Genomic DNA, 57,671 nt, shown 5'->3' on the forward strand with positions numbered 1-57,671 from the left:
AATGTTCACTGCGCGCTCCGGATACTCGGAGCTTCAGAAAATAAAGAAGCTCATAGAGGAATACGGGAGAATAGAGCAAGAAAAATACTCCGATACCGTCGAACTAGGTTTTTTCATAAAAAAAGATTTTGAAGAAGAATTTCGTGAAAAACTGGCAAAACTCACAAGAAAGAAAATTGAGCTTGAAAAGGCTTAATTAAAGTTTCCAGATCCATTCTAACATTAAGTTCCACAGAATATTCCTTAAAAAAGAAAAAACTAAAATTCAAGAAATCGCTAAAAAGTATGGAAGACATACATTATTAGGGGACTCTAAAAAAGACTCTCCGGTTATTGAGCAGTTCTGCGTAAATATCTTAAGTAAAAGAACAGGGTTTAAACCAAAACTTAGCCTTAAATTTAAACCGTACTATATCAAATAACCCTTATTGAACTCCAGAAGGAATATCGGAAGTGTGACTTTGAAGCATAATGTAATTTCAATTGTATTTATCTCAGCTGTTTTACTCATTGCACTTGGCGCATGTGCAGGTTCAGCTGCCAGCGAGGCTTTGAAAGGAACCGAGCAGGAAATTAACTCTGCTTTTAGCAACCAGATCACCCCCGTAATCTCAGGAGAGTATATTGTCTGGCAGGATGAGCGGGACGGAAACTGGGATATTTACATGTATGATATGTCCGTTGGAAGGACTGAATCCGCCCTGCTCTCAGGCTCAAAAGATGAAATAGAGCCTGCAATCTCAGGCAGCCATGTTGTTGTGGCGGACAACAGGAGAGGAGACTATGATATATATTTGCTCGATATTGTCTCAGGAGCAGAAAGCCGGATTACTTCAGACAAAGCCGACCAGAGGGAACCTGCAATCTCGGGCAACATAATTGTATGGACGGACCGCAGAAACCAGAACACGGACATCTACATGTATGATATCACTTCGAAAAAGGAAACCCAGATAACAACGGATAAAGCCGACCAGAGCCAGCCTGCAATCTGGGAAAATATCATAGTCTGGAAAGATACGCGCAATGGGAATGAAGATATTTACATGTACGACATCAATAACGGTAAAGAAAGCCCTGTAGTCACGGATTCTGCAGCACAGACAAACCCTGTTGTTGAAGGCGACTACATTGTCTGGGAGGACAGGCGTGACGGAAACCTTGACATTTACATGTACGAAATTTCCAGCGGGAAAGAAACAGCTGTTTGCATTGACCCCAAACCACAGAAAACCCCTGTTATCTCGGACGGAAGAATAGTCTGGGCTGACGGGAGAATTAAAGGAACAAACATCTTTATTTACGACATAGCCACAGGGCAGGAAAAGACCGTTTCCACGGCATCTGAATATGAAAGCAACCCCGCAATAGACGGCAACCGGATAGTCTGGCAGGACAAGCGCAAAGGCACTATGGACATTTTTATGTTCACGGAAGACACTTCCGAGACCGGAGCAGCTGTCGGAGAAGAGACTGAGGATGAAGCCGAAGCAAAAGCTCCTCTTGGAATATACCCCGTATCAGGTGCAGTCGTAGCGGCTTATCTTGCAGTCACTGCAGGTAAAGGTAGGAGAAGAAAAATCTAAGCCTGCAACCCTGACCATACAAAAAAAACGGTCATGAGGAAAGCCAGGAAGAATATACTTAAAAAATAAATAGAAAGTGAGAATATTAACTGTCATGGATAAGAACTCGGAAACAATAAAAAATCTGAAAATCCGAAAAATGAGCCGGGAAGAGGCTGAATTTGCAATTGAGATGGCAGCTGCCGAAGGCTGGAACCCCGGCGTCCATGATGGTGAACTTTTTTACGAAGCTGACCCTGAAGGCTTTTTTATTGCAGAGCTTGAGGGCAAGCCAGCTGGCTGCGCCTCTGCTGTTGTATATGATAATGATTTTGGTTTTCTCGGGCTCTACGTGGTCAAACCTGAATTCCAGAAAAAAGGCATAGGAATGAAACTGACCGAAAAATGCCTGGAACACCTGGGAGACAGAAACATCGGGCTTGACGGCGTTGTAGAAAACGAAGAGAAATACCAGAAAGCTATGAAGTTCAAGTCTTCCTATAGCAACCTGCGTTATCAAGGTAAGGGAGGAGGAGAAACTCCGGATGGTATGGTAAAGGTCTCGGAAGTCCCTTTTGGAAAACTGCTTGAATACGACAGGAGGATGTTTCCTGCCCTGAGACCCGGTTTTCTGAAAAAATGGATCAATCAGCCTGATTCTTATGCCTTCGCAACTCTTGAAGCTGGAGATCTCAAAGGGTACGGCGTTATAAGGAAGTGTCGGGTGGGTTATAAAATAGGGCCTCTTTTTGCGAATGACCAGGGTACTGCAGAGAAGATTTTCAGAGCTCTTAAGGCTTCAGTTCCCGGGGAGTTCATTTATCTTGACGTCCCCGAACCCAATAAAAAAGCGGTGGAAATGGCAGAGAAATACAATATGAATGTGATGTTCAGGACTATACGCATGTACAGCCGAAAAGAGCCTGATATAGAACTTGATAAAGTTTATGGAGTTACGAGTTTCGAACTCGGATAAGTGCAGAGCAGAAACAGGTGGAAAGAAAAAACAGCACAGGAAAGAGATTACAGTTCAATATCCCTTATGTGCCGTTCATATTTTTCTTCCCAGGAAGGAGTAGTTATGCAAATCTGTTTAAGGTTTCCTCGGAACCAGAATCTCTTTCCCGAAGGCACTACTATCACATCCCCTGCCCTGCCTTCAAATTCTCTGTCCTCAACTACCCATGTGCCTGACCCTTCAAGAATATAATAAAGAAAATTGCTTTTTTTGTGAACAAATTCTTCTGCATGGCCTGTATCCGTCTCCTGATAGAGGATAGCAGCACTGGGGCAGTCTTCTTTCGTTGTATAAATTCTCATACTGACTCCATGTTTCTTGATTACTTCTGATTTTTCAGGTCTGAAAACTATACGAGGAAATTCTTCTGGTGCGGCAGGAAATTCATGATATGGATACTTTTCATCAGGAATATCAAGCAAAAGCAGATTCTTTTCAAACCCGCCCCATTCCTGCCTTTTTTTCAGTCTTAACGATTCAAGGCTTTCTTTTGAAAAGCCCTTGAGTTCTGTAATCCTGTAAATTACTTCCAGCAGGTCGACAAGTTCTTCAACCTCTTTGCTCTCAAGGTACTCAGCCAATTCTTCTTCAAGCTTATTCTCCAGCTCAATAAGGAATTCAGGATCGGAAAGTTCTTTGAAGGCACAACCTTTACCTGAACTTTGAAGAATCTCCGGGATTCTGTCCCTAACTGCTTTATGATCGCTTTCTGTGAAAGACTTCAAGAATGTCCACCTTCACCCGGACTGAATTTGTGTATGGCTTAGAATAATTTCTTTAAACAGATAGAGATCCAATAAATATATAAGTGCTATCCGTATATCCATGCAGAATGTTTCTGGAGAGCAAAAAGACGCATCTGGCAGTTATTATCAGCTGTGTGTTTTACAGCATGAACGGGCTTTTTATTTCCCGTATCCATGATATGGCTATTTCTCCGGTAATCTTTTACAGATTGTTTTTCGGAATTCTGTTTCTTTTTTATATATAGTTGCAAGGGGGAAAACCTCTGATCTCAGGCTAAAGAAAAAGAAAGGAAGCCTGTTCCTGCAGGGAGTTCTGGTGGTTGTATGTATGCTTCTCTATTTTACCTGTCTGAAGATTACCTGTGTATCCATAGCGATTCTGCTCCAGTATACAGCCCCGATTTATGTGATACTGGCTTCTCCTTTTCTCCTGAACGAAAAGATAGGAAAGGAAAGTATAGCTGCTCTTTTTATTGCAATTACAGGGGTTTTTCTGATAGTCAGACCTGAAGACGGGCTTTCCGGCATGGAACTTACAGGTACCTATATGCTGGGCATGATAGCAGGAATGCTTTCGGGATAGTTTCCATAGGTTTCGGAGAAATCTTTACAATTTTAGGGGCTTGCCAACCTTAAAGCCCAGACCGGAAGCCTTCTAGCCCTGATAGAACCTGTCAGTGGAGTATTTTTTGATATAGCTGTACTCGGGATTTCACTGTCTTCCGAAACTCTTGCAGGTTGCACCTTAATTATGAGTTCTGCATTGATTATAAGCCTTAAAGACTCAGAGAAGATTTCCGAAAAAATGGGTGAAGGAGTTTCCGGATGCTTTTTAAAAGAACTCCCTTCCCGGGTTCCTCCTCAGGACCCTCCCTGAAGTTTACAGTGAACAATACTCGTCTCTTGCCCTGAAAAGTGCTTTTATATTCTCGAGCGGAGTATGCGGAGCAAGGCCGCAGCCCGGAGCAAGTATATCGATCCCGTCTTCAAGGCATGCCCTGGCTTCAATCATAACCTCATCAGGACCCTTTGCTAACAGGGTATCCGAAGGGGAAACATTTCCTATCAGACGTACCCGGTTTCCTACAATTTCCTTTGCAAAACTGACACTCACTTTCTCTTCAATGCTAATCCCATCAAACCCGACATTTGCCAGAGAGTCAAGGACGGCTGTGGCATCTCCACACATATGTAGAATTTTTAAGCCTGTGACCTCTCTGCAGAATTTCCTGTAGAGCGGGAAAACCGAGGTCTCAAACATCTGGGGAGCAATGATGTCAGGTCCGGCTTCAGAGTCTATCAGGGTCACGGCGTCTGCTCCTCTTTCCAGCAAGCCATTCGCGTATTCGATACAGGCTTCGTTCAGAGTTCCCATCAGCTCTTCAACAACCTCAGGATTTGTGACAAACCACATAAGGTAATTTTTCATGCCAGCAAGCATGGAAGCAAGTCCGGCGGGCCCAACAAGCCCAGCAACAACAGGCACGTCTTCCCCTACATGTTCTTTCAGGATTCCGACCGCATCCAGAACTACTGAGGTCCGCCTGCTTTCAAGAAGAGAATCCGGGACTGAAATATTCTTAACATCTTTCTTTTTCTTGCAGGGAAAATCAGTCACATACGGCTGTATATCGATACTGCCTTCAGCTACCGTACAGCCAAGAGTCTCGGCAAGCACTGTAGTGCAGAAAGGACAGCGCACGTTCTCAAATCCTGCAATCTCGTGTCCCCCCAGGGCAAGTGCCGCCATTTTGCTGGCATCATAATTAGCCTGAGGCCAGTAAGCTCCTGTCATTTCCATAAGTTCGACAGTGCCTGTCTGGGTCACGGAACAAACAGGAACCATATCAAGAGATTCGCCTTTCAGCGCCCTTTTAAATCTCGTATTAAAAGTAAATTCGTTCATTATTTCACCAGATATAATCCAGAGGTTTATGATTGTTGAGATTTGACTGTCAGCTCAAACAATGAAGTCCTGAATATATTCGTTATTTTATAATATACTGAAGAGGAGATATAAAAAAATATAAATCAAAAAACTCCACAGAAATTAGGTAGAATTGACGGGTGAGAGAAAAATGGGAAAACAAAAAAATTATAAACAAAAGAAACAGTGGGCAGTTCTTGCCTTTGCAATAGGTGCCGCTCTTGGAAGTCTTTACGGGGCTTTTATCCTCGGACCAGCGCTGGATAGTACTATGGAAGGGACGATAATAGGCATTGCGATAGGAATCGGAGCCGGAGTTAGCCTTGGAGCTTTCCTTGAAGTAGGGACCAGACCCGAAAAAATAAACAAAAAAGAAAGTAAGCTGCTGATCGCTGTGGTGATTGCAACTTTACTTCTGATGCTGTCAACTGCATTTATGGCTTATTCGGGATTGCTTGATTATTGAAATCCGGACCTGCAAACATTTTACAGGTGGATTTAGTCTCAAATTATGCGTTTGAGCACCTGCTTTTTGAAGCAGCTGACCACCAGTTTACATGAAGGATTGTAATAACAAATCTGGAGTCTTCTCCCTAACTCCAGTTTCATATATATCCAAAAGGAAAATGCGGCTTCTTTAGCTATCTCGCTTACTGACTGCCAGACTAGAGACACAATTCCTATATCCTGATAGTCCCTGGTGAAAATAAGCTGCTGATGAATTACTTCAGTTCCTTTTCTGAGACTTTCTCGTGTTGCGTCAATCTTCAAAGATTGAGTAATTTTGAATATCCGTAATTGATTTTTATACGACATTTTATTACTGACGCGACGAATCAAACTTAATGTTCCTCTCAAGTGGAACTAGCTTTACTCTCTGTCGGAGCTATCCTCCAGTTACCAGGCGGGACTTTAATTTCAAATTTTGCTCCTTCCCCTTCAACTCCCGTTTCAATAATTTCCATACCTGTAATGGAAATTATACCTCTGACAAGGAAAAGACCAAGCCCGGTATTTCTACCTACGGATTTTTCAAAAATGAGTTCCTTCATGACAGGAGAGACTCCTATGCCGTTATCCTTTACTTCGATTATAACATTTTCTCCGGCTATACGAGAGCTTACATTAATCTCGCTGACATGTTCACCATGAGTTCTTGCATTGTCAAAAAGGTTGTAAAAAGCTTTTTTGAGCAGGGGATCAGCATATATTTCGAGACTGTTGTCCTCAATGGAAAACTTTATTCCCTGACCTGAAAAAGCGAAAGCTGCCTCTTTTGCAATGCTGCATATGGACTGCCATGTAGGAGAAACAACTCCAAGTTCCTGATAGTCCTTCGTGAAAATAATCTGGCTATGAATCGTTTCAATTCCTTTGTTAAGGTTTCGAAGATACTTCGAAATCCTGGGGTCTCCCTTTACATCCGGAGGAAGCGTTTCAGAAATCAGCTCGGTATATCCTGAAAGTACATTCACCTGATTGAGAATATCATGCCTGGTAATATTGCTCATGAGGTTTATCTTCTTATTTGCCTGCTTCAACGCTTCCTGGTACAGATATAGCTCTGTGATATCGTGAATCATTACCAGTTTGCCCTCTGCATCATCTCTTGTCATAAGAGGGCTGACACTGACAGTAAAGAACTTTGTTTCCGAACCGCTTTTGACTGAAATTTCCCTGCCGAAGCTTCCCTCAGGCACAGGACCTAAAATCTCCACTCCCTCTCCGAAAAGGCAACTTAAGTTTTTTCCCATGACCTCTTTTCTGACCTTTCCGGCGAGTTCAAGCGCTGCCTTATTAATATCCACTATGGAGTTTGAAACATCCATAACAATGTACCCATCGTTCATGGATTCTATCACACTCTCTCTGGCAACCGGAATAATATTAAGGAACTCATGCTGGATTGTGCCCCAGAAAAGAATCAAGCCGGTTATCGCAAAGGAAAAGGGAGTGGGATCAAAGAATGCAAAGGGCCCTATATCTGCTATGTGAAGTATGTTTCCAAGAACCGGAACACAGGCTGCAGTAAGGGCAATGGCTGCCTGAGTTCCGTAAGGTGCGGTAAGGCGGACAAACTGTCTGAAAAAGAAAATGATTCCGAGAAAGATCAAGACAAAAGAATAGATATAAAAAATCCAGAAAAATGGCCCATGTTTAAGTACCAGGAGAGGAAACTCTCCTGAGTAGTCAAGATAAAACCCTTCAAAATACAATCCATGGATTTTATTTGTAAGCATCAACAGAATTGTAAGGCAGGGAAAAAGAAAAAGCAGTTTCTCATACTTTCGTGCAAACTGTCTGCATACTCCGGAATATTCAGCTGCAAACAAAAACCACACTACAGGGGCAAAGGCGATTCCCAAATACTGTAGCTGAGCGAATATATATTTATACTCGATATCCATGAACCCGATTTCAAAAGCGTAATTTACGGACCATAGAGCCATACAAAGCATGATTAATATAAAATATCTTGTAAAAGGCAAACTGCGGTAATTAAAGGCCTTGTATGCTCTGATTGCAAGCAAGGTAGATATAAGCCCAGAAAAAATTAATGCCCCCATAAAGGGAATCACAGTGATGGGAATTTGCAGGCTGATAAGACGACCTTCCTTTTTTCAATTTTATGATTATGAGAATTGGGAGAGTCAGGAAATAGAAGTAAAAAAACACCAGACATTTCATAATTACATAAAGACTATCTATATAAGTTTATGTATCCTGCGTGGGAAGCAGATAATCTTCTGATATGGTATTCACGGGATATATCCAGAAAATGAGAGATAAAGACTTATAAATACTCCCTATAAAAACTAAAAAACGTTTTTTCAGATTAAACTCTCATAAAATATGATAAGTTTTCAAACTATTTATTCAGAATATCTGGATATATATTCAGGACGTTAAGTACCGAAGAGATCATCCGAACATTCAATGTCCTTGAGTATTCCAAAGTTTCCTTACTTTTCATTACCTTGTGATATTGCTTTCAAATAAATTCTGATTCTTTTAATACTCTATGAGTTTTCCTTTATACTTAATAACCTTTCCTCTTGTTACACTATGTGATATATAGAGTCTGGTTTCCGTGACAAATCAAAGATTGCGAACAACAAAAAAAATTAAAGTTCTGAATAAATCTTAAAAGGAATAAACCTTTAAAGTTTACTCAGATTCCTCTATGATTAAAGGAAGCTGAGAATTCCAGAGAATTCTGCATCAAACCCGTATTTTTTAAAGTTAGAACTTTCCAGAATCTTCTGCTTGATGTAGTAGAGTACACTCAGAAGGCTCTCATCGCTTTCAGATTCCACATCTCCTGCATATGGGTGGATATTTTCCTCAAGGGCATCCAGAAGCCTGGGATCAATGCCATCTCCAAGGTAAGTGTCTACAACCAGAAGATCTGAAATTTGTTCATAGAAAACTGCAAGCTCATCAAGCCAGTTCGCGGCACCGTATCCTGCCGCATACTTTTGTCGGTTAATAAACATGAGATAATCGGAAACATTTGTGATCAGGTCCTCAGTCAACCTGTCCTCGGGAAATACAATCGGGAAGCGCTTCATTACTGCAGGGGTTACAGAGCTTGAATATATCATCTCATACTCACAGACTGATGGAAAGAGTCTGGAGATCTGACTGTTAAGGACTGCAGTTACATAAGGATATTTTCCCGGGTCTTTGAGTACAATTCCACAACCGTTCTCAAAGACATAACTTCCGGAAGTATCGTAGACTGCCAGCAAACGGTAACCTTCGGTAGCGATTATCTTTGGAGTGTTAAGGTACTCCAGAAGTTTTCTGCCTCTAACACTGTAGTCCGCAGATTCGAGAGGAGAATTATTGTGACTGAATTGATTTTTGAATTCCAGAATTCTCCCGTATGCCATAGGGAACCTGACTTTCAGTTCTTCTGGAGGTATTATTCTGCACTCCTTCCTTTTGCCTTTGTCTGAAAGATCATAAGGGAGCATAAAACGGTAAGGTGAGGAGTTAAACGCAAATTTTTCTGAGAAATCGCCTGAAACGTAAGGATAAATAAGTTCAGACTCTATAATTACGGGTTTACAAAGACCCTCACAAAGATAAAGCGACTCAGAATCGCCTCCTTCTGGAACGGCAAGCCGGTGAAGCAAGCCGTTTTTTGTGCTGATTCCTCCGAAGATGCTTTCGGAGATATCTCCAAGTGTAGTCGGAAGTTCACAGACCTTTTCTACAATTCTGTTTTCGTTCAGGAACATCTATTTTTCACTTCTGTAGAAATATATTGAGAAAATTCTTTTTCTCCTGTTTTTTACTCTCAGGGTTGGATCTTGCCTGAGTTTTTGAAAAATAACTAATCTCAGCCCTCTGAACCTGATGCCCCATTAAATCATCATAATCCGGACTGAACTGCAGGGCTCGGTTTGGATAATTGTCTGCAGAAGATAGTAGAAAAGCATAAGTATATAAATATATTCGCACTGAAAATTAATTATAAATATAAATCGTGACAAATAGCTGGAAAAATATAGATCAATATAAAAAACGGGAGGTAGCGATCTGCATGATCCAAAGGAAAAAAAATCAAAATGGATATAAACATAAAAAAATGAAGAAGGTAAAGAAACAAATCTTCGTTTGCTGCAAAGCTTCAGGTATATAATTTCAAAAGTCCATTACTTCATTTTCCTGAGCAACGCCTCAAAGGCCTGTTTCTAAGATTCAAAGACTTAATCCCATTTCATTAGTTAAAGAAAAGATAAAACTAATCAAAAAAGAGGATTACTAATTAAAAAAATTTAAATATTAATTTTCAGACTACTATATATGCAGGGAAGCAAAAGTTTCGAAAGGTACTTAATAAGAGAAGCTTCAACTGAAGACGTCCCCGGAATGCTTGAGGTCTTTAACTATTACGTTGAAAATAGTTTTGCAGCCTATATCGAAACTCCGGTGGGACCCGAATTTTTTCAAGCTATTCAGAGTGAAAAAGAGCAGGATGAAGGCGGTCATTTTCCTTTTTACGTGATTGAAGAAGAAAGTAAAATTATAGGGATCGGAGCCCTCAGACCATATTTCCCATTCCCCAACTTCCGGCACACAGGTGTAGTTTCCTATTTTATCCTGTCCGGATACAGAAGAAAAGGACTTGGATCGAGAATGCTGGAAAAACTCTGTATGGAAGCCGGGAAAAAAAAGATGAAAAGTCTCCTTGCAAATGTATCCTCAAAAAATGAAGCCAGCCTGAACTTTCATCTAAAATATGGTTTTATTGAATGTGGGAGATTTAGAGAAGTCGGAACCAAGTTTGGGAAATGTTTTGATATAATATGGCTACAGAAATTCCTTGAACAGGACCAGAAATGAAAAGAAACTGAGATTTAAAAGAAAGTGGAATGAAAAGTAACTGAAAGTAAAAAAGAGTTGGAAATAAAAAGAAATGGAAAAGGATTATTAAAAAGAGCCTGCCAGAGGCAGGTGGTCAATGTTTCCTTTACCCATGTCATAAATTGTCTCACAGATACCATCACCATCTGCGTCTAGATGTGTCTGACTGAAGCCACTCTTTTTAGGTGAAGCCCAGAAATTCCCACCCAGGAAAGGTCCTCCTACGATGTTAGTGCCCGGCTTTTTGTTAACATTCCAGAGATTCCCTGAACTTTTGCCATCAAAATAGAGATTTTTCGTATTGTTCAGGTAATTATCATAGATTATATTCGTGTTAGAGTTCAGGATATAGATGCCATATCCTGAATTCGAAGCTACTCTATTGCCGTTAAACGTGTTATTGCTGGAAGAGTTCAGACATATTCCATACACAGTATTTAGGTTTGCATTATTGCCTGTCAGAACATTTTTGCCGGAGGCTTTCAGGTATATGCCGATTCTGTTATCCAGTACTTCACTCTCAATCAATGTATTGTTACTGCTGAGAGAGTCAAACCAGATCCCATAACTGCTATTAGATGCCGTACTGCTGGCAATCATATTCATGCTGGCATTATGCAAAAGAATAGAAACATAACTGTAAGAGGCTGTGTTGTTCCCAAGTTCATTTTGAATAGAGTTCCACAAGCTGATGCCGTACTTACTGTTATTTAATGCGGTATTATTCTCAAGTATATTTTTGTTTGAAGATTTCAGGTAAATTCCCACATTGTTGTACAATGCCCTGTTCCCGTTCAGACTGTTGTTATTACTTAATGAGTCAAGCCAGATACCATAACTGCTGTAAGCTGCCGTGTTATTAATTAGACTGTTTCCGCTTGAATTATGCAGGATAACACAGACATTGCTGCTGTTTGAGGCAGTGTTATTACTTAATATATTTTCGCTGGAATTCCACAGATTAATGCAGGACCCGGAGTTGTTTAATGCCGTACTGCTGACGACTGCATTTCTGCTGGAATTTTTTAGATATGTGCCAATCTTGTTATCTGCTGCAATATTATTGCCCAGCAAATTATCTATGGAAGAATCCACCCAGATACCGTAATTACTGTTAGAGACTCTGTTATTAAGAAGCAAGTTTCCGCTTGAGTTGCTCAGAAAGATGCAGGCACTGCTATATGATACTTTGTTGTTGTCAAGAGTATTATTGCTTGATAAATCCAGACGGATGCCGAATCCGGGATTTAAGTTAGAACTGTTTCCAGCAGTCAAAGTATAGTTACCGGAAGAGTTTTGAAGAGCATTCCCGAAGACAAATAATTCATTGTTTTCAATACGGCAATCTTCAACCCCATAAAGATGGATTCCGGCATTGGAGGAACTTATATTTCCGGTTATACAAAACCCGTTAACAGCTACTCCGTCTGCTGTGACAGAGAAAACGTCATCCAAGCTGCTGGCTGCCTGAATAATGGTATCTGAAGAATTTCCGGAAGCTGAAATGACAGCAAGGTCTTCCACGCCTATTTCCAGGTTTTCAACATAAACGCCCGGATAAACAAGAATTATATCTCCTGGGTATGAATTATCTATTGCAGCCTGAATTGAGGAAAAATCGGCAACTTGATCTGTGCCATTATTCACCGTAATTACCGTGGAATTCGATTCTTTGAGTGGTAGATAGTCAATAAATCCTCTGCCTTCAATATTATACATGGAGTCAAAAATACCGTCAAGGTCAGTATCCCTGACACCTCTTGGATAGACCGTTCCATCAGGTCTTCCCCAGAAATTACCGCCAAGATAAGAGCCGCCTACGATATTGGTTCCTTCGGACTTTGTTGTGTTCCAGAAATTTTCCCCCGCAACCAGTTCGGATTTCACATTTACAGTGTTATTGATGTAGTTATTATAAATCAGGTTGCTGGAAGTTCCGTAGATGTGCAGGCCCACCTGTTTGTTAGATTTTAAAGTGCTATTAACCAGAAGGTTTCCGTTTGACTCACCTGTAAGAGAAATACCCTCATTATTTTCTGAAACCGTGTTATTATCGAGGGTATTGTTGGGAGAATCAAAGAGCGAAATTCCGATATTACAGTATACAATTGAATTATTTCTCAGAGTATTATTCGAACTGTCTCCAAGGCTAATTCCTGTCAGGCTGTCAGAAACTTCATTGTCTATCAATATATTGCCTGAGCTGAACATGTAAAGATCGATGCCACAACTGTTGTTTGAGAGAATATTGTGCTCTATAAGGCAGTCAGTAACTCCAAAAAAATGAATCCCTGCAGCTAAATCCGATCCCCTTATGCTAAACCCTTTAATACTCACTTCATTTGCCCAGATACCGAAAATATCTTTCGAGTTATCAGCTGCCTGAATAATGGTATCTGAAGGGTTGCCGGATTCCGAAAGGATGGTCAGAGGTTTGGTAATCTCGATGTTTTCCTCATAAATGCCTGGTTTGACAATTATTTCATCGCCTGGACCTGCGGCATTTACCGCAGCCTGAATGGATATGAAATCCGCAACCTGACCTGTACTATTATTTACTGTGATTACGCTAGCTGCTGCATTTCCTGCAATTGCAAAGTTAAACGCGACAACTGCAATAAAAATGATTATGCCTCTTTTTACTGGATGCATGGTAAACTCCGTAACAAAACTTTTAGATTCTGTAACGAAACCTCTTACTGTGATAACTATCCGATTAATGGACGATATACAGAATTTCAGGTGAGAGAACTTATCTAAAGTGTTGCAGGAGAGATCAAAACTACCGGAAAAATGGTTTACTAAGGATTTTGAGGTTGATTTACCTGTGAACTTCAGACATAGAAAAGATCTTGGACTCAAGATCTGAAAAAAACCAAAATACTCACTGAAAAAACTTAATTTCATTATTATCCTGTTAATAAACGCGACTACCTCGCTGTTCTCAGAGTTATAAAAACAACTTTTTAAGCCATAACACCTCAAATTTTAAATTTAATTGCTATGTAAAAAAATATTACAGTTATATAAAATTAACTCAGAAGTTAAGAAGTTATTCCTTTGAAAATTCATTTTCTCTTAATGAGGCCTATTTTTTTGATAAAATTGAATAAATAATGATATTTGAATTAAAATAAGAACCTTGTCAATAATATAATTAATAGCCAGACAATAAATAGAAAAATTTAAAGATCAACGAGATATAGTTAAACACATGGAATCAGAAGATTACCTTCATGCTCTTGAAACAACAGGAAGAATCCTGCTGTTTACACCTATCCTCGTATCCATCATGCTTTTTATAGGAGGTATCCCGGATATGGAATCCTTCGCAGGGCCAGGAGCATTTTTTGCTAACGGGTTAATGATGTCAGCCGGGTTCTTTATGCTTGTATATACGGCAGTCCTGCAGTTCAGGCAGGGATTCAAAAAAGCAAGATAAAAATGCTTAAACTGAACGATTGAAACAAGTTAAAGCAGGAAAATGAGGAATAGAAAACCTAAAAGGTTATGATTTTACCTTATTTTAATTAAGTTTTAGATTAATAAAAAGATTTAATCGGTGAAGAAGCAGATAAGATTCGCAAAACTTGACAGCAGGTTCTGTTTTTAGTTCTCTTTTTAATTGGTAATTATTTTTAGTTAGGAAGTGTGAAGGTATAAGTTTTTAATATTGTTTAGAGAACCGGGAAAATTAAAATAGAATTATTAGAATATAAATAGATGGTGGGGAGTTAATTTGAAGGGGATGAGAACTTTACTGTCATTTGTGTTCATTTTATTTATTTTATTTATTTCACTTTCAGCTGCAAACGCACACTGGATAAAGTATACGGAAAAAATCGTGTCTTCAGCCGGAGATTTGCTAACAGACGCAGCAGAAAGGGAAACGAAACTGAGTAATGGTGAGGAATATAGGGACGGATTAATTGATAGTTATAATTGTCTCATAAACCCGGGATATCCATCAGGTTACACTCAAATTACTGAAAACACAGGGAGTGGATGTACGCTCTGCAAAATAACCCTGAAAATATCGACAACAGAATAGAGTGAATACAAATCGCAGTTAAAAGAATTTTTTTTCATGAGGTGAAAGTATGAAGGCGATAAGGATTCATGAATTTGGCGGACCTGAGGTTCTAAAGTATGAAGAAATTCCAGAGCCGGAACCTGAAGGTCCGGGTATAATTCGGATAAAGGTCATTGCAGCCGGAGTCAACCCTATTGACTGGAAGATACGTAAAGGCATGCTAGGTGAAATGTCTCTGCCAATGACTATGGGACTGGATGTTGCAGGGGTTGTGGACGTGGGACAGGGAGGAGTTCTTTTCCAGCCAGGAGAAGAGGTTTTTGCAAAAGTTTCGATCGGACAGGGAGGCTATGCTGAGTATACGGTTGCCAACTCCACACAGGTAGCAAAAAAACCCAAAAGTATAGGGTTCATTGAAAGTGCGGCGATTCCCACAGCAGGACTGGCTGCCTGGCAGTCCCTTTTTGATATTGCCGGACTTAAAAAGGGGCAGTCAGTGCTCATCCATGGGGCTGCAGGAGGGGTAGGGAGTTTTGCAGTCCAGTTCGCTAAATGGAAAGGAGCTTATGTCTTCGGGACAGCTTCCGAGAAAAACGAGCAGTTCTTGAAAAGCATAGGTATTGATGAGTTTATCGATTATAAAAAACAAAGGTTTGAGGACGTAGTTGGGAAAGTGGACGTGGTACTGGACACTATAGGAGGAGACACCTTTGAGAGGTCGTGGAAAGTGTTACAGCCCAACGGATTCCTGGTAAGCACTGTAGCGAGCATTCCCGAAGGTGCTCCAGAAAAATACGGTGTACGTGCACAAACTCTGATGACCCGGTCTGACGGAGAAGAACTCGCTCAAATCGCAGATGTAATAGACGAACAGCAACTAAAACCTGTAGTGACAACAGTACTACCTCTTTCCGAAGCACAGAAAGCTCATGAGATGAGTGAAAGCCGCCATACACGCGGAAAGATCGTTTTAAGAGTGGCAGAGGATCCGCAGTGAAAAAGGGATAAAAGATAAAAAATTAAAAATCCCTACTCAAGGATCTTTAAAATTTTTCAATTTATTTTCTGTCAAAAACTCATCCGTTCAGGAAGGAGAGATGGGAGAAACAGACTCTCCAGCTACGTATTCCATGAATCCGTCAGCAGTATATGAAACTGATTTCCCATCTATTTCTCCAGCGACCTGATAAGTCCCTATTATTTCCCAGATTATTCTGTATTTAATCTCACTTCCACTTTCAATTCCAGATTCATTTCCATCTTTAATTCCATCTTTAGTTCCATCTTTAATTCCAGAGTCATTTCCAACCGGGATCATTACTGGAAGCGGAACAGGTTGCCGCGTGGTGAACTTTATTTTAAGAGTTTCAGAACCCGAAGAGGCGTTCACGAGGGTATTTTGAGGAAATGTGAAGAAACCCTCGGGCAGGATATATGCTGGAGACATTTCTCCTTGAGAGATTCCGATATCTTTTGTATTCAAATTGTAATGCTCAATTTGTATCTCTTCCTCGCTAAAACTGGCAATGATTTCCCCATCCTTCCAAACATTAAGAACCGAACTTACTGACTGCGAATGGTTGGCATTGGTGATGTTACCAAAACTGATTGAATACTCTGCGGCTGTTTCGTTTGAGTAGTTTCCGGCCTGAGAGACCTGGCCCCAGTCCCACCCGAGATCTTCTCCCCAGGACCAGTACCCCCAGTTGTGGTCATGGTAAGCTCTTGAGTTATTCAGGGAATAAGTTACTCCGGCAACAGAGAGGTTTCCGGAAACCTCCATTTTCGGAGAAGCTACTAGCCAGTTGATACCCATCCCAGGCACAGAAAAATTAGAGGCACTAAAAACGGGAGCAGGCCTGGTTTCCGGTTTGAACAGGGCATCAAAGATCCCTGATCCGTTTCCGGATTCGATATGTACACGATATCCCTCATCAGTTAAGGTTACCGTATTGTTGGCTATCCTGACATCAGGAGATTGAGAAGAATAATTCACAACCTCCGAAGTGAGAGGATATGACTCATAAAAAGAAGCCGATGTCTCATTTACATAATATCCCAGAAGAACTTCCGAGGAATTGGTACCCCCGTTCAATTTGAAAGTACATACTACTGACAGGTTCTGTTCTTCGTCGATCATATTGAAGTAGTGCCATTCATTGTACAGATATTCCGGATCTCCTTCTCCCGGCGGATGGAAAGTATCACTTACCAGGAGTTCGTCGATATAATCACTGCTCTCATATGCAAGAGCTGCATTAGGAGCTGCTAAAAGCACGAAAATTATTGCAAGTATCGGTTTAAGTACCAGTTTAATTTGCATTCATTAACCCCCTTAATTAAGGAACAAAATCAGTTACTATTTTCAATCACTGCTTGAGATTCAAAATTCACCTGTTCCCCGGTTAAATTGTATGGATTTGAGATTATAAAAGCATGTTTATAAGTTAAATGCCCTATAATTTCTTATTTGAGGTATTCGTGCCCTTAATAGCGAGTTTCTTCTCCCCTTCGATAACTTCTTCCATGTTCCCCGAAAACCTGGACTTTAAATTTGCCTTTAAGCCCGAAGCAACCTTATGCAATTATGGTCGCTATCCTCTGCCCTTGAAAATCTTTATGCACAAAAAGCCGGTCAAAATATCCGGTATCATCCAGATCTCCAAAACCGACAATAAAACCATTAATTTCAACTACGACCATATTGTTGCTGGAAAGTGATTTATCCCACATATCCATATCGATTTCTTCTGGTGCCCAGGCATCAAGTTGTGCTGAACTGTAATCTTTTAAATGAAGAACGGAGAAGGAATTCCTGAGATAAACTTAATATACCTGTTACTACTATTTTTATTTGGAGTTAATTATTTTAGTGCTTCCATATTTTTTGACAGAAACTGGAAAGAGCACTTAATTTAAAACCTATTTTATGATAATCAACAGACTGGGATTTCTACAGGCCAAAATTTAATTTATTCTTTTTGGAAAAACCATTAATTGCCTCAATTGATTCAAAAAATATAGAAAAAATAACTAATTTGACAGTTACTTAAGTTAGTTTAAGAAGCCCGATATACAATCCAACATAACATTGAGGAATTACTATGGATAGAATATACAATATCAAAAGGAAGAAAATTGGATCAAATATTGACCAATTTGATGTCAATTCAAATCAAGCTTCTGATACCAGCACGGTTTTTCCTGAAGAAATAAGAGACACTCGTTACCGCCGGGAAGATCACAGGAGAATTTGGAATTATTTAGAATTATTATTTTCTATGTTATTGGATTCCTTTAATAGGAAATATCCTGTCCCAAAGAAAACGGTAGTAGTGATAACAGTTGCTCTCCTGTATCTCATAAGTCCAATTGACATTTCTCCAGATATCCTTCCTTTAATCGGATTTGTAGATGATGTCGCTGTGTTTGCTTTTGCATTTAGCCTTATTAAAGATGACCTGGAAAATTATAGAGCCTGGAAACTGATAGAATCTGGAAAATGAATAACTGATGGCGATTTTGTTCGCCAATGACCTTAATTTATCCAATCGTCCCATCCCGAACCAGGTTACTGGATAGAAAATTATCTTATTCCATACTTACGGTATATTTTTTATATTTTTAGTTTTAATTGAGAATAAAGCCAGTTTCAGAATAAGTTAGGGAACAAAAAACAGGAAAGCTTCTTAATGAAAAATGTAAAATGGTTTACAAGATGTGATAATTAACAAACAAAAAATAGTAGCAGTATATAAACAAAAGGCTACAATCCTCTAAATAAAAATCATGTTGCTCTGCCATTTTGACAGAAGTACTGAGACGGTGTTCCATTTTCAAGAAGATACTCTTTCCAGACATCGCATGTGTTGCAGATACATTGTCTTTCAGGATTAAGGTCCTGGCAGGTGGCTTCACCTTCCGAGCAGTATATTCCCGGGACATCCTCGGGATCGGGGACTTCTCCTTCAGGCAGATCCTCCATTGCCTTTTTTGAACTGTCAAGCTTGCCCTTTACACATTTACTGTCAGCCTGAACCGGACATTGTGGGCATCTGCACCTGTTAATGTTTTCTCGTGAATAAGGAACTTCAAAATCAATGCCCCTTTGAAAAGATACCCTTCTGTCTCTGGGTGTTATCGGGCTTTCCTCTCCAGTTGTTGTATCTCTAACATTGCTCATATTTTCCCCCCAATTTATAACACTTCGTTAGTGCGTAATTCAAGCTTTGGTTTTAGGAGATAAAAGTCTTTTCAGTTATAGAATAAATATATAATAGTACTTTAAGAGGCTACGTTACTGAGATCAGGCAGTTTTAGTTAGATAACCTGTAATTTTCATGTTCATCCTTTCGATCAGGCTCGTATGGTTCAATCTCTTGGCTTCTATCTTACCAGAACAACTAAGATCAACAGTTTTTCTATACATCTTCCCTACTTTGAAAAAGAAATATGTTTACGTTGTTCCTGCTAACTCAGAAGCTCTCTTAAGATGATCCGTACCAGAATTGCTAGATACATTGGCCTTTTGGAAATATTCAGCTCCTCCTGTACCATTTTTCGCTTCATTTGCCCCCTTCAACAAAAACTGACCTGCAGAGTTATAGTCCAGAAGAGCCATCCTCCATTCATTCTGTGCATCTTGAAGCTTGGGAGATACGGTATATTGATCATTTTCCTGAATGGCGTTCTGAGTATCGTTTACTGTTTGCCGGGCATACACCGCAAGAGTGACATAGTCAGAATTGTTTACAGCGCCGGATATACCGTCCAAATCTGTTTTAAGTATTTTCAAATTTTTCTGAACATTAGTTCCCCATGCAATATCCTGGTAGGTTGATTGAATGGTACTCAGCGGTGAACCTGGTTGAGATGCGTTTTCAACATTTTGTGATCCGGCAAAACCCCAGCCATCCACTGAAATTAGCAAAATAAACAATATGAAGTAGACGTATTTTTTCATACACATACCTCTAAAAGTCCACTTATGACTATAGAAATTTAGAGGAGATGTATTATAAGATTACCTTTACATTTTTCTATATTTGATATAAATGCACCTGTAAATGCATCTGTAAAATTAACATTTTCAAAAGAAGAAATTCTGGAATTGATAGAAAACGATATCAATATAGCTTATTATGCTATTGCAAAATCTCTGGGAAAAAAACCGAACAACAGTAATGAGAAGTGTCAAAAAACTGAAAGATAAAGGTATCTTCACAAGAATCAGGTATCTTCACAAGAATCGGCTCGGACAAAACAGGACACTGGGTAGTGATCCGAAAACTCTGAAGATATGGTATAGGTAAACTGTATCATCCTTTTTCATGTTGAGATCACTTTTGCTTCTCTTTTAATCCCATCAATAAGATACGGGCTTATTGAAGCTTCAGTAAGCAAATCGACCTTTACTCCAAGTAATTCTGAGAGTTCCCTCTCAATCCTTACAAGGGTTAACAGACCTTTAGTTTCGGAAAACTCCACAAGAATATCAATATCGCTTTCCGGCTTTTCTTCTCCTCTGGCATAAGAGCCAAAAATAGCTACCTTTGTTGCTCCTTCTTTTTCAAGGAAAGAAGAGATTTTTTCGAACAACTCTTTGTGCCGGTCAGCGTTTTCCATGTCAGTATATTTTGTTTGTGATCATTTAAAGATATGGTGGAGTGAAATGATGACAAAAAAGAGAAGATATATTTAATAAAGGAGAGATTCGGAGCGATATAACTTTTTTATTATATTTCTGCCCCAGCTCCCCTCAAATCAGATAGAAAAATTAACGTGAAAGCACCTGAGAGAAACAAATCCATGGAAAGATCATGTATAAATAATATCCATAGCAATTTTCTATTATGGCTCAGGCAGATTTTGAAGATAGAGTATTCAAGGAACTCGATATTATTAAAAAACAGCTTATCGAAATAAGAGAGAACATGATAGACATAGACTGTGTACTCACCGATGAAGAAAGAGATCTTGTGGACAAAAGTTATGAGCACAAAAAAGAAGGAAAATTGATACCTATCTCAGAAGTAAAGAAAGAACTGGGACTCTAAATGTTTGAAATTCTCTTTGAGAAAGCTGCACTCAAATTTCTTAGCAAACTCGATACCAGAAATAAGCAACGAATACTCGAAGCCATCGAAAAACTCTCAGAAGACCCGATACCCCATGATGCCAAAAAAATTTATGGAACCAGAGAAAAGCTTTTTAGAATAAGAATTGGAGATTTCAGGGTTCTCTATCGGATAGAATATGAAGAAATTATCATAATTATCGTCAACATTGATTCGAGAAAACGTGTTTATCGAGAAATATAAATTGAGAATTAATCTGTTTTTGGACAACTGTTTTACCTTTCCTCCCATCTTCAAGACAGACCTGGATCACCTCTCTTATACGCTCCATAGTCTGTTCCACAGTTTTACCCTGAGTATAACAACCCGGTATGTCAGGAACTTTTGCAATGTATATTCCATCTTCGTCCTGTTCGATTAGAACAGTATAATTCAAGCTCTTGCCTTCCATCTTTACCGAAATAACATTTTGTTTGTGAGTATTTAAAGTTGTTACCGGCAGAACTGAAGATAAAAGATAACTAAAAAACAGCAGAAGCTGAAACGATATAACTTTTTTTTATTATATTTCCGCCCCAGCCCCCCAAATCCTTCGATTGGAAATTCTTCGATATGCTGCGAAGTTAGAAAAAAGTAAGAAAGAGATGTAAAAGGAGTATAAAATTTATCGGATCCTTTCCAGATGTAAAGAACTTATAAAATTATATTTGTCTGCGTTTTCCTTCAATACCGAAATAACAAGTTCCCTGTGAGCCTTGAGAAGACAATAGTCATCCCTACCCTGAGATTTGTATACCTTAAGAATTCCTCTCTTAACCAGATTATCAATAGCTGTCCCATAAAATCCCAGGTCACTTCTTTTTCTTCCCTGTAGCAAGTCTTCTCTGGAAATATGCTTATCACACCATCTATTTTAGATTGCGATTTTGTTCAATATGAACAATTCATATTCAGAGAATTCTTCCATAGACAGACCCCGGAGAGAACTGTTCATTTAGTTGAACAGTAAGACAATAGGTATAAATATTAAGGACTCATTAATTGATTTACTTATAAGAATGTTCCAATTTACATTAAAGTATTAAGAATATATTTACAGCTTCTTCAATTATTCACCCGATAGTAAATAATTAAATTAAATCTGTGAATTAATAGGAGAACATCATATAAAGTTTTAGCTGCGATTGGAGGAAAAGCGGATGTCACTTGCAGACTTTCTGGGGTCCACATCTGAAATAAAAATTATAGATTTCCTGGCTGAAAATATGGATATGGCCTACAACCAGACTGAAATTAGTGAGTGCCTTGGAATTTCCCGCACTGTTGTAAATCAGAAAATTCCGGTATTAATATACAACAACATAGTAGAAATAAAAGAATGCAAAGGAAACACAAAAAAGTATGGACTAAAAGAAAACAGCCTGGTAAATAAAATAACTTCCGCAATCTATGACCACAGCTTCAGAATGGCAGAGTATAAAGAAGAGGAAGATGAACTGCTCTCCAAAATCTCAGAGAAATGTCAGGCATCATCGGAAGAAAAATGTGATTGCTATTGCGGAGAAAACCCGCATTACATTGAATTTAATGAAGTTCCGGGGTACTTGGATCAAATCTATAGAAGGACGGAACAGTCATCAATTAGCAGTAGAATGTGGAAACATATTAAGACAGAACTTGTTTCAGCCTAACAATTAATTGAGGGTTATCAATGATAGAAGAACAGGGAAAAGGAGAAACTGTCAGGGAAGAAGAACCTGAGAAGAAAAATAAAATTTCTGTCTATAGAACTCCACTTTTTACCAAACTATACGCAACTAATCTCAGAGTATCCCCAACAGATGTAGACTTCAGGATTGAGTTTTTCAACGAAAAAATTGAGACCGAAGAAGAACTCATATTCTACAGCGATGCCCTTGCAATGTTAACACCGGAAGCCGCAAAAAAATTGTATATGGAACTCGAAAAGGCAATTGAAAAGTATGAGATTGAGAATGGGGAAATACCTATAAAAAAGAAAAGGAAGAATTGTTAATTTGCAGATAGGTAATTTTTTTAAGTTCACTTTTTTATTTCATTTTTATTATATTTCCGCCCCAGCTCCCCTCAGATCCTTCGATTGGAAATTCTGCGATTGCGCCGTGGGTTGAAAGATTCTTAAGTAATTATGGCAAAAATAAATACAGTATAGAATATTCGTCACAGATCACAAGGAATTTAAATTACTCTTTTATTTGTATTTTAAATAATCAAACTGATTTAAATCAAAGTCCTGACAGTATAAGTATCCACTTTTTGCATTATCTTTAAGATCTTGCTTAAAAATATCTAAAGCTCGTCTTTTATCTACAGCGCCATCATAAAGGCTTAAAGATAAATCAAGCATAAGTAAAATGCCATGGGCGCCTTCTTCCTTATAATATTTCCTCAGCCTTGTTCTTCCTTTATCGTGAATACAGCCTTGAAGTAGAAGATTGGTAAGTTTACTGGATTGAGATCTACTAATAGTAAAATAAACGTTTGCAGGAATCGGCTCAGATTTATCTTTATTTTCTGTTTCGGTCTTCTTATTTCTGGTTCGAATTCTTTTACTAATTTCTTCTACTATTTTGAAGTCATCATCATCTAATTTATTTTGAGCGAGTATTTGACCTGCAGCAATAGTCTGAACCCCAGATTCGACATCTTTTTGAGAAATTTTTTTGAACTCTCTTTCAGAACCTGACCTTTGACACAGATTGTCATAGCTCTGCTTTAAAATTTCTAAGTATCTACGGGGTATCCCGTTTGCACAGTACGCTGCCAACAAAAATGCTCTCTCATTTTCGAATATTTCTGAGATAGGATCTGGAACATACCTTCCAAAAACGAATTCCAGCCTCTTTCTTGTAAGCTCATGGAAAAAAGCTTCATATTCATCGGACAATTCATCTAATTGTAGATACTCAACACCGGCATCTTGTCCTGGATCGAAATTGAAAGAAACACCTTTTGTTTTCGAGGGATATTTTGTTGCATAAGGGGGATAAACTGAAGCGAAAAAGTAAACGTAATTTGTTTCCATGTCAGATGTAAATGCGCCTCTTATTAACTTTAGAAGTCTAAATATTTCTATCTGAGCATCTTCTGAAGCTTCAGAACATTCGTCTAGTAAAAGAATGGCATAGTTATAATTTAATATTTGTTTTAATTGCCTGAAGAACTCTATAATGAATCCTGCAGCATTTTCATATGCTAACGTCTTACCAACATATTGAACTTCTTTTTCTTTCAGATTTGAAAAAAAGTCTTCTAATGTAACCTGAACTGTTTCACCAGCTGAAAAACCAGACCTTACTTGACTTTCAGTTTTCGTTTTATCAAGGATTTTATCTGGAATATAGGTTAATTGTCCAATTAAAGTATCACTGAGCAATTTTATTCTCTTCATTAGCTCATCGATATCGTTTTCACCTTTTAACCCAAACATTCTTTTGATTGTTTCGATAGCTGTTCCATTATCTCTTCTTTGAACCGCAATTCTAGCTTTTTCTGCTTCGATGATAGATAATGTACTTGTCACGATGCTTGCATATAATTGGATCCGAAAAAGACGGATGTCACTCCCTTGCCATTCAGAAACTTTAGCTAGAGAAATATATATAGGCAGAATTTTTCTCTCAGGGTAACTATTAATGCATTTTGAAGAAATCATCTTGAGGATATGGGTTTTGCCGGTTCCTCTAATGCCCTCAACTAGCATATTTTTACCAGGACCAGAGATAAATGCGTCTATGTCAAAACCTGGATTTATATGTGTTACAGGAAAAAACCCTCCAGCTTGCGCATCATGATTAAAGAAGTTTGGATTGATGTTTACTGCAGACATAACAAGAAAAATTATGCATTCAGTATTTATATTCCTTAGCATTCTTTACGGAATTAAGCATATTCAAAAAAATAGCGGCTCGAAATTATTTTTGTTTGTTAGTTAATACAAAAATAGTGTTCTTATTCCCAGAACTTCTTCGTCTTCACATAATTCCTCTCCGTAACCAGAATATCCCTGTAAAACGCCTCCTCGTCTACCCTCATCTTCTCAATAACCCTTGACGCCGTCTCAGGTCCTATCCCCCTGCTGGCAAGCGCAATAACCGCCTTTTTCCCCTGCGAACGGACTATGCTTGCATTCCTGTAAACTCTCTGTATCCGCTTCTTTTCTTCAGGAGAAACTTTGAGATTTTTGCCCTGCTTTTTGACAAGGTTGATTTCCTCTTCTTCCCAGGGCTTGAGGGCTGCAATCATCCTGGACTCGCAGACAGGGCAGACGATTTCTTCAGGCACGCTTTTCACCTGGCGGTGGGAGGTCCATTTCTTGCAGTTCGTGCAGAAGAGGATGACTTTGTCGTTCATTATGCGTTCCTTAAGGGCGAGGACAATTGAACGGTCGGCTTTCTCCGGGGCTATGAGGTCTCTTTTCATGGCAAAACCGGCTGAACCGATCGGGGTCGGGCCCGATACCTCGACAGAAATCTCGCCGGCTGCAATTTTTGTCAGGACTTCTTTTGCCCTCGGTACGTCAAGCATGTCGTGGAAAATCTCGCGGACGACCTCATCGTACATCGAGGATCCTTCGTAGATTTCAAGGAGCTTTTTCATGCTGATCCTGTCGTAGTCGATATCACGTGAGAGGGCTCCGAACTTGCGGGCTACGTGGACCATTTTCCATTTCATGAGGGTCGTGTTCTTCAGGGTCATTTCGATGATAGGCTCAACATGTTCCGGGCGGAGAGAGAGGAGCATGTCCCGGATCTGGACAGGTCCGACCCTGCGCGGGAGAGTCAGCCTGATCCTGTACGGGTCCACTTCCTGAGCTACGCTGCTCCCGAAACGGGCTGAAAGGAGGGAGGTGAGGACTCTTGCCAGCGTCCCGTTGGTGTTGTGGCCGAAACAGGCGTTCAGGGTCACAGCGTCTCCTTCATCTTCTATTACAATTGTGTCTGCGTCCGGAAGCGGGAAATCTCCTTCAACGTGGTCCCGGAGGAGTCGGATAACTTCAAGCACGGCTGCCTTTGCCACTGGGTATTTCCTCTGCAATTTTTCCGCAACTTCCTCATCGTCAAGGCCTTCCCGGATCAGGGCTGCGGTTTCAGCTCGGAGTTTTCCAACTTCCTGGGATACTTCAAAGGGAACAGGGATTTCTTCCCCTGTCCAGCTCGGGACTTCGCCCATGCCTTCGACCGGCTCGACCTTGATTCTGTCCCGATCATGTTCCCTTTCGCGGTCTGGCATCTCAATGACGCGCCACATATCCCCTTTTGTGATAAAAACGGCTCCGGGTTCGGCGAAGTTTACTACAAAGGCTTCGTCCAGCATCCCGATAGACCTTCCGCTCACGATGTCGTAAATCTCGTACTTTTTCTCGTCCGGGATCATGGAGAGGTTGTCGTAATAATATTCCCGGCTTTTCTTGCGCCTTTTCAGCAGGTTTGAACCTTTCTCGTGCCAGACAAGTTTGTAGTCCCCTATCTGGTCAACCACTCTCTGCAGCTCTTCAATCCTCAGGTCTTTGAACGTGTAGGTCCGCCTCAATACTCTGAAAATCCTGTCCATTCCGACCTCCCCGAAGTCCATAACCATGCCTGCAATCTGGTTTGCCACAACATCAAGGGAATTTATGTGCGGAGAAATTGCCTCGACTCTGCCTTCGAGTGCAGACTTTGTGACTGCCATGCTCTCTGCTGTATCGTCAGCTTCCATGGAAATGATCGTACCCCGTGAGACTTCATGCAGCCTGTGCCCCGCCCTTCCTACTCTCTGGAGCAGCCTTGAGACTTGGCGGGGAGAGCCGTACTGGACTACCCGGTCAACGTTTCCGATATCGATTCCGAGTTCCATTGACGATGTGCAGATAAGTCCCCTGAGGGCTCCTGCCTTGAATCCCTCTTCAGCTTCAACCCGGGCTTCAAAGGAGAGAGAGCCGTGGTGGACTCCGATAGAGGCCCCAAGTTTTCGGAAACCTGCTGCAAGAGCCTCTGCACTCTGCCGGGTGTTCACAAAAATAAGGGTGGACTGGCTTTCATCAACTATTTTCCTGATGCAGTGGAGGTGAGAAGCAAATTCGGGTTCACATCCCACAGTTCTCGCAATTTCCATTACTTCTTTTTCCCGATCTGTTTCTTCTGCTGTGCCCGATGTGGAAAGGTGGGGGCTGACAACATCAAACTCCAGCAGCTTAAGAAGGGCAACTTCGATAACCGTAAAGTCCCTTTTTGCTCCTGCAAGGAATTTTGCTATCTCCCAGGGGTTCCCGACTGTTGCAGAAAGTCCTATCCTCTGGAACTCTCCGGAGATTTCGACAAGCCTCTCAAGCCCGACAGCCAGCTGGGCTCCGCGTTTCGAGCCTGCAAGCTCATGGATTTCATCAACCACAACATGCGTTACGGTTTCAAGGTTCTGCCGCAGGCGAGAGCCTGTAAACATTGCCTGCAGGGTCTCAGGGGTCGTGATCAGGACATCAGGCGGGTTTCTGGACTGGCGCTGCCTTTCGCTTTGAGGGGTGTCCCCATGCCTGACCTGGACTTTGATATCAAGCATCTGCCCGAGAATTTCAATGCGGGAAAGCATATCGCGGTTAAGGGCACGCAGAGGAGTGATATAAAGGGCAGAAATGCCCCTCCGCGCCTCGGGTTTCTTTTTAAGGATGCTGTGAAAAACAGGAAGTACTGCGGATTCAGTTTTACCTGATCCTGTGGGAGCTATCAGAAGAGTATGCTTGCCGTCCATGATATGAGGAAATGACCTTTCCTGCGGCTCAGTGGGTTTCGTAAATCCAAGCGTTTTCAAAGCTCCCTGAATTTTCGGGTGAAAAGTGTTAAAGATGTTGTTAAACGTCATTTTTCAAGAGCTCATTTTTGATGCTGTTGTAGCTGATATTGCTTTAAAACCTCAGCAGGGAAACCTCTGAGTCTTTAGCATTTAGGAAAGAACGTTCAACCTTAAATAGGTTCCAATATGTGAAATATCTTCACTTCAGCCTGCGGCTTCAGGAAAGGAGTCATCCGGCCTGCGGAGATAAATGATGCACTAGTCACCGCAGTGGCTGTGAAAAGCCTTCCTATAATTATACCGCATTAAAATTTGGAATTATTCACCCTGAGAAATTAGCAGATAACCAAACTTTGGTGGCACTATCTCTAAATATATTATCTGGTTTTTCCGTTTCATCCAGACTATTTACGGGCAGCTCAAATATGAAAGACGACCCTTTTCCCTGAGCACTTGTAAACCATACTCTGCCTTTATGCATATCAACAAACTGTTTTACCAGAGCAAGCCCAAGGCCAGTACCTCCGTACTGCCTATTTGTGCCCGAGTCAATCTGTTTGAAAGGCTCAAAGAGGTATTTCTGGTCTTCAGGAGAAATGCCTATTCCCGTATCTGTAACCGAAAATATAGCTCTGTTTCCACTTTTTTTACAGTAAACAGAGACTTTACCTCCTTCAGGAGTAAACTTAACAGCGTTGCTCACGAGGTTATAAAGGATCTGGATAAGACGGCTTCGGTCTGCCTGAATATCTCCAAAATCCGGGTCGATATTAAACTCCGTTTCAAGGTTTTTAACCATAGCAAGAGGCAAGATAGTGGATTTCACTTCATCGAAAACCGAGCCAATGGAAAACTCACTGTAGTAAAGTTCCATTTTTCCGGCTTCTACTTTTGAAAGGTCAAGGATATCGTTTATAACTCCAAGGAGATGTCTTCCGCTGACAGAGATGTTATTAACATATTTCAGCTGCCTTTCGTTGAGCTCTCCAAAAATTTTTTCGAGCAGGATATCCGAAAAACCAATAATGGAGTTAAGAGGCGTCCTCAGCTCGTGACTCATATTGGTAAGGAACTCACTCTTTGCCCGGCTTGCGCTCTCTGCAGCAAACTTTGCCTGAAGCAGTTTTGTTTCGGTTCTTTTACGCTCGGACAGGTCAATGAAACATTCAACAAAAAAATCTTTGTCCTCAATGGTTACCGGAACCACACTCTTCAGGATCGGAGTAATTTCCTTTTGAGAATTGATGATCGTTCTTTCTGAATTATCCACACTCAGTCCAAGATCACTGATAGGACATTTTCCGACCTCTGCAAGACAGATAAATTGGTGACATATATTTCCGACAATCTCTTCTTTTGGCCTCCCTATAGTTTTAATGGCAACAGGGTTTACATCAACTATTTTGTGGCTCGCGGCTTCGATTAATACTATTCCGCAAAGACTTTTCTCCAGTAAAGCACTCAGTATCCCTCTTTCTCTTTGCACCAAACGTTCTGATTCTTTACGTGAAGTAATATCCCGGCTGATTATCAGCAGAGTTTTTCTCTGGTCACCCGTGATTAAGGAACTAACCTCTATGTCGAGGATACTATTGTCTGACCTTTTTATTTTCGTCTCAAAAAACGGCGATCTATTCTCAAGAGTTACGTTCAATGCGTCCTGGAAGCCGGGAAGAGATTCTTCCGGAAATAGAGAGAAAAGAGAAATTTTTTCAAGATGAGCCTTATCATATCCTAGAAGTTTACAGCATCCAGGGTTAACTTCCAGAATACGCTCCCCGTCTGTTATGAAAATTGCATCATTGGACTGCTCAAATAGCGCCCTATATATTTCTTCTTTAGCCATTGGATTGTCCTCGGCCAGTTTCCTTAAAAATGAATTATTTTCTCATTTTTGTCTCAGTTTCAGCATATTAAGGCACTTTTCCTAGATTAGAGAAGTTTATATTAGGAGTCACGAGTTATAAGAATTTTTATACTGTAAAATTACTTATCACGTTTTATTATAAAGATTTATTGTTGAAGACAAGATCCAGAGAAAAAATATGATATGCTATCCAGGCTCCTCCGGAATAAAAAAGTGGGGATTTTTCCCCGATAAACCTGTCTGAGTGGCAGACAGACCAAACCTGCAAAATAAAGTTAGAAGACGATTATTCCCTTTTCATCTGCGGGAAAAGAATCACTTCCTTAATGGATTCGAGACCCGAAAGGATCATTGTGAGGCGGTCAATTCCAAGCCCCATGCCTCCGGTTGGCGGCAGGCCGTATCCGAGAGCGTTTATGAAGTCATAATCTACAGTCTGGGCTTCAAGGTCTCCAAGTTTTCTCTTCTTATCCTGATCTTCGAACCTCTTTTCCTGCTCAAGAGGATCATTTAACTCGGAATATCCGTTTGCCAGTTCCCAGCCGTTAAGGAAAAGCTCAAAGCGCTCGACAAAACCTGCTTTTTCCCTGTGGCTCTTAGCCAGAGGGGAGTTTTCTACAGGGAAGTCATATATGAAAGTTGGGTTTATGAGCTTGTCTTCTACAAGACCCTCAAAAAGCAGGGCAAGAAACTCGCCGTGGCTCTTTGCTTTCTCATAATCTTCAATCCTGTTTTCGATTGCGATTTTCTTCAGCTCTTCGAGAGAATGGGCAAAGACATCAAGACCAGCGTACTCTTTTAAGGCGTCTTCCATGGAAGTCCTCTTCCAGGGGGAACGGAGGTTAATGGTTTTTTCTCCCATTTTAACTTCGTAGCCGCCTGTTAACTTGAATACGAGTTCCGAGATCAGGGCTTCGGTTAAGTCCATCATGTCATTGTAGTCCCTGTAAGCCTCGTAGACCTCGATCATTGTGAACTCAGGGTTGTGGGTTGTGTCTATGTCTTCGTTCCTGAAGTTTTTGCAGATTTCGAAAACTTTCTCGTATCCGCCGACAACAAGCCTCTTGAGGTAAAGTTCTGGAGCAATCCTCAGGAAAAGGTTCTGCCCGAGGCAGTTGTGGAAAGTGGTAAACGGTCTTGCATTTGCCCCGCCGTACACGGTCTGAAGTATAGGGGTCTCAAACTCCAGAAATTCCCTGTCAGTAAGGAATCTTCTGATTTCCGAGATGAGCTTGCTCCTCATGACGAAGATCTCTCTTTTCTCGGCATTGACTATAAGGTCGAGGTACCTTTTCCTGTACCTTGTTTCAATATCCTTTAACCCGTGGAATTTTTCAGGAAGGGCACAGAGGGATTTTGAGAGCAGAGAGAATTCGGAGACACTGATTGAGTTTTCTCCTCTCTTTGTCCTGAAAAGGCTGCCCTGAATACCTACAATATCTCCGGAATCTACAAGGTTTTTAAAAGTCTCGAATTCTTCATCCGGGAGGTTTCCTTTCCTTATAAGAATCTGGATCCTGCCTGCCTGGTCTCCGAGATCGGCAAATATCATCTTTCCATGTTTGCGGATGTTATAGAGCCTGCCTGCAGTTCTGACAGTTAGACCTTCATTCTTTTCGAAATCCTCAAATTTTTCCAGGATCTTGCAGATGTCCCAGTTCTTTTTAAACCTATAAGGATAGGGGTTAAGTCCCTGACTTACCACACCGTTTAATTTTGCAAGTTTTGATTCGTCAAAAGCCCTAGACCCAGATAAACTTGTATCTAAATTGGTCTCGTCAGCCAGGGGAACATTTTCAGATAAATCCGTGTTGTTAATTTCCGTAGTCATTTAATCAGTACATCCTCTTCAGGTGATACGAGTGAATAACAAATAAATTGATCAGTAGTCAATAAGAGAATCGATCAATAAATGAGTCATAAATAAATTAATAATCGATAAATAAACCCAAACTCACAGCAGAATTGAGCTTAAAGAATTCACCGTCAGCGTATAAAGTTTATGTTCACTTTGCAATTTAATGCTATAAGTATGGGTTATCAAGAATAATTAACTGTGTATTAGCCTGATTCTTGACATTTATTTTTTTCCATACAGCCATCCATTTTATATAAATATTAAGAAAAAGAACCGGAACATTAATTAAAAGAACCGGAATATTAGTCAAATAATATGGTTTTACTGGTTAAATATATCATTTTTCATTAATAAAACGATGATTTTTTCTTAGAAAAATTGTTTCCACAGGCTTATTGCTGAAATATTTCTCTTATTAATTTACAGGACTTACGATTTTTCCGTTATTTTCCGTTATTTTAAAGGTAATCCTGAATTCAGTTCCGTGATCTCGTCTGGGCTCCACCTTTCCATCCATCTGGTCAACAAGGGTGCTCACTAACTGCAACCCAAGGGTTCCAAGGGTTTCAAGGCTTTCCAGTTCTATATTTTCAGGAATTCCTTTTCCATTGTCAGAAATTGTCAGGCTGAAAAGGGATTCCTGCATCTCATTACTCTTTTCTTCCCTGCAAAGCTGGATTCTAATTTCTCCTTCCTGATTTTCAGTGAATGCATGTTTAAGGGAGTTTGAAACGAGTTCATTAACAATTATTCCTAACGGGACGGCAATATCCATATTAAAGTAAGCATTTTCTTCCAGATCCATGCACAGGTGAACGCTCTTACTAAAAAGAGTGTAGGTCTGAAAAAGGTTTTCAGCTAATTTTTGGAGATATGTTGAAAAGTCCAGAGTATCGGTTCCTTCTCCTTTATAAAGTTCTTCATGGATAAGGGACATTGAGAGTACGCGACTTTGACTTTCCCTGAAAGCTTCGAGTACCGCTTTATCCTGGAACTTTTCAGACTGGAGGTCCAAAAGGGAAGAAATAACTTGCAGGTTATTCTTAATCCTGTGATGGATTTCTTTTTTTCTGGCTTCTTCAATTTTTGCCAGAGTTTCTTCTGCTCTGATACGTTCAGTAATGTCTCTTGCAATGGCTGAGACCGCTACAGGTTCTCCGGATGCATCAAAAATAGGAGAGTAAGTTACGGAGATATTTATTATTGTACCGTCCTTTTTTAACCTTAAAGTTCTGAAACGCTGGATCTTTTCTTTATGTTTAATTTTTTCAGTTAAATGTTTTATTTCCCCTTTACGGTCATCCGGTTCAAGTATTGAAACATTTTTTTCAAGAATTTCTTCGGCTGAGTATCCATAAATCTGCTCTGCCCCTTTGTTCCAGCTGGTGACAATACCATCAAGAGATTCGGTTATAATAGCATCGTCTGAAGATTCCACAGCATCTGCAAGGATCTTAATTTTCTCTTCTGCCTTTTTACTTTCAGTAATATCCTGAACCGTTCCTCGTATTCGAAGAGGGTTATTTTTCTCATCAAAAACAGCTTCTCCCTGAGCATGGACCACGCGATCTTCTCCATCATCCAGAATAATCCTAAGATCGGTGCTAAAGGGATTTCCTTTTAAAGCTCTGTTAACAACATCATCCGCATGTTCTCGATCATCGGGGTGTATAAGCTTTAAAATCTCACTGTATGGCAGGCCGAATCTTCGGGGATTACACCCTAAAATACGAAATGTCTCGTCAGACCAGTATATTTCATCAGTTTCAAGGTTCCAGTCCCAGATCCCGATATGAGCCAGTCTTTGGGCTTCAGAGAGTCTTCTCTCATTTTCCACCAGCGCCTTATAAGCTTTTTCAAGCTCAGCTGTGCGTTCTTTAACTTTTTCTTCTAAACTACCATATGCTTTTTGAAGAGCTTCTTCAGTTTTTTTGCGCTCGGTAATATCCTTGGCGATCTCGAAACGCACATCTCGACCGTCCGGCCACTTGATGATCCGGTCCATGATCATAAAATACCTCTCCACCGTGGAATTGTAGTACTCCCAATGGTAGGGCTTACCTCTCTCTTTTAAAATAACCGGATTGGTGCAGAAATCGCAGGGAGAGTCCCTCCTCTGGAACTCCCGATAGCAAATCCCTCCAATGAGTTCACCACCAAACTTCTCCTTCATCGCCTTATTCGCGTACAGTACCTCGCAAGTATACGGATCAGTCACGTACACAACGTCATCGATACCATCAAAAATGGAAAGGAGCTGCGATCGCTCGAAAGCCAGTGTCTCCTCGGTCCGTTTGCGCTCGGTGATATCGATGAACGCAGAAATAGACCCGCGTATCTTTCCCTGTTCGTCGCGCAAGGGTCTTGCGTTGCCTAACAAGTGCCGTAACGCGCCATCAGTGGTTTTTATATCGAACTCGTAATCGTTTAGTTCTATGCCTGCAGCCGATATCCGTAGCGGCATATCTGCAAGCGGGATCTCCGCTCCGTCCTTGAATAACCTAAAGGTAAGCCTCTCCCCTCCAGAAGCGGATTTGGACACATTTGTACCCTCAGGAACTTGTAACCATTCGTAGGAAAGTCGGTTCCCAGTTATCTGAAGCGCCCCGGGATCATGCGCCATCCACACGGCGGCAGGCACGGCATCCAGTACTGCTGACAGTTCGTCCGAGCGAGCCCGCTCACGCCTTTCGCTCTCCTGCATTGCATCCATAAAGGCATCGCGTTCCACAAGTGATTGGGCCAGCTTGATATTGCTGTAGCTTAGCTGTGAGATCATGTTGGCAAGCTTCATGAGAAAGGCCATTCCTGTATCCACAGCTTCCCTGCTTAACCGTGGCACTTTTTCAAGCGCCGTTATGTATTCTTTTTCATTAAAGCCGTACTTTTTAGCCTGGGATCGAAAAAATTTATAGTCCACAGACTCGTCCTCAAAAAAGAACTGCCCTGAGAAAATATTGCCGACATGCTGACCGCCCACTATGATAGGAGTCACTACGTCCCACATATTGTTCTTGCACCTGTACAGCTTAAACTCCGCAGGGAGAACGCCAGTGGACAGCTCTGTATCGCTTTCTACACAGTGCCTGCAGGTTTCGGGGTGAATCCTATGAAATTTGGTACAGATATCCTGCCACCCAATGCCTACCAGGACATTTCCTTTGAGATCATCCAGGCTCATGGGAATCTGAGCAAGCTTATAAAAATCATCCATAAGGGACTGGATAGCCTTGACGTCAACAATTTCAGCAAGCTGCAGGTCCTCTGGCTCCCGAGCAGGCGAAAGAATATCTTCCAGCTTCAGCCTGATATGTTGCTCTCTTTGGCGCAGTACCTCTTCTGCCCTTCTGACTCCGGTAATATTCTGAGTAACGCCGGAACCAGTAGGTAGTGTACCGTTGTTATCAAGTTCTAAATCTACCTTTTCGCGCACCCACCTGATTTTATTGTCTGCGGTGATGCGTGGCTCCAGATCTTCCCAATCCTCCTGCCGCACTTCCTCAACCTTCTATTGTCTACGAGTAAGTCTGACACTTCATCAACGTGAGAGTATAAATCGCACGCCATTATTTCTGAGGCTATTTCTGAGACCCTTGAATTATTCTCTGCTCGATTCTCTGTTCGGATTTTCTCTCAAAATACCAGGAAATTCATCTAAGTGACGATCAGAAAATTCATAAGTAATAATGAAAATTCATCCAAATGATAATTTGAAGTAATATATCTTTAATTTCATAAAGACATTTGGATATGTTGATCAATATTTTGCTGAATGCGTTTTAAAAGAAAAGTTAGGATAGCAAAATTGAAGAAAGTGTTTTTTAGTTGGGGGCTTAAAGTCAGAAAGAGAACATGACTATTTTCTCCTGGAACATGAATCCTTTGCAAAAAACATAGTCAAAAAACCATTTTTGTAGCAAATCCGCTCTTATACTTAAAGCTGAATCCTCTAGCTGTTTGCCTATCGGATTATGTTGATTTTTCCCATTTTTTGCGATTTCTGCTTCCTATCTTGCTTCTAACCTTTGTATGCTGTAGCTTACGGATGTTCCTGATCTGCCCGAGCCTTGTCCCATCCAGCAAATACACTTCGGCGCTTTCAAGTTCTATCCCGCCGGACGAGAAAACCGGACCCAGAAGGTCTTCCTGTGTTGACTCGTTGAAGGGAACGCCTCCGCAGAGTTCGTTAAAAGCAGGCATAATAAAGACCTCAGGATCAGCCCAATCTTTCCTGTCTTCAAAGTCAAGGTTTCCGAAGCGCTCTTTAAGGGCTTCGGCTTTAAACTTAGTCCTGACCCAGGCAGGTTCAACTATGGAGTACCCGAAGGTGTCGGTAAAACGTACTGTGGGATGGTTATGCGCAGTAATCACGTGGGATGCAGCCAGCAGTTCAGGAGCAGGCCAGGTGTGCCCGTGAAAATACCCGATTCCGTCAAGGACAGCCCCCCTGGCCGAATGTACTTTTATACCCTTTTGCCCGCTGAAGAGAAACTCGATTCCTCCATCGTGGTTTCCTGGGAAAATGTCTACATGCGCATGTTCTGCAAGAGTTTCGAGAAAACGAGGGATCTCATCCTTCTCCTGCCAGGACACCTGAGGAACGTTATGCTTTACATCTCCAAGGAGCACTACCCGGTCAGGAGAAACTGCCTGTATATATCCCAGAATCCGGTCCAGTCTGTCTTTCATGCGGCTGGGCAGATTAATCCCGCTTCTGTAGAGATCCCATTCGATTCCCAGATGGATATCGGCAATAACCAAGGCAGTTTCCGTGTTCGTGGCTGTAAGTGCAGGTTCTTCAAGAATAGGTATGATTTCAGGCGGCATAGAAACTCAGCAGGAAGATTGTTCTTAAAACGTGATTGTTCTTAAAACGTGATTGTTCTTAAAACATAATGATTTTAAAATTTAATAGAATATGAGGATAAAATTTCAAGAGGAACGGGGGGTCTCAGGCAGAACCGGCGTCCAGCGTCCAGGTACATAATATGCATGTTATGATATATAAATAAAATAGATGTTATAAAAACATGATGAGACTGAGAATATTTGGTCCAGGAAGGAAAGAAACGTCTAAAAAGTTAAATTGATGTGAAACAATCAGAAGTATGTTTGTTAAATAGAATATTCAGGAAGGGAATAGAATATCCAGAGAAATACAAATGAGAGCAGCAAAACCCGAAGATGTTGAGGAGTTAAAAAAGCTAATATATGAAACAATTGATTCATGTTGTTCCGGCGTTTATCCCTGCGAAGCTATTGACTATTTTAAAGAGTACCGCAATACGCAGAATATCCTTAACGACATACTCAAAGGACACTGCCTGATTCTTACCTGCGGGAGAGAGTTGATAGGGACAGGCACTCTTTTAAGTTCGAACGCCAGAAGGATCTTCGTAAATCCCTTATACCAGAAGATGGGACTCGGAAAAAGGATTATGCGCGGACTTGAAGAGAAGGCTATAAAAGAAAAAGTCCGGATAATGGACCTGGACGCCTCACTTGTAGCCTATTCTTTCTACAGAGCTCTCGGATATCAAACACAGTCAGAAGAGATAATTCAGGTAAAAAACGGGCAAAACTTAAGGTACTATAAAATGGTGAAAAAAATGGTGAAAAACCTCGGACCTCGGAATTAATTAAAATACGGTCCTTGAAGAGGATTGTCCTTAATTGCCTGTTCCTCAGCGAAACGCTGCTTGCTCGGCAGGACATATACATAGGACATATACATAAATGATCCACGTAGCAGTTATTCCGACAAGTCCCATAGCTCTGAAGAAGAGCAGACAATGCGGGAAGGCACCCGTATATAGAATCTACAGAACTGTAATACTGCAAGCGACTGATCATGAGGAAGTTAAGTTTCGTATAAATAAGAGATTTTGAGTACAGGCAATAAAGTTCGAAAATAGTTTCAGGACCAGAGAAAAATTCAGGTCCTGATTTCAGTCTTCACAGAGATAACTCTCGCCTTACATCTCATACTCCAGTATATCCTCGATTGTGTCCACGTACTCGACGTTTATCCCAATATTCTCTTCGATATATTCTTCGGCATCCACTGCTTCCGGAACCCTTTCAACAACAGTAAAGCCGCCTATACTTCTTTCCTCAAGGTTGTAAATAACAAGCTCACTGTTTTCTCTGGGCAGAAGGAACAGAGTTTTCCCTCCGGCTTCTGCTGCTTTAGCTTTTTCAAAGACCCCGCCGATAGCGCCTACATTGCCTTCGTCATCTATGGTACCGGTAAGGGTTACACTGTTATTGAGTTCGGTTCCATTGATTGCAGAGATTGTTAGAAGAGTCATGAGAGCACCTGCACTAGAACCATCAACACCTGGGATTTCCTGATCTGCAGTAATGCTGAAGATAACGTCAGTGCCTGAAAGAGAAACTCCGGTTTCCTGCTGAGCAACGAAAACCGCAGTGTTTGCAGCATCCTGGAAAATCACGCCCATAAGAGGCGTTGTCTGGACAAGCACCCTACCTTTTCCGGCTCTGGTCTCAACCGAGATATTCAGTAGAGCCCCCTCTTCAGAAACAATCTCCCGGATAAAAGGACCTGACCTTTCCAGTTCAATATTCTGAAAGACAGCAGGAGCCTGCAAACTGGCAAAACCCTGCAGACCTGTCGGGCAGGCTTGAAGGTTATTCTCCAGTTCAAAAACTCTCTCCCTGTAATAGTCCAGCTGAGAAGCATAAGACTGGAGAGACTTGTTATTCTGAGTTATTTGTGTTTCGAGTCTTTCATTTTCCCTTTCAAGGGAATTTATCTGTGCCTGCATTTCCTGAACCTGTTCTCCCTCAACCGGAACTTGCTCGAACAGGAGAAGGTAAGCATTCGCAACAAGCGACAGGACAAGGACAAAGGCAAGAAGCTTGGATTTCATATAATGAATTATTTTACCACGGCTGGTACTTATTTCTTCCTAAGACACGTGAAGGGATTCGAAGAATGAAGAAAGAAGAAGATGTGGAATTAATACAAAAAAGGCTGGACTGTGGTGGAATAGTCAGGTCAACGAGTTAAGCTACTTCAAGAAGATTCCTCCTTCGAGCAGGTACACCTCCAGATAGATATTTATGTGGGCTGCCAGCAGCCAGGCTTTAAACTGACCTTTCAGAAGACTTCTTTTTCTTCATCTTCCTTTTTATCTTTCTCATCCTGTTTCCATGTCAGTATTACTTTAAGATTTGCTTCCTTATCCGATTTAGTAATAACTGCCCTTCCATCTGTAGTCAGGCGAAGATTAAAAGCCATCTGTATCTGAGAAGGTCTTCTTTCTGAAGGTATTTCCTCCACAGTATTTCCAACCTTTCTAGAAAACTCCTTAATAAGAAGCATTGCATTGTTAATCGAATCTACGGATTTCTCTTCCACGGCTTTAGGAGAGACGAGAGTCATTTTTATAGTGCCGGGGGCATGCCCCAGTTCGGCTAAAAGCGGCCCTATTTTCACAGCTTCCCTTTCAGATATCTTGTTTTCATCTTTGTTGTTGTTCGTGTTATTACTAACGTCTTTACCAATAACGCTTTTAAGATTCATGCATTACCACCCCAAAATGCAATACAGGGACGTATGACAGGAAAAGAGAACACGCCCCGGAAAAAGCGAATAAGATAGATAAAGTAGTATACAATTGGATAAATAATTGTTGACGCGTTTCATATTTCAGACCTTAGTTTAGATTTCGGATTTTAGATTTCAAATACTATAGTTAAAGACAACGATTAAAATTGAAATCTAAGGTTTAAAGACTGAAAAAGAAGTATTTTTGATTAAAATACAGCACCGAAAAAAAACTGGAAAAAAAATAGGAAGAGAGGCGGATCTAACTCTTTGGCCCTCTTTAACCCTCTTTAACCCTCTTTGACCCTCTTTAACCCTCTTTAACCCTCTTTGACCCTCTTTAACCCTCTTTGACCCTCTTTAACCCTCTTTGACCCTCTTTAACCCTCTTTAACCCTCTTTGACCCTCTTTAACCCCCTTTGACCCGAACTTACTCGAAGAATACTTTTTACTTTAACTTTCTTCGGCTTTTTTTACCTGTGGGCCTTCTTTTGTATCCTGAACAATATACCCCAGAGATTTTATTTTCTCCCTGATCGCATCCGAGGCTGTCCAGTCTTTCTTTTTCCGGGCAGCTTCGCGTTCTTCAACAAGTCTGGAAACTTCCTCAGAGATTTCCTCTTTACCAGCCTGTGCAAAGATACCGAGAACATCTGAAAATCGCTTATAGAGAAAGTGGATTTGTTCCAGAACCTGCCGGCCCCTTCCGGTTTCGAGGTAGACATTGGCTGTGCGCGAAAGCTCTCTAAAAACTGTTATTGCTTTAGGAGTATTGAAATCGTCTTCGAGAGCTTCCCTGAACTGATCCTCAAGTTCAGGTAGGGATTTAAGAATTTTCAGGTCTCCGGGGCTTGATTCGTCTTCCGCATTCTTCAGGGTAAACTCGAGGTTATCAAGGGTTTCTTTAAGTTTCAAATAATTGTTTTTTGCATTTTCTGCAAAGGCTGCTGAATAGTCCAGTTTTTTCCGGTAGTGCACTGAAAGGAACATGAAACGTACAACCTCACCCCCGTATTTTTCAACGATCTCGGGCAGAGTGAAAATATTTCCCTTGGACTTACTCATTTTCTCCCCTTCGACTATCAGGTGCTCTCCATGAACCCAGGTGCATACGAAGGGCTTTCCGGTTGCACCTTCTGACTGGGCGATCTCGTTTTCGTGGTGAGGAAAGATAAGGTCCACGCCTCCAAGGTGCATATCCAGGGTCGGACCAAAACTTTTCATCGCCATTACCGAACATTCAATGTGCCAGCCAGGGCGGATTTTCCCCCAGGGGCTTTCGTAATAGATCCCTCTTTCGATTTCCTCAGGAGTTGAGGCTTTCAGGAGAGCAAAGTCCCTCGGGTTATCCTTGTCGTACTCATCTACATCTACGGATGCGCCAATCATGATATTATCAAAATCGAGCTTTGAAAGCTTGCCATAGCCAGGGAACCCTGAAATCCTGTAATAGACAGACCCTCCTTTTTCGTAAGCCAGCCCCTTTTCGATCAGGTTCCGTGCAAGTTCTATCATACCGTCAACGTTTTCAGTAGCTCTGGGATATGCTGAAGCCCGTTTTATATTCAGCATATCAAGACCTTTAAAGAATTCTGCAGTGTACTTATCCGTAAAGTCCTTAAGAGACATTCCTGCTGTTTTTGAATCCCTGATAGTTTTGTCGTCTATGTCCGTGATGTTCATCACAAGCTTTACCTTAAATCCCAGATACTCAAGAGTCCTGACTATATTGTCAGTCATCAGGAAAGTCCTGTAGTTTCCTATATGAGGCATATTGTAGACCGTGGGCCCGCAGGCATAAATCGAAATCTCGCCTTCTTTTATAGGTTTGAATATCTCTTTTTTTCTTGTCAGGGTATTGTAGACTTGCAGCATTCGGAAGACCTCTGGTTATTAAATTCCGGGTAAATTAGCCCTATCTGCTATTAGCCCTATCTGCTACTATTGCTTCCAATTGCTTTATTACTTTTGCAGCTCCTGCAAATACTCCTGATAAAAAAGCCTGAAGCTTTCGAGCAGAAAAGAGATTCAGGAAAAGCCTTCATCAAACACCGACACCCCAAACCTTTCCAGGATCTTTCCAAGCCGAAAGAGAGGAAGCCCCACTGCATTAAAGAAATCCCCTTCGGTCCTTTCTACCAGGACTGCTCCTTTTCCCTGAGCTGCAAAAGCTCCTGCTTTATCCAGAGGTTCTCCCGTCCTGATGTAAGCTGAAATCCGCTCTTTGCTTAATTCAACCAGCCAGACATTAGTTGATTCGGATTCGCTTACTTCCTTCCCGCTGTCAAGGTCCAGAACTGTAAGCCCGGTTACGACCCTGAACTTTTTTCCGCTAAGCTTTGCCAGCATTTTTTCAGCATTTTCAGGAGAGTCGGGCTTTCCCAGGATTTCCCCATTATAGAGCACCGAGGTATCGGCAGAGATCACAATCCCGGAATCAAAGTGCTTTGACACATCCCTGGCTTTCTCGATAGAGTGCTTCAGAAGCAGCTCTTCAGGGCTTAGACCCTGTAGAGGAGGTTCTTCATAAGAACTCGGGTAAACAACAAAATTATCTCCGATCAGCTGTTTAAGCAGTTCTTTTCGCCTTGGGGATGCGGACGCGAGAATTATCTTACGCATGGGGAAAAAATCTGGATGGATAGGATATATCTCTATGCATGAAAAGAAGAAAAATGGAAATTTTTCATTTATGAGCGGACACTTTCGAAGAACTTTCTTACGTTATACAGCTCTTCAGGTTTTCCCAGGAGGATGCAGGCATCATTTGCCTGAAGAAGGAAATCACCGGCGGGGGTATGGAACAGATTCGCACGCCTGCGGACTGACAGTACGGTTACACCGTGTTTTCTCCTGAAGTCAAGGTCTGCGAGAGTTTTTCCGTCAAAACTCGAGCCTCTTCCCACTTTGAGAACCTGAATATCGATTCCCGGAAGCCCGTCTTTTATACTGAACCCGCTGTCGATGCCTGTGTCAACAGCAAGTTTTCTCAGTCTTCTGTACCCATTAGCCCGCACATCATTTACCATTTTTTCGATATCTTCCCTGGGAACAAGATATTTTTCAAGCAGGCGGACAAAAATCTCTACCGAGGTTTCGTATTCTTCAGGAATAATTTCATCCGCACCAAGAGCATTGAGCCGTTTCATTTCCTGCAGGTCATGTACCTTTGCAATAATGCAGATGCTGGGATTCAATTCCTTTGCAGCCTTGACTATTTTTCTTGTAGCGGAAGCATCAGATATCCCGGTTACAAGGACTCTTGCACTCTTAATTCCTGCATGTTCCAGGACGGCTACAAAGGTTGCATCTCCGTACTGTATTTTTTCTCCTTTCGCTTTCTCCTGTTGCACAGTTTCAGGGTTCATCTCAAGGATGATATAAGGAATACCTGCGGTTTTTGCAGCCTTCGAAACTGTCTTTCCGGAAAAACCAAACCCTACCATTATAAGGTGGTCTTTCATCTGAGGTTCGGTGTTTTCTTCATCATCCAGAGGTTCCGAATAAATACCCTGTACCAGTTTCATGCCAAAAGCCGTGCTTGAAGCCTTCCTGACAATAAAATCGGCAGGCCTGTAAGAAGCATTGATTACAAAGGGGGTTACTCCCATGGTAAGAATTGAAACTGCCAGAAAAGTCTGGTAGGTTTCCTCTGTCAGGAGCGAGTATTCGAGACCCAGTCTCGACAGGACAAAAGAGAATTCTCCTACCTGAGACAGCGCAAGCCCTGTCAGTATGGTTGTACGGAGAGGAGATCCGAGAAGGAAAGTTACAAACCCTCCGGCCATTAATTTTACGATAATGAGAGTAATTGTTGCAAGAACAATGAGAGTCAGGTGATCAAGCAGATAACCGACGTCCAGAAGCATGCCTACGGACACGAAAAAAAAACTCATAAACATGTCTTTTAAAGGCAGGATATTACCCATTGCCTGATGGCTGTATTGAGACCCTGAGATAACGATCCCGGCTAAAAAGGCCCCAAGAGCCAGAGATAATCCAATGCTTGAGGTAAAGATAGCTGCTGATAAGCAGATGAAAACAACACTGACGAAGAAGAGCTGTTTACTGCCGGTCTTACCTACATGGTAAAATATCCAGGGAACAATGAACTTGGCACTCAGGATAAAAGCCAGGATAATCAGGGAACCTTTGAAGAAGATATTCGGAAGCGCACCCTCAAAACTCACGGAACCTCCTGCAAGCACAGGAGTAATCAGGATAAGGGGCACGATAGCAAGGTCCTGAAATATCAGGATTGCTAACGAGGTTTTTCCATGTGGAGTATAGACTTCACTTCTGTCCTGAAGAACCTTAAGAACTATTGCAGTACTGCTAAGCGAGATAAGGAACCCTATAAAGGTAGATGTAGCAGGACTGAATCCAAGCCCTGTGCAGACAATCAGGACAATCGCTGTTGTAAAGAGGATCTGGAGAGTTCCTCCTACCATTACAGCCTTTTTCATCTTCCAGAGCTCTTTTAAAGATAGGTCAACCCCAATCGTAAAAAGCAGGAAAATGATACCGAGTTCGGCATTGAGCTCCATATTTTGCCCGCTGTCCAGAATCCCAAGACCATGAGGCCCAATCAGCATTCCGGTAACAAGAAAGCCCAGTACCGGAGGGACTTCAAATTTATAAAATATGGTAAGGATGAGGATGGCAAAGCCGAGAATCACATCAACATGTGCAAGTACAGAAAACTCCATTTCGTTTTTGCTCCTCAGAATTTAGAATAAACACATTTTAAGGTATCCTCAAGTGAAGTTTATTAAATATTTAAGAAGTTTGAGAGATCGGAACATGGAGAACATGGTAGTGCAGAACAATCAGACACTTATAATTACCCGCCCCGGAAAACCATCTGCCGCAAAACATCTATTGCAAATCATCTCTTGCAGGTATTGATTGCAAATTGTCTGTTGCAGGTCGTCTATTTCAAGTTAACAAATATTTATCAAGAGATATAATATTTTCGGTAGAGAAAAAACGAAATAAATAGGTGAATATAGAATTTTTCAGTAGGCTCCGATGTTTTTCTGATTAATATCTTTATCCAGGGTTAGTAAAAAACTTAATCCCTTAATTTAGGATTACCATACCTTCGGGATTAGCCTGTAAGTTCTCTTTGTATACTCCCTGTACCCTTTCACTTTCCGAACTAAGACCTCTTCTTCGAGCTTCAACCTGTACAGGAACAGGAAAATAAGTAATGTCGAAATGCCGAGAGAGTAATATGCATTGAGTATAAGGGGAATACCAGCAGCCTGCAGGAGATTCCCTGCATAAGCCGGATGTCTTATAAACCTGTACGGCCCGCTTTCGATAAGCTCATGGTTATCCCTGATTTCAATATGAGCAGAGAAGTACTCTCCCAGAGTCCATATACCCCATGCCCTGAGGACCGTTCCGGATACTGTCAGCACTGTCCCGGCGGCGGTAACTGCAAAAGAATACCTGGGAAAAAAGCTGTATTCAAGAACAGGAACAATTAAAAGCAGCCACCAGAAAAATAAAAGCATGTTGCGAGTCCATTTACTTGACTGTACTCCTGACAGGTCTGATCCCCTGTATGCGAATTTTTCTGCCCGCAGATAGAATATAAGAACTCCTGCATAAACATAAACTGGCAGATGATAAAAAGAGTTCCAGTTTCTGTCCAGAATTATCCAGGTTTCAACTGCCAGTAACAGCATAAATATGCTTATGATCCAGCTAATACGATCTTCATTCTTGTTTTTGAGCTTAACCATTTACTATTTTAATTAAAGTAATTGTTTTTGTATTTTTCTAATTTCTCAGTAAATCCATGAGAAAGCGCAAAAAGCGGATGAGGCTTTAAAAGGTTTGATATCTCGCCAGAAGTCATGAAAAATAACCGTCAAAAATATCATTGTTGGCAACTTTATTCGGTAATATGAAAGAAGCTCTTCTTCTTATTGATATCCAGAATGACTATTTTCCAGCCGGCAGGATGGAACTTGCTGGCATGGAAGACGCAGCAAAAAAAGTATCTGCCCTTCTAGAATTGTTCCGTAACGCAGGCAAACCGATTTTCTTTATCAGGCATCTTTCTACCAAGTCAGGAGCTGCATTTTTCATACCAGGAACTTCCGGAGCAGATATCCACGTCAGTGTCCAGCCCCTTCAAGGAGAAACAGTCATTGAGAAGCATTTTCCGAATAGTTTTTTCCAGACCGAACTTCTCTCACGGCTGAAAGAGGCAGATGTGACATATCTGGTAGTCTGTGGGGCAATGAGCCATATGTGTATCGATACTACCGTCAGGGCTGCAAAGGAACTTGGCTTCACATCTACCCTAATTGCCGATGCCTGTGCCACTCGCGACCTCAAATTAAAAGACGAAATCCTGCCTGCATATGTTGTTCATTCTGTTTTCATGGCTGCACTGGACGGTATGTTTGCAAATGTTATGACCACAAACGAGTACATTTCTTGAAAACTCCCTTTTCAGGGTTCCTTACTGAAACTCATTATAATAAATTGTTCACTTTCTGAGGCTTAAACTTCTGGTTTTTTGAAGTTTTCCTGACTTTGTTCTGACTTTTTAGAGTTTTGTTTTGACTTTTCGGAAGAGAGCCTCCCATAAAGTTTTGTGAAGGGAGTCGCAGTTATCCCGTGGAGCACAATGGACATACAAATTACCAGACTGACAACAGGCCATATCTCTTCTGTTCCGGTCTGTATAATTGAGAACTGGGCATAGTAAAAGGCTGCTATTCCAACAGGGCCAAACCAGCCTGCAAGAAGAGAGTTCAGATTGCTTTTGATAACGGGCACAAGGGGTCTAATAAGAAAAAGGATAGGTATTCGGTGCAGCAATAAAATTAAGAAAGCCAGGAGTAAGCCATTCCATCCGAGTTTTATCCATTCCTGCCAGGGTGCGACCAGGCCTAAAAGGGTGAACACGGGAATCGTGAAGAAACGGTCCATACCTTCCACTACCCGGTCTTCATCATATCTTTGTTTTGCAGTCGAAGTCATGTTAAAGAGTGTTCCGGCAGCGAAAACAGCAAGAATCCCATCGCTCCCTAATAATTTTACGCTGCCAAGTACGATCAGTGCCATAGCAAGAGTATAGGAAACATAAGAAGATTGGTCAATAGTCTTTTTGCTTAGAGCTGTCCTTAAGAGATATCCGGCAATATAGCCAATTATAGCTCCAAGAGCTACAGCAGCGCCAACCTCCCAGAGGAGGGTATGTATCAGCCAGTGGCTTATAGCCTCTTCAGGCCTGCAGGTAATCAGGAGAATTGGAAGCAGTACGAAAGGGTAACCTAATCCATCGTTGGAACCGGATTCTACTGAGATTAAGTACCTTAGATTTTCAGGAAGGTTATCTTTAGCCAGTTTTCCGCTCAGGATGGATAGTGAAAGAATCGGGTCAGTTGGGGTCATGATCGCACCCATGAGTAGAGCTAACAGGAAACTGAAGTCCAGAATCCAGTAGATAAGCAGACTATTTATTATCCACATAAAAGGCATTACAATTCCAAGCATAGGAACTATGGAGCGCCAATTTTTGAGAGTATAGGTATAAGGAATTCTGAGAGCCACACCCATAACACCGATAGCAAGAGACGTTCTGGCAGCTTCTTGCAGCAGGTAATGGTTCCAGAAACCTGAATTGAAAACAGGTGAAGTTATTAAACTCAGCAAAAAACCCACTATCAAAGCTATAAAAGGTTGTGAGAAGTTCCATTTCCTAATAAGCTGAGAGACGATTCCAAGAAAAAGAACAAGTGAGCCTACAACCACCAGAATAATATTTAGAGCAGTTTCCGTCATCTCACTAACCCTGTTAATTTGAACTGTTTATATCGGTAAAAGAAAAAAGATTAATTAAACAGGTCCTTGTCCAAAAAATAAATAGATCCTAATCCGAAAATAATCTAAAAAGCAAGAATTTACCCTATTTCTTAACAGTAAATAAAAGGTAGTTAGTATTAAAAAACACTACCTTCCAGAAGAAGTAATTCAAGTCGCTCTGCCGTGATGACAGGTAACTTTGCCTGTCGAGCAGTATACTCCAGAAATATCCTCAGGAGGAGGAACCTCTCCTGCGGGCATATTCTCCATTTTCTGTTTTAAACTCTTAATTTGTCCTGCGCACAGCTACTGTCACCTGAACAGGACAGTGTGAGCATTGACACTTATTAATATTTGCCGACACATAAGGAACTTTAAAACAGACAAAATATGTCTGTGCTGTACTTCAGGCATTCCAGACTCTCAGTCTCCGAATTTTTTCGAACTTATAACAGGATATCCTGCATCTATCCAGGCATTAATCCCGCCCTGCATATTGTAGACATCTGAGTATCCTGCATTTACAAGGATTGTGCTGGCTGAAACGCTTCTGTGTCCTGATCTGCAATAGACCAGTATTTTTTTATCTTCAGGAACCTCATCTATCCGGGCTTCAAGAAGACTATCCGGACTCAAATATGAACCGCCGGAATTGGTTACAGGAATAAGGACTGCACCTTCTATATGCGATGAGTTAAACTCGGAAGGCGTACGGACATCAAGTATGAATACATCTTCTTTTTCTATCAGTTCCTTTGCTTTTTCAACGGTTATGTTCTTAATTCCTGCAGGACTATCTTGAGCCCGCGGAGCAAAGATCATTATTGCAATCAGAAGTACTAAAAAAGAAGCTAAGTATACTAAGTTTTGTTTGTCCAATCAGAGACTCTCCTTATTCATTAACAAAGATAGAAACAAGAGAATCCTGAACAGAAAAGGATCTCTTAAACTGTTACCGATAATAACAGGCTTATCTGAATATAAAACAATTACGGAGCACTCCAAAATTTCAGCCTGCCTCTCTGTCGTTTTTGGTCCCTGGTCACAGCATATAAGCCTTATGTAAAACGATTCAGTAAATCCATGTTAGACCAAAAACCGGCAGCGTAAAAATTATCAAATAACACTTTACTGCAAAAAGTTGAGTAATGTCTGTCACTCCAATTTATGCAGAGATAATGAAACACTATCAAAAACTAAAACATTATCATCAAACACAAAAATAGAAAATTAGACCAGTTCGTCGGCCCATTCTGATGAATATCAGTCAGCACTCCACAGGACTCACGTAGTTGAACTTAAAAACTTGCAGCATAGAACTCCAAACTGCTAAAATACAGTATTTATAACAGATTTGTTCATGCTTAATTTCCGATCAAGTGCTTAAGTTCTAACATGAGAGACCTATAAGACCTATATTACATGTTACTGGAGGCTAAGAGTTATTGCCCCTTTAATAACGCAGGACCGTACGAACAAGTCTTTATTGGTTTTCTACTTGTTATTCTAGCCTTACATTTTGTACTTTACCTTACCACCAGTTGCCGAAGCCGCCGCGGCAGCCGAGGTTGCATTTGTTGACTTCCCCGATGGCACCTCTTAGGTTAAACACTTTAATGCAGGGATCGCAGCAGTCTCCCTTCCCAAACCAGTTGTTTCCAAAGCCACAGTTTCCAAATCCACCAAAGCCGCAGTCAAACCTATCGCCAAAGCCACACTTGCCGCCTCTCCAGTCTCCGGCACTTGCTGAGGTAGCTGTCAGTGACGCTACGAAAAGGACTGCCAGGAAAATACCCAGTACTTTTCTCATTTCCATTGATTTATACCCTCCAAAATTTTCTTATTTCCGATACAATTTAAGATTTGTTGACTTTTAGATCCCAGCTTCCATATGTGAAGAAACGGTGTAACAATTGCATGTCAATTAATCATCTGATAATAAATGTAGATAATTAACTGACAGGTATTACACCTACTATGTACATATGAAAGTGATTTCGACATGTATCAACAAATTGTATCCAACACAAAATAAGTATTAGAATTATATAATATATGGAGAAATATAAATTAGGAAAGAAAATATATAAAAATATAAATTTTTTTATATATATTTGATAACCGTTTTGTCAAAACATTACATAATATTCATCGACGTAGTGAAATATATTTACGGCATATTATTTCAACCAAAAAAATAGCCTGAAAAAATATAAAAAATAAAGTATACTTAAGAAAAATACTAAGGAAAAAACAAGAAAAAATAATAAAGGAAAAATTAATTATTTTAACTGAATTTAGTTTTATATGAGTGAACTACCCCTCCCTGCTTTCTTCGAAAGCGAGGACGGAGCTTCCTTCGAGTGATTACGTCACTTGGATATTTGCAGAATGCATGTATCCATCAGTAAACCTGTTTGTCGAAGATTATCAGAAAACTTCTGATAGCCTGTCCACAGGGCATTCTGTGATAAGAACCGCTTCATAATATTGATAGCACTATTTCTATCTCTATCAATTACGTTTCCACAATCACATTTCATAGTCCGTTCATAAAGAGGCATCTCGTGTCTTTTTCCACAAACATAACACTCTTTTGAAGTATAGCTTTCATCAATTTTTATTACCCTTTTACCTATAAATTCTGCTTTATAGGCTAAAAATTCGATGAAGCGAGATAAATATCCTTGATTTTGGGTTGATATATTTTGAGAACGTTTTCTTTTTCCTTTTAACTTCCTAGATTGAGCCATTTCCTTGACACTAAGATCACCAACAATTATAGTATTGGCTTTAGTGTTCTCAATCATGGTTTTAGAAAGCTTATGCCGAAAATCTTTGATCTGATTAGATTTCTTTGCTTCTATTTTTCTATATGTTTTGTGTAGTCTATTCCATCTCTTGCTTCCTTCTTTACAATGATCTCTTCTGGATTTAATTAGATCTATCTTCGAATTCCAATATTTATCTGTTCTTGCTGTTTTAACTTCAAAGAATTTTCCTTGAGTGTTTATTGCTGTCACTATTTTTGTAATTCCTAAGTCTATTGCTTGATACAAATCGTTATCAACATACTCTGTGATTGGAGTTTCTTCGTATGTTATGGATACAAAGAATTTTCCTCTGCCCTTATATGGATCATCATTGTAAATTTCAATCTGCTTGATTGCCAACAAATCAAATGCGTTTCCTACTTCGAAAGATAATGGGATTTCATTTACCTTATGAGAGAAACTGAGTTTTCCATCCTTGATTTTGAATCCGCTTTGATTGTAAACCAGAGTCATAAAATATTTTCCACTTCTGAATTTTGGTGGTCTTGCAGATTTATCACTATTTTTCCAGAGCGAAAAGAATGATTTATAACTAGCATCGAGCTTTTTCAGAACTGATTGCAGTACTTTAGAATACACTATATTGTACTCAGGAAATTTTTCTTTTAATGTTGGAAGCTGATTCTGTTGTTCTACATACTTTACACTTCTCTGTTCAGTTTTCCATGCTTCTTTTCTTTCAGCTAGAGCGAAATTATAGAGGCATCTACACTGTTCCGAGAGTTGCCAAAGAACATCTACCTGTTCTTCAGTTGGATTTATCTTGATCTTCTTCGTCAGATGCATATTTGCCTTGATTCTCCACATATTTTTTAAGTGCGTCTAGGGTTACCTGCCCTGTCGATGCTATAAAATACGATCTTGACCAGAACATATCTTTCCATAACATAGTTTTTACTTCAGGAAAATTTTTTCGAATCTCCCTTGAAGTTATTGTTTTGATGGTGTTAATGTACTTTGGAATATCGAGTGAAGGTTTTGCTGAAAATAATAAATGAAAGTGATCTTTGTCACACTCTATATTCAACACTTCAACTTTGAAGGTTTCACTTATGTTATGGATTTTAGTTTTGAGAAAATCAATAATTAGAGGATTAGTTAGAGCCTTTCTTCTATATTTCACACATTGGACGAAATGATAATGGAGTGAATATACAGAATGGCTTCCTCGATCCAGTTTACACTGCATAGTTATCACTATATTGATATAACTATAAGTATAATAATTATGCTAATGTTGTTTTGTAGAAGTTGACGGCTTTCATCCCCCACCTGCCAGCCTGATGGCTGTCGAGGAAGGGGACTTCCCGCCTTAGAGTTAAAGACATTTAATAAAAATAATCATGCAAAGTTAGCTCTCATCAAAGATAAGAGCATCATAAGGAAATTATAGTGGATTTTTAGTGATTGAAATATTCTAGCGAATTACTATTATCCGACCTTCCGCAGATGTCTTCAAAAAACTAACATTTTTCCTGCTATCGTTTTTGGAGTATTAGTCGAAAATCTGCATTTGTTGTCTCAACTGAAACTTCGGGAAATAGCTGCTGGAAGTTTTCAACGAAGGCAAGAGGGCGAAAATTGTGGGACATTTCAAAAACACATGTTTGAGTAACCAGGGAGATTTTCAGAAAAAACGATAGCAGGAAAAATTATGAAAATTGAAAGGACATCTGCGGAAGGTCAGTATTATAATAAGAATGGCAATATTACTCAGGGGGATAGTTTTGAGTAAAGAGGCTGACGGAAAAGAAAAAGGTTATAAATAAGATAAAGGAATGTCAGACAAAAAAAGATCAAATAAACAGTTTTACTTAATTTATGGAATAATTCTGGTTATAGTCCTTTTTATAGCATATCTTCTTCTAATGAAACACTATCAAAAACTGAGACATTATCAAACACAAAAAATAGAAATTAGACCAGTTCATCGGCCCATTCTGATGAATATCAGTCAGCACTCCACAGGACTCACGTAGTTGAACTTAAAAACTTGCAGCATAGAACTCCAAACTGCTAAAATACAGTATTTATAACAGATTTGTTCATGCTTAATTTCCGATCAAGTGCTTAAGTTCTAACATGAGAGACCTATAAGACCTATATTACATGTTACTGGAGGCTAAGAGTTATTGCCCCTTTAATAACGCAGGACCGTACGAACAAGTCTTTATTGGTTTTCTGCTTGTTATTCTAGCCTTACGTTTATGTACTTTACTTTACCACCAGTTGCCGAAGCCGCCGAAGCCACCGCAGCCGAGGTTGCATTTGTTGACTTCTGAGACGGCACCTCTTAGGTTAAACACTTTAATGCAGGGATCGCAGCAGTCTCCCCCCCTATCCCAGTCAAACCATTTGCCTGGGAACCAGCCGTCTCCAAAGCCACAGTCTCCCCACCAGTCATCCCCGGCACTTGCCGAGGTAGCTGTCAGTGACGCTACGAAAAGGACTGCCAGGAAAATACCTAGTACCTTTCTCATTTCCATTGATTTATACCCTCCAAAATTTTCTTATTTTCGATACAATTTAAGATTTGTTGACTTTTAGATCTCAGCTTCCATATGTGAAGAAACAGTGTAATAATTGTATGCCAATTAATAATCTGATAATAAACCTAGATAATTAACTGACAGGTATTACACCTACTATGTACATATGAAAGTGATTTCGACATGTATCAACAAATTGTATCCAACACAAAATAAGTATTAGAATTATATAATATATGGAGAAATATAAATTAGGAAAGAAAATATACAAAAATATAAATTTTTTTATATATATTTGATAGCCGTTTCGTCAAAACATTATATAATATTTATCACCGAATCTGAATATATTTACTGTATATTTTTCAACCAAAAAATGCCCTGAAAAAATATAAAAAATAAAGCTTACTTAAGAACACAGTAAGGGAAGAATAAGAAAAAAATAATAAGGGAAAATAAGAAAAACAAAAGGAGGAAAAAATTCTTTTAACTGAATTTAATCTTGTGCGAGTAAAGATATTTAAAAAAATAACCATATAAAGTTAGTTCTCACCAAAGACAAGAGCATCATAAGGAAATTATAGTGAATTTTTGGTGATTGAAATATTCTAGCGAATTACTATTATGATAAGAATGGCAATATTACTCAGAGGGATAGTTTTGAGTAAAGATGCTGACGGAAAAGAAAAAGGCCATAAATCAGATAAAGGAATGTCAGACAAAAAAATATCAAATAAGAAGTTTTACTTAATCTATGGAATAATTCTGGTTATAGTCCTTTTTATAGCGTATCTTCTTCTGCAGAGGCCCGGGGAACCCCTAAGGATGGTAGCCCGGTTTGCAGCAACATTTGGTTATCTGACTATTTTCCTTTCAATACTCAGTTCTGAATATATGGCTAAAATGAGAAAAATATCAGGACTGCCTTTTTTAAAAGCTCACCATCATCTGGCAAGGATTGGGATCCTTCTAATCCTGATTCATCCACTAGCTCTTGCCATCGGAGGACAGGGATTCAGAATTTTTTTGCCTGAGTTTTATCCTGTAAACAGGTTTCTAATGTTTGGAGGCAAGACAGCAATTTATCTCTTCCTGCTGGCTGCCGGCATTGCCCTGTACAGGAAAAAGTATAGAAACTGGAAGAAGGTACATTACCTCAGTTACCTGGCTTTTTTACTTGTCTCAGCTCATGCTTTATTGATAGGCAGCGACTTTAAACTGGAGATAATGAGAATACTTACACTTGTGATGGCAGCTACTGTAACAGGTATTTTTATACATAAGAGATTGGGGGCAAAGACAAAAACCCGAAAGAATAGAAATAGTTAAGTTAAAAAACAGAGAGCTGTGCATTTACAAAATATTATTTTTTTCTGAACAAGGATCGGAAAAGAGACATATAAATAAGAAATATTCCAAATAAGAAATATTCCCGCCCAGAGTTGAATTTTCAGTTGTAGCAGGCTCAATAGAGGTACTATATTGCTACTGGCTTTTCTCCTCAATATCTTCAAATCTTAATGCAGGACACAAAGACCTATATAGTGCTAAATGTGGTCGGTGCAGGGCTGTCATGCTATGTTTCGATACTATTGACTACTTACCTTTTATGATCTTTGAAGGAACAGGCCATTGTAGCCTTTATCGGGCTGATAAGGTTATTTAAAGTTCCTGATGAAGCTTGAAAAATAAGAATATGGATATGGATATCCGACAAAATTTAACAAAGGTCTTTATTTGTGAGAGAAAACTTAAAGTTATTTTTTTTCCAGTTCCGAAAACCTGCTTATTTCACTGGAGAGCCGCTGCACTTCCTTACGCAGCTCCGAAATCTCTTTTGAAGATGCTTCCTTTTCTTTTCCCACAAGAAGACTGGCAATAGCTGCAGTTATGTATCCAAAGATTGCAAAGGCGTAGACGGATAACAAAAAGGTCAGAACTCTTCCTTCAGCAGTTTTTGGCCAATAATCGCTTCCTATTGTTGTCATAATCATTGCTGTCCACCAGAAAGCATCTCCATATGATTTAAGGCCGGGGTACTCAAAATAATACATCCCTGCTGCCCCGATAAAAGTCACCAGAGCTGTAAGGATCAGGACATATTCCAGGCCTCTCTGTTTCACTGCTTTCCTGACAGTCCTTATACTCCTGTTAAATGAAGAAAGAATTCTGGCAAGATTAAAAGACCGGATAAAATTCGAAAATTTAAATAGTCTGAATCCGCGAAATATTTTTAATATCCGCAGCGCAGGCAGAAATAAAGAAAGAGCAACAAGCCAGTTTTCCTCTAAATAAGCCTTTTTTTTCGGAGCGATATACAGTTCAACAAAAAAATCAACTATAAACATACTCCAGATAACGTCGTTTGCTCTTCGTAAAAATGGGGAGAGCCCGTAAACAAAGTCAATAACAATAAGAATCAGCCATACAATTGACAGAAGAAGGAGAGGAAAATCTAAAAGCTCGTTAATCTGGTACAGTAACTCTGTTCGTTCCTGATAAGCCCGTTCTTTGTCCATAAGCTTCTTCTCGCCTTAATTAACATGAAAAGATAAAGGCTGAATTTATAGATACTTACTCTTTATTTAACTATGCGAAAGGCTGGACATATTTTCAAAACAAGCAGATTTTTTGGAAATTTGTCTATAAAAGTATGTTTACTTAATTTTACTGCAACCTTATAGGAGTGACTCATAAACAGATCGGAAATCTCTTAGAATACATATTTTAAAGACTTATCAAATCGAAGGGTTGTGTTTAACCTTTAAATTCGGGAAGAGTCGAATCAAGCTGGTAAGAGAACCGTCTATGGGTATCAAGAAACACAGGATAGAAAAAAGGCTTCCAGAACAGCTAAAAAGAGTAAAGAGCTGCAAACTATAAAGCTACAAGCTTGCAGTCTCTGCTTTTAAACCAGCTTAGTAATCAAAAGTTGATTACATATTCCTTTGTCACACTTCATTACACAAATATTTCTTATTGACCAATGACTCTATTGTCCAGTACTTACATGTCTTCAGTCATGTTATTCATGTCTTCGGTCATATTCATATCTTCGGTCATGTTATCCATGCCTTCTGTCATGCCCTTCATGCCTTGGATAGTAGTCGTGCTTTGATTAAATTCACATTTAATTGTCTTGGTCATGATTCTAATTGAATCATCCAGGTTTTTGATTATAACCATCTTTCCGGTTATGCCGGACATGCCTTCATCCATTTTTTCGTCCATTTTAGTCATGTCCTGGATGTCTCCGATTACAGCCTTATTTGCATCCATCAAGACCAGATCACTCATGTCTTCTTCCATTTCGGTCATGTTATCCATGCTTTTGACTATAACCGCCTTCCCGGTCAGGCTGCATTGCATGGGTTCAGGCATAGACATATTAGCCGTCATGTTACTGTCCATTTCGGTAATATTACACATTTTTTCAACCATTTCGGTAATGTCACCAATGTTTTTGATTATAACTACTTTTTTGGTCATATCACCTGTTACGTTTCCAGTCATATTTCCACTCATGACTACGGTCATGTTACCCATACTTTCGGTCATGTTTTCCATGCCTTCCGTTTTGTTTAACATGATTTCTCCAGTCATATTTCCGACCATGAATACGGTCATGTTTTTGGTGATATCACCCATGACTTCAGAAACGTTACTCATATCTTCGGTCATATTTTCCTTCTCACCGAAAATGATCACTTTTCCGGGCATATCATCCACACTTCCGATCATAACCGCTTTTTCGGTCATATTACCCAGGTCTTTGATCAGAATTATTTTCCCGGTCACATCAAGTGTCATGTTTTCGGTAGCACTCATATTATCGGTGGCGTTAGTCATATTACCGGTCGCATTAGTCATATTGTCCGTAGCGTTACCCATTTCTTCAACCATAACTGCATTTCCGGTTATACTACATGTAATGGTTTCAGAAATGTCTCCGGTCATGATTACGTTTACGTCACTCACGTTTCCGAGCATATTTGCTTGTGCTCCCACGGACGCAACAGACAGGGTTAGACATAGTGCTAGCAGAGGAATTATTAATTTCATTTTCATTCTTTACCCCCCGTTTGAAAGTTTGACCATTGGTCAATTATATTTCTGGTATCCGAATTAAATAAAAGTCGTTTTAATAATAAACAATTTAATAATAAAGACGGAATTTATAAATACTTAATCTCTATTTAACTCTACAGAGGGTTAATTAAAATTCCATAATCGGTAAGTGTTTTGAAAGCCCTATTAATCAATAAATAACGTTTATTTATACTTGAGATCATTATATAAGAATCTCAATCGCGAAACTTTGTAAACCAAATTTCTTAAAAAATAGAAAATCTAAACGATAGATAAAAGTTTATTTCAGAGAATCTTTAATCCAGTTCATTATCTCCTCATAGACTTCATCCGAAACTTCTGCAAGGCCGTGCCCTGCCCCTTCGTATATTGTGAGTTTTTTTGGTTCATGCGCCATGGAATATGCATATACCGAACTTCCTGACGGCAGTGTTTCATCCTCGTCCCCGTGAATCAGGAGTACTGAAACTCCTTCTGCAAGACTGGATATCGGGCTAATCCCAAAACTCTGAGTTGAAAGGGTAATTACGGTTCTCACAGTACTCTCATTATGTGCAGCCTGAACAATCACAGCGCCTCCAAAAGAATGACCTATCAGCCCAAACCCGGTAATGCCTTCACCTTTCAAGAACTCAATTCCTACAAGTACATCCATTGCGGCTTCTGCCAGATCGGTAGGATACCTGAACCTGACCCTTAGCGAACTTATTCCCGAGTCCAGCAAATCCATACACAAGCGGGGGTAAAGGCCGTTTGCAGGCGTATCAAAGCCTCCTCCGATTCCCCCAACCATGACCACTGCTTTATCTGTACCTTCTGCTGCATAATAACGGCATTCAACCTTTCCGCGGCTTGTGTCTATTATAACGGATTCAAAACCGTCTCCAGGTTCTTTTTTCATACTAAGAATATCAGCTTCCAGTACCTCATCTCCGAATTCGGTCCTCTTTCTTCCAGACATAAATGAATCTAAAACTCCGGCTTATTAGGCATTTGTGGGTAGTGTTAAATTATTCAGTAATAGGTAGCAAAACCGGTGTTAAAAGATGAGATAGAAAACGAGTTTTCGAAAACCATACATAAAAATCAGCTTGAGAGTAAACATCAAAAATAAATGAAGGACAAAATGAGGCAAAACAGGAATCTGCGGAAAGAAAAAAGGACAAAATGCTTTTTCAAATGCGCCCGAAAGGCATAACTTTAATTAAAAATATGGCAAATGAGAAGTGATTTTACTGATATGATTCTACTGACAACTACAGGAGAAATTTTATGGAAGACCTCAAACGGTTCTTTAAAAAAGATAAATTCGCTGCAAATACTGGAATAGAACTGCTGGAAGTTTCACCGGGATATGCAAAAGCCAGGATGGAAATCGAAGAAAAGCACCGGAACGCATTAAGGGCAGTTCAGGGAGGAGCATTATTTACCCTTGCAGACCTTGCTTTTGCAGCAGCCTCAAATGCACACGGCACTGCTGCAGTCGGCATCAATGCGAACATCTCTTTTGTAAAAGCTGCGCTGAACGGAACACTTACAGCCGAGGCAAATGAAACTTCAATAAACCCTAAAATTGCCACA

Annotated in this window: 52 protein-coding genes and 1 pseudogene (2 of these 53 cut by a window edge); 19 read left to right on the top strand and 34 right to left on the bottom strand. The window is 40.3% G+C overall.

The genetic code is table 11. The features are described from left to right. From MSHOH_RS18315 to MSHOH_RS18325, 3 genes are all read left to right on the top strand, one after another. On the top strand, positions 1-196 hold the final stretch of the coding sequence (locus MSHOH_RS18315; RefSeq protein ID WP_275425594.1) for an IMPACT family protein. It extends 347 nt beyond the left edge of the window; the window shows 196 of its 543 coding nt (coding positions 348-543); its start codon lies off the left edge, out of view; it ends in the stop codon at positions 194-196. Positions 197-461: 265 nt separating this feature from the next. Further along, the gene (locus MSHOH_RS18320; RefSeq protein ID WP_048141840.1) at positions 462-1,586 is read left to right on the top strand and encodes a hypothetical protein; all 1,125 of its coding nucleotides are present in this window, start codon (positions 462-464) and stop codon (positions 1,584-1,586) included. A 76-nt stretch (positions 1,587-1,662) separates the two neighbouring features. Then, positions 1,663-2,541, top strand: coding sequence for a GNAT family N-acetyltransferase (locus MSHOH_RS18325; RefSeq protein WP_239451053.1), 879 nt, complete (start codon positions 1,663-1,665; stop codon positions 2,539-2,541). A 47-nt stretch (positions 2,542-2,588) separates the two neighbouring features. Here the strand turns inward: MSHOH_RS18325 and MSHOH_RS18330 are convergent, their stop codons facing one another. Beyond that, complete coding sequence (locus MSHOH_RS18330) at positions 2,589-3,308, bottom strand: cupin domain-containing protein (RefSeq protein WP_048141842.1); 720 nt, start codon at positions 3,306-3,308, stop codon at positions 2,589-2,591. 262 nt (positions 3,309-3,570) lie between these two features. Here MSHOH_RS18330 and MSHOH_RS25410 point away from each other — a divergent pair, with 262 nt between their 5' ends. Beyond that, a complete protein-coding gene (locus MSHOH_RS25410) occupies positions 3,571-3,912 on the top strand; it encodes a DMT family transporter (protein WP_239451399.1) in 342 nt (113 codons plus the stop codon). A gap of 32 nt (positions 3,913-3,944) precedes the next feature. Here the strand turns inward: MSHOH_RS25410 and MSHOH_RS25770 are convergent, their stop codons facing one another. Next, positions 3,945-4,073 (bottom strand): hypothetical protein, encoded by a 129-nt coding sequence (locus tag MSHOH_RS25770; RefSeq protein ID WP_275425538.1) that lies wholly within the window; start codon positions 4,071-4,073, stop codon positions 3,945-3,947. A gap of 7 nt (positions 4,074-4,080) precedes the next feature. On the opposite strand from MSHOH_RS25770, the gene MSHOH_RS25775 reads away from it, so the two are divergent. Continuing rightward, entirely contained in the window at positions 4,081-4,206 is a 126-nt protein-coding gene (locus tag MSHOH_RS25775; RefSeq protein ID WP_275425539.1) for a hypothetical protein, read from the top strand. Between the two features lie 3 nt (positions 4,207-4,209). Here the strand turns inward: MSHOH_RS25775 and mtaA are convergent, their stop codons facing one another. After that, positions 4,210-5,235, bottom strand: a complete 1,026-nt coding sequence (mtaA, locus tag MSHOH_RS18340; protein ID WP_048141844.1) for a methylcobamide:CoM methyltransferase MtaA — start codon at positions 5,233-5,235, stop codon at positions 4,210-4,212. Between the two features lie 172 nt (positions 5,236-5,407). Here mtaA and MSHOH_RS18345 point away from each other — a divergent pair, with 172 nt between their 5' ends. Then, entirely contained in the window at positions 5,408-5,722 is a 315-nt protein-coding gene (locus tag MSHOH_RS18345; RefSeq protein ID WP_048141847.1) for a hypothetical protein, read from the top strand. 38 nt (positions 5,723-5,760) lie between these two features. Here the strand turns inward: MSHOH_RS18345 and MSHOH_RS18350 are convergent, their stop codons facing one another. The 3 genes from MSHOH_RS18350 to MSHOH_RS18360 all read right to left on the bottom strand — a co-directional run bounded on the left by MSHOH_RS18350 (position 5,761) and on the right by MSHOH_RS18360 (position 9,503). After that, complete coding sequence (locus MSHOH_RS18350; RefSeq protein ID WP_162197659.1) at positions 5,761-6,027, bottom strand: hypothetical protein; 267 nt, start codon at positions 6,025-6,027, stop codon at positions 5,761-5,763. A gap of 83 nt (positions 6,028-6,110) precedes the next feature. Continuing rightward, positions 6,111-7,823: a histidine kinase N-terminal 7TM domain-containing protein gene (locus tag MSHOH_RS18355; protein WP_048141851.1), complete on the bottom strand. Its 1,713-nt coding sequence runs from the start codon at positions 7,821-7,823 to the stop codon at positions 6,111-6,113. 621 nt (positions 7,824-8,444) lie between these two features. Further along, entirely contained in the window at positions 8,445-9,503 is a 1,059-nt protein-coding gene (locus MSHOH_RS18360; protein ID WP_048141853.1) for a hypothetical protein, read from the bottom strand. A 568-nt stretch (positions 9,504-10,071) separates the two neighbouring features. Here MSHOH_RS18360 and MSHOH_RS18365 point away from each other — a divergent pair. Beyond that, complete coding sequence (locus MSHOH_RS18365) at positions 10,072-10,611, top strand: GNAT family N-acetyltransferase (protein ID WP_048141855.1); 540 nt, start codon at positions 10,072-10,074, stop codon at positions 10,609-10,611. Positions 10,612-10,698: 87 nt separating this feature from the next. Here the strand turns inward: MSHOH_RS18365 and MSHOH_RS18370 are convergent, their stop codons facing one another. After that, positions 10,699-13,284 carry a NosD domain-containing protein gene (locus tag MSHOH_RS18370; RefSeq protein WP_048141856.1) on the bottom strand — a complete coding sequence of 862 codons (2,586 nt, stop codon included), beginning with the start codon at positions 13,282-13,284 and terminating at the stop codon, positions 10,699-10,701. Positions 13,285-13,846: 562 nt separating this feature from the next. Here MSHOH_RS18370 and MSHOH_RS18375 point away from each other — a divergent pair. The 3 genes from MSHOH_RS18375 to MSHOH_RS18385 all read left to right on the top strand — a co-directional run bounded on the left by MSHOH_RS18375 (position 13,847) and on the right by MSHOH_RS18385 (position 15,662). Next, a complete protein-coding gene (locus tag MSHOH_RS18375; protein ID WP_048141858.1) occupies positions 13,847-14,074 on the top strand; it encodes a hypothetical protein in 228 nt (75 codons plus the stop codon). A gap of 297 nt (positions 14,075-14,371) precedes the next feature. After that, positions 14,372-14,683 carry a hypothetical protein gene (locus tag MSHOH_RS18380; RefSeq protein WP_048141859.1) on the top strand — a complete coding sequence of 104 codons (312 nt, stop codon included), beginning with the start codon at positions 14,372-14,374 and terminating at the stop codon, positions 14,681-14,683. Between the two features lie 49 nt (positions 14,684-14,732). After that, positions 14,733-15,662: an NADP-dependent oxidoreductase gene (locus MSHOH_RS18385; RefSeq protein WP_048141861.1), complete on the top strand. Its 930-nt coding sequence runs from the start codon at positions 14,733-14,735 to the stop codon at positions 15,660-15,662. A gap of 87 nt (positions 15,663-15,749) precedes the next feature. On the opposite strand, the gene MSHOH_RS18390 is transcribed toward MSHOH_RS18385, so the two are convergent. Together MSHOH_RS18390 and MSHOH_RS23205 are read right to left on the bottom strand one after the other, a co-directional pair. Then, positions 15,750-16,988 carry a hypothetical protein gene (locus MSHOH_RS18390; RefSeq protein ID WP_048141862.1) on the bottom strand — a complete coding sequence of 413 codons (1,239 nt, stop codon included), beginning with the start codon at positions 16,986-16,988 and terminating at the stop codon, positions 15,750-15,752. Positions 16,989-17,242: 254 nt separating this feature from the next. Continuing rightward, positions 17,243-17,446: pseudogene (locus MSHOH_RS23205) on the bottom strand (GNAT family N-acetyltransferase); the annotation flags it as partial. A 323-nt stretch (positions 17,447-17,769) separates the two neighbouring features. Here MSHOH_RS23205 and MSHOH_RS18400 point away from each other — a divergent pair. Continuing rightward, positions 17,770-18,171 (top strand): YkvA family protein, encoded by a 402-nt coding sequence (locus MSHOH_RS18400; protein ID WP_048141864.1) that lies wholly within the window; start codon positions 17,770-17,772, stop codon positions 18,169-18,171. Positions 18,172-18,452: 281 nt separating this feature from the next. On the opposite strand, the gene MSHOH_RS18405 is transcribed toward MSHOH_RS18400, so the two are convergent. The 3 genes from MSHOH_RS18405 to MSHOH_RS18415 all read right to left on the bottom strand — a co-directional run bounded on the left by MSHOH_RS18405 (position 18,453) and on the right by MSHOH_RS18415 (position 20,290). Further along, positions 18,453-18,848: a DUF2769 domain-containing protein gene (locus tag MSHOH_RS18405; protein ID WP_048141866.1), complete on the bottom strand. Its 396-nt coding sequence runs from the start codon at positions 18,846-18,848 to the stop codon at positions 18,453-18,455. Positions 18,849-19,121: 273 nt separating this feature from the next. Then, a complete protein-coding gene (locus tag MSHOH_RS18410) occupies positions 19,122-19,628 on the bottom strand; it encodes a hypothetical protein (RefSeq protein ID WP_239451055.1) in 507 nt (168 codons plus the stop codon). Between the two features lie 365 nt (positions 19,629-19,993). Beyond that, the gene (locus MSHOH_RS18415; protein WP_048141870.1) at positions 19,994-20,290 is read right to left on the bottom strand and encodes a nucleotidyltransferase family protein; all 297 of its coding nucleotides are present in this window, start codon (positions 20,288-20,290) and stop codon (positions 19,994-19,996) included. A 227-nt stretch (positions 20,291-20,517) separates the two neighbouring features. Between MSHOH_RS18415 and MSHOH_RS18420 the strand changes: the two genes are divergently transcribed. Further along, positions 20,518-20,721, top strand: a complete 204-nt coding sequence (locus MSHOH_RS18420; protein WP_048141871.1) for a hypothetical protein — start codon at positions 20,518-20,520, stop codon at positions 20,719-20,721. Next, positions 20,722-20,985, top strand: coding sequence for a type II toxin-antitoxin system RelE family toxin (locus MSHOH_RS18425; protein WP_048141873.1), 264 nt, complete (start codon positions 20,722-20,724; stop codon positions 20,983-20,985). Here MSHOH_RS18425 and MSHOH_RS25415 read toward each other — a convergent pair. Further along, a complete protein-coding gene (locus MSHOH_RS25415) occupies positions 20,945-21,193 on the bottom strand; it encodes a type II toxin-antitoxin system HicB family antitoxin (RefSeq protein WP_082089418.1) in 249 nt (82 codons plus the stop codon). The genes MSHOH_RS18425 and MSHOH_RS25415 overlap by 41 nt on opposite strands. Positions 21,194-21,941: 748 nt before the next feature. Between MSHOH_RS25415 and MSHOH_RS18435 the strand changes: the two genes are divergently transcribed. Both MSHOH_RS18435 and MSHOH_RS18440 read left to right on the top strand, forming a co-directional pair. Next, the gene (locus MSHOH_RS18435) at positions 21,942-22,433 is read left to right on the top strand and encodes a helix-turn-helix domain-containing protein (protein WP_048141876.1); all 492 of its coding nucleotides are present in this window, start codon (positions 21,942-21,944) and stop codon (positions 22,431-22,433) included. Between the two features lie 20 nt (positions 22,434-22,453). Next, complete coding sequence (locus tag MSHOH_RS18440; RefSeq protein ID WP_048141878.1) at positions 22,454-22,777, top strand: DUF3467 domain-containing protein; 324 nt, start codon at positions 22,454-22,456, stop codon at positions 22,775-22,777. A 195-nt stretch (positions 22,778-22,972) separates the two neighbouring features. Here the strand turns inward: MSHOH_RS18440 and MSHOH_RS18445 are convergent, their stop codons facing one another. From MSHOH_RS18445 to MSHOH_RS18470, 6 genes are all read right to left on the bottom strand, one after another. Further along, positions 22,973-24,610, bottom strand: a complete 1,638-nt coding sequence (locus MSHOH_RS18445; RefSeq protein WP_048141880.1) for a hypothetical protein — start codon at positions 24,608-24,610, stop codon at positions 22,973-22,975. A gap of 122 nt (positions 24,611-24,732) precedes the next feature. After that, a complete protein-coding gene (locus tag MSHOH_RS18450) occupies positions 24,733-27,618 on the bottom strand; it encodes a DEAD/DEAH box helicase (protein WP_048141882.1) in 2,886 nt (961 codons plus the stop codon). Positions 27,619-27,871: 253 nt separating this feature from the next. Next, positions 27,872-29,395: a PAS domain-containing sensor histidine kinase gene (locus MSHOH_RS18455; protein WP_052730925.1), complete on the bottom strand. Its 1,524-nt coding sequence runs from the start codon at positions 29,393-29,395 to the stop codon at positions 27,872-27,874. Between the two features lie 307 nt (positions 29,396-29,702). Then, positions 29,703-31,247, bottom strand: a complete 1,545-nt coding sequence (lysS, locus tag MSHOH_RS18460; RefSeq protein ID WP_048141884.1) for a lysine--tRNA ligase — start codon at positions 31,245-31,247, stop codon at positions 29,703-29,705. A 442-nt stretch (positions 31,248-31,689) separates the two neighbouring features. After that, positions 31,690-34,584, bottom strand: coding sequence for a PocR ligand-binding domain-containing protein (locus MSHOH_RS25420; RefSeq protein ID WP_449405458.1), 2,895 nt, complete (start codon positions 34,582-34,584; stop codon positions 31,690-31,692). Between the two features lie 659 nt (positions 34,585-35,243). Next, complete coding sequence (locus MSHOH_RS18470; protein WP_048141886.1) at positions 35,244-36,101, bottom strand: metallophosphoesterase; 858 nt, start codon at positions 36,099-36,101, stop codon at positions 35,244-35,246. A 335-nt stretch (positions 36,102-36,436) separates the two neighbouring features. On the opposite strand from MSHOH_RS18470, the gene MSHOH_RS22395 reads away from it, so the two are divergent. After that, the gene (locus tag MSHOH_RS22395; protein WP_052730927.1) at positions 36,437-36,913 is read left to right on the top strand and encodes a GNAT family N-acetyltransferase; all 477 of its coding nucleotides are present in this window, start codon (positions 36,437-36,439) and stop codon (positions 36,911-36,913) included. 336 nt (positions 36,914-37,249) lie between these two features. Here MSHOH_RS22395 and MSHOH_RS18480 read toward each other — a convergent pair whose 3' ends face one another. The 6 genes from MSHOH_RS18480 to MSHOH_RS22400 all read right to left on the bottom strand — a co-directional run bounded on the left by MSHOH_RS18480 (position 37,250) and on the right by MSHOH_RS22400 (position 44,601). Then, on the bottom strand, positions 37,250-38,167 hold the full coding sequence (locus MSHOH_RS18480; protein WP_048141888.1) for a S16 family serine protease: 918 nt from the start codon (positions 38,165-38,167) through the stop codon (positions 37,250-37,252). A 230-nt stretch (positions 38,168-38,397) separates the two neighbouring features. Then, positions 38,398-38,823 carry a CU044_2847 family protein gene (locus tag MSHOH_RS18485; protein ID WP_048141890.1) on the bottom strand — a complete coding sequence of 142 codons (426 nt, stop codon included), beginning with the start codon at positions 38,821-38,823 and terminating at the stop codon, positions 38,398-38,400. A 478-nt stretch (positions 38,824-39,301) separates the two neighbouring features. Next, positions 39,302-40,723 (bottom strand): cysteine--tRNA ligase, encoded by a 1,422-nt coding sequence (cysS, locus tag MSHOH_RS18490; RefSeq protein ID WP_048141892.1) that lies wholly within the window; start codon positions 40,721-40,723, stop codon positions 39,302-39,304. Positions 40,724-40,876: 153 nt separating this feature from the next. Further along, positions 40,877-41,470: a Maf family nucleotide pyrophosphatase gene (locus MSHOH_RS18495; protein WP_048141893.1), complete on the bottom strand. Its 594-nt coding sequence runs from the start codon at positions 41,468-41,470 to the stop codon at positions 40,877-40,879. A 68-nt stretch (positions 41,471-41,538) separates the two neighbouring features. Further along, a complete protein-coding gene (locus tag MSHOH_RS18500; RefSeq protein ID WP_048141895.1) occupies positions 41,539-43,557 on the bottom strand; it encodes a cation:proton antiporter in 2,019 nt (672 codons plus the stop codon). Positions 43,558-43,941: 384 nt separating this feature from the next. Further along, the gene (locus MSHOH_RS22400; protein WP_082089419.1) at positions 43,942-44,601 is read right to left on the bottom strand and encodes a methyltransferase family protein; all 660 of its coding nucleotides are present in this window, start codon (positions 44,599-44,601) and stop codon (positions 43,942-43,944) included. Positions 44,602-44,744: 143 nt separating this feature from the next. Between MSHOH_RS22400 and MSHOH_RS18510 the strand changes: the two genes are divergently transcribed. After that, positions 44,745-45,308, top strand: coding sequence for a cysteine hydrolase family protein (locus MSHOH_RS18510; RefSeq protein ID WP_239451056.1), 564 nt, complete (start codon positions 44,745-44,747; stop codon positions 45,306-45,308). Positions 45,309-45,370: 62 nt separating this feature from the next. Here MSHOH_RS18510 and MSHOH_RS18515 read toward each other — a convergent pair whose 3' ends face one another. From MSHOH_RS18515 to MSHOH_RS18540, 6 genes are all read right to left on the bottom strand, one after another. Continuing rightward, positions 45,371-46,657: a cation:proton antiporter domain-containing protein gene (locus MSHOH_RS18515; protein ID WP_048141896.1), complete on the bottom strand. Its 1,287-nt coding sequence runs from the start codon at positions 46,655-46,657 to the stop codon at positions 45,371-45,373. A gap of 444 nt (positions 46,658-47,101) precedes the next feature. Continuing rightward, a complete protein-coding gene (locus MSHOH_RS18520; protein WP_048141898.1) occupies positions 47,102-47,557 on the bottom strand; it encodes a rhodanese-like domain-containing protein in 456 nt (151 codons plus the stop codon). Between the two features lie 652 nt (positions 47,558-48,209). Then, a complete protein-coding gene (locus tag MSHOH_RS18525; protein ID WP_048141900.1) occupies positions 48,210-48,494 on the bottom strand; it encodes a hypothetical protein in 285 nt (94 codons plus the stop codon). A gap of 556 nt (positions 48,495-49,050) precedes the next feature. Then, positions 49,051-50,298: an RNA-guided endonuclease InsQ/TnpB family protein gene (locus MSHOH_RS18530; protein ID WP_048141901.1), complete on the bottom strand. Its 1,248-nt coding sequence runs from the start codon at positions 50,296-50,298 to the stop codon at positions 49,051-49,053. Further along, on the bottom strand, positions 50,261-50,701 hold the full coding sequence (gene tnpA / locus MSHOH_RS18535) for an IS200/IS605 family transposase (protein WP_048141902.1): 441 nt from the start codon (positions 50,699-50,701) through the stop codon (positions 50,261-50,263). The genes MSHOH_RS18530 and tnpA overlap by 38 nt, the downstream gene beginning before the upstream one ends. A gap of 1,030 nt (positions 50,702-51,731) precedes the next feature. Beyond that, the gene (locus tag MSHOH_RS18540) at positions 51,732-51,992 is read right to left on the bottom strand and encodes a hypothetical protein (RefSeq protein ID WP_158024237.1); all 261 of its coding nucleotides are present in this window, start codon (positions 51,990-51,992) and stop codon (positions 51,732-51,734) included. Between the two features lie 669 nt (positions 51,993-52,661). Between MSHOH_RS18540 and MSHOH_RS18545 the strand changes: the two genes are divergently transcribed. Beyond that, on the top strand, positions 52,662-53,330 hold the full coding sequence (locus tag MSHOH_RS18545; protein ID WP_239451057.1) for a ferric reductase-like transmembrane domain-containing protein: 669 nt from the start codon (positions 52,662-52,664) through the stop codon (positions 53,328-53,330). 428 nt (positions 53,331-53,758) lie between these two features. Here the strand turns inward: MSHOH_RS18545 and MSHOH_RS18550 are convergent, their stop codons facing one another. The 3 genes from MSHOH_RS18550 to MSHOH_RS18560 form a co-directional block, all read right to left on the bottom strand. Continuing rightward, entirely contained in the window at positions 53,759-54,520 is a 762-nt protein-coding gene (locus MSHOH_RS18550; RefSeq protein ID WP_048141906.1) for a potassium channel family protein, read from the bottom strand. Between the two features lie 487 nt (positions 54,521-55,007). Next, positions 55,008-56,069, bottom strand: coding sequence for a hypothetical protein (locus MSHOH_RS18555; RefSeq protein WP_052730929.1), 1,062 nt, complete (start codon positions 56,067-56,069; stop codon positions 55,008-55,010). A gap of 301 nt (positions 56,070-56,370) precedes the next feature. Further along, on the bottom strand, positions 56,371-57,051 hold the full coding sequence (locus tag MSHOH_RS18560; RefSeq protein ID WP_048141907.1) for an alpha/beta hydrolase: 681 nt from the start codon (positions 57,049-57,051) through the stop codon (positions 56,371-56,373). 311 nt (positions 57,052-57,362) lie between these two features. Here MSHOH_RS18560 and MSHOH_RS18565 point away from each other — a divergent pair, with 311 nt between their 5' ends. Continuing rightward, positions 57,363-57,671 carry the 5' portion of a PaaI family thioesterase gene (locus MSHOH_RS18565; RefSeq protein WP_048141909.1) on the top strand. It continues 99 nt past the right edge of the window, so 309 of the gene's 408 nt are visible here — the first part of the coding sequence; it begins with the start codon at positions 57,363-57,365; its stop codon lies beyond the right edge, outside the window.

Origin of the sequence: Methanosarcina horonobensis HB-1 = JCM 15518, assembly GCF_000970285.1 — an archaeon.
Lineage (GTDB): Archaea > Halobacteriota > Methanosarcinia > Methanosarcinales > Methanosarcinaceae > Methanosarcina > Methanosarcina horonobensis.

Excerpts from the sequence above, each read along its gene's own strand:
- MSHOH_RS25775 (WP_275425539.1), top strand. The coding sequence starts at position 4,081 with ATGAGTTCTGCATTGATTATAAGCCTTAAAGACTCAGAGAAGATTTCC.
- mtaA (WP_048141844.1), bottom strand. The coding sequence starts at position 5,235 with ATGAACGAATTTACTTTTAATACGAGATTTAAAAGGGCGCTGAAAGGC.
- MSHOH_RS18345 (WP_048141847.1), top strand. The coding sequence starts at position 5,408 with ATGGGAAAACAAAAAAATTATAAACAAAAGAAACAGTGGGCAGTTCTT.
- MSHOH_RS18355 (WP_048141851.1), bottom strand. The coding sequence starts at position 7,823 with ATGGGGGCATTAATTTTTTCTGGGCTTATATCTACCTTGCTTGCAATC.
- MSHOH_RS18360 (WP_048141853.1), bottom strand. The coding sequence starts at position 9,503 with ATGTTCCTGAACGAAAACAGAATTGTAGAAAAGGTCTGTGAACTTCCG.
- MSHOH_RS18365 (WP_048141855.1), top strand. The coding sequence starts at position 10,072 with ATGCAGGGAAGCAAAAGTTTCGAAAGGTACTTAATAAGAGAAGCTTCA.
- MSHOH_RS18370 (WP_048141856.1), bottom strand. The coding sequence starts at position 13,284 with ATGCATCCAGTAAAAAGAGGCATAATCATTTTTATTGCAGTTGTCGCG.
- MSHOH_RS18375 (WP_048141858.1), top strand. The coding sequence starts at position 13,847 with ATGGAATCAGAAGATTACCTTCATGCTCTTGAAACAACAGGAAGAATC.
- MSHOH_RS18385 (WP_048141861.1), top strand. The coding sequence starts at position 14,733 with ATGAAGGCGATAAGGATTCATGAATTTGGCGGACCTGAGGTTCTAAAG.
- MSHOH_RS18390 (WP_048141862.1), bottom strand. The coding sequence starts at position 16,988 with ATGCAAATTAAACTGGTACTTAAACCGATACTTGCAATAATTTTCGTG.
- MSHOH_RS18400 (WP_048141864.1), top strand. The coding sequence starts at position 17,770 with ATGGATAGAATATACAATATCAAAAGGAAGAAAATTGGATCAAATATT.
- MSHOH_RS18405 (WP_048141866.1), bottom strand. The coding sequence starts at position 18,848 with ATGAGCAATGTTAGAGATACAACAACTGGAGAGGAAAGCCCGATAACA.
- MSHOH_RS18410 (WP_239451055.1), bottom strand. The coding sequence starts at position 19,628 with ATGAAAAAATACGTCTACTTCATATTGTTTATTTTGCTAATTTCAGTG.
- MSHOH_RS18415 (WP_048141870.1), bottom strand. The coding sequence starts at position 20,290 with ATGGAAAACGCTGACCGGCACAAAGAGTTGTTCGAAAAAATCTCTTCT.
- MSHOH_RS18420 (WP_048141871.1), top strand. The coding sequence starts at position 20,518 with ATGGCTCAGGCAGATTTTGAAGATAGAGTATTCAAGGAACTCGATATT.
- MSHOH_RS18425 (WP_048141873.1), top strand. The coding sequence starts at position 20,722 with ATGTTTGAAATTCTCTTTGAGAAAGCTGCACTCAAATTTCTTAGCAAA.
- MSHOH_RS25415 (WP_082089418.1), bottom strand. The coding sequence starts at position 21,193 with ATGGAAGGCAAGAGCTTGAATTATACTGTTCTAATCGAACAGGACGAA.
- MSHOH_RS18435 (WP_048141876.1), top strand. The coding sequence starts at position 21,942 with ATGTCACTTGCAGACTTTCTGGGGTCCACATCTGAAATAAAAATTATA.
- MSHOH_RS18440 (WP_048141878.1), top strand. The coding sequence starts at position 22,454 with ATGATAGAAGAACAGGGAAAAGGAGAAACTGTCAGGGAAGAAGAACCT.
- MSHOH_RS18445 (WP_048141880.1), bottom strand. The coding sequence starts at position 24,610 with ATGTCTGCAGTAAACATCAATCCAAACTTCTTTAATCATGATGCGCAA.
- MSHOH_RS18450 (WP_048141882.1), bottom strand. The coding sequence starts at position 27,618 with ATGACGTTTAACAACATCTTTAACACTTTTCACCCGAAAATTCAGGGA.
- MSHOH_RS18455 (WP_052730925.1), bottom strand. The coding sequence starts at position 29,395 with ATGGCTAAAGAAGAAATATATAGGGCGCTATTTGAGCAGTCCAATGAT.
- lysS (WP_048141884.1), bottom strand. The coding sequence starts at position 31,247 with ATGACTACGGAAATTAACAACACGGATTTATCTGAAAATGTTCCCCTG.
- MSHOH_RS18470 (WP_048141886.1), bottom strand. The coding sequence starts at position 36,101 with ATGCCGCCTGAAATCATACCTATTCTTGAAGAACCTGCACTTACAGCC.
- MSHOH_RS22395 (WP_052730927.1), top strand. The coding sequence starts at position 36,437 with ATGAGAGCAGCAAAACCCGAAGATGTTGAGGAGTTAAAAAAGCTAATA.
- MSHOH_RS18480 (WP_048141888.1), bottom strand. The coding sequence starts at position 38,167 with ATGAAATCCAAGCTTCTTGCCTTTGTCCTTGTCCTGTCGCTTGTTGCG.
- MSHOH_RS18485 (WP_048141890.1), bottom strand. The coding sequence starts at position 38,823 with ATGAATCTTAAAAGCGTTATTGGTAAAGACGTTAGTAATAACACGAAC.
- cysS (WP_048141892.1), bottom strand. The coding sequence starts at position 40,723 with ATGCTGCAAGTCTACAATACCCTGACAAGAAAAAAAGAGATATTCAAA.
- MSHOH_RS18495 (WP_048141893.1), bottom strand. The coding sequence starts at position 41,470 with ATGCGTAAGATAATTCTCGCGTCCGCATCCCCAAGGCGAAAAGAACTG.
- MSHOH_RS18500 (WP_048141895.1), bottom strand. The coding sequence starts at position 43,557 with ATGGAGTTTTCTGTACTTGCACATGTTGATGTGATTCTCGGCTTTGCC.
- MSHOH_RS22400 (WP_082089419.1), bottom strand. The coding sequence starts at position 44,601 with ATGGTTAAGCTCAAAAACAAGAATGAAGATCGTATTAGCTGGATCATA.
- MSHOH_RS18515 (WP_048141896.1), bottom strand. The coding sequence starts at position 46,657 with ATGACGGAAACTGCTCTAAATATTATTCTGGTGGTTGTAGGCTCACTT.
- MSHOH_RS18525 (WP_048141900.1), bottom strand. The coding sequence starts at position 48,494 with ATGGAAATGAGAAAAGTACTGGGTATTTTCCTGGCAGTCCTTTTCGTA.
- MSHOH_RS18530 (WP_048141901.1), bottom strand. The coding sequence starts at position 50,298 with ATGCATCTGACGAAGAAGATCAAGATAAATCCAACTGAAGAACAGGTA.
- tnpA (WP_048141902.1), bottom strand. The coding sequence starts at position 50,701 with ATGCAGTGTAAACTGGATCGAGGAAGCCATTCTGTATATTCACTCCAT.
- MSHOH_RS18540 (WP_158024237.1), bottom strand. The coding sequence starts at position 51,992 with ATGAGAAAGGTACTAGGTATTTTCCTGGCAGTCCTTTTCGTAGCGTCA.
- MSHOH_RS18550 (WP_048141906.1), bottom strand. The coding sequence starts at position 54,520 with ATGGACAAAGAACGGGCTTATCAGGAACGAACAGAGTTACTGTACCAG.
- MSHOH_RS18555 (WP_052730929.1), bottom strand. The coding sequence starts at position 56,069 with ATGAAAATGAAATTAATAATTCCTCTGCTAGCACTATGTCTAACCCTG.
- MSHOH_RS18560 (WP_048141907.1), bottom strand. The coding sequence starts at position 57,051 with ATGTCTGGAAGAAAGAGGACCGAATTCGGAGATGAGGTACTGGAAGCT.